Raw genomic sequence first — 56,760 nt, forward strand, 5'->3', positions numbered from 1 at the left:
ACACTCGTTCGCTTCGCTGCAGGCATGATCGCTCTCCTTTCCGCCCCAGTTCCATCGCACCACGGACGTGCGCCGCGGGCGAAGCGACAGGTCCGGCGGTACCTCAAGGACCGAGCGGCCGCGTTCCCCGACGACCGGGCGGCCATCTTCCTGCCGATCGACGACCCGCTGGGCCCCGGTCCGCCGGGGGCCTCCGAGGAGCCGGAGGAGCGCCGACTGTGCCTGCTCCACCGCCTCGCCCCGCCATGGTGATCACCGCCGTCGACAAGTTCGCCCAGCGAACTATTGGAGTCCACCATGGCTACTTGACCTTGAATGGGTGATGTCGTCGTGGTGGCTGGCGTCGAAGGCCGGTGCCGGTGCCGGTGCCGGTGAGGCAGCCGTCGAGGACGTCGTACCCACCGGCTACCGGATGGGCTCCACCCGTATCTCCCTGTGGTCGCAGGGCTGGCTGGCGCGCACCCAGTTCGCGCTCGGCGCCTGGCCGGACGCCCTGGAGACCGTGCAGCGAGCCGCCGTCCGCCTCACCGAGGTACACATCGAACTGAGCCGCCCCCTGGTCCACTGGACCGGAGCGCAGATCCACGCGCTGCGCGGCGACTGGGACGCGGCCCAGCACCACGTAGGGGAGGCCCTCGCGGACCTGCACCACTACGAGGTGATGCTCATCCCGTCCTGCCTGGCCCGCGCCCAGGTCGCCGAGGCAGGGGGCGACTACGAACGCGTGGTGGAGGCCCTCTCCCCGGTCGTCCACCTGCAGGAGCGGCAGTCGATCGACGAACCCGGCTTCTGGCCCTGGCCCGACGTGTACGCCAACGCCCTGGTGATGACCGGCCGCCTCGACCAGGCCGAAGCATTCCTCGCTCCGCACGAGGAACTGGCCACCCGTCGCTCCCACCGCTCCGCCATGGCACGCCTGGGCCTGGCCCGCGGCCGCCTCACCGCGGCCCCGGGGGGGACATCGACACCGCCCGCAAGGAGTTCGAGCAGGCCCTCGCCCACCTCGAACACCTACCCCTCCCGTACGACCGCGCCCGCGTCAACTTCGCCTATGGCCAGACCCTGCGGCGCGCCGGAAAACGCCGCGAGGCCGACACCGTCCTGAAGAACGCCCGCGACGCCTACGCCGCGCTCGGCGCCCGCACCTACGTCGACCGCTGCGACAGCGAGCTGAAGGCAGGCGGCCTCCACACCACCCGCCTCACCCCGGGCATGGCCGGCCTCACCCCACAGGAACAGGCCGTCGCCCGCCTGGTCGCGTCCGGCGCGACCAACCAGCAGGCGGCCCTGGAACTCTTCATCTCCGTCAAGACCGTCCAGTACCACCTCACCCACATCTACTCCAAGCTCGGCATCCGCTCGCGCAGCGAACTCGCGGCGCGCTTCCGGGAGATACCGACGCAAGAATGATCCAACCGGCACGATGGCTCAGCCCTCTCGGCCGAAGGCTCCCCGATCCTGCACGCCGCAGCGCCTCAGCGCGAGGGCCGCGATGTCGTCGTCGAGCCGTCCGCCGCTGTGCTGGAGCAGATCCCGGTGCAGCTGGTCCAGCAGCTCGCGGGGCTGCTCCTGGCCCTGCCGCCGCATCCAGTCCGGCAGCGGGAAGAACTGGCCGGCGTGGTCCCGGGCCTCCGATACGCCGTCCGTGTAGAGCAGCAACTGGTCGCCCGGGGCGAAGGCGACGGTGTCGACCCAGTAGCGGTCGCCGATCAGCGCTGCCAGGTTGAGGGGCGGGGAGGAGACGGTGGGCTCCAGGACCCTGACCTTCCCGCAGTGCGCGACCAGCGGCGGGGGATGCCCACAGTTGAGGAGCCGTAGGTGGCCGCCGCCGTGCGGGATCTCGGCGAGGAGAGCGGTGGCGAAGTGCTCGGGCTGGTCATGGGCGGGAAACGCGGCGCTGTGGCGCGTGACGGTGGTCTCCAGGCGGTGGATGATGCCCTGCAGGTCGGGCTCGTCGTACGCGGCCTCCCTGAAGCAACTGATCACCGCCGAGGCCGCCCCCACTGCGGACAGACCTTTGCCCCGTACATCGCCTATGAGCAGCCGGACCCCGTGCGGTGTACCGATCGCCTCGAAGAAGTCGCCGCCGATCCGTGCCTGTTCCTGGGCCGCCAGATACAGCGACTCGATCTCGACGTCGTCGATGCGGCGCGGCAGCGGGCGCAGCAGCACCTTCTGGGCCGCGTCGGCGACGAGCCGGACCTGGAAGAGAATTTCCTCTCGCTGAATGCGGACATGGCTCCCGTAGGCGGCCGCCAAGGTGACCGCGATGATCGCGGCCGACGTGTACGGCGTCCCCAGATCGGTGTAGAAGAAGCTGAGGACGATCATGAGCAGCAGGCAGAACGCCCCCAGCAGCACCGTGGGCAGCACGGGCCACATCGCGGCGGCGAGGGCGGGTGCCGCGGGCAGAAGGCGGCTGACGGCGATCTCCCTGGGTGTGGAGAACGCCAGGCCGGCGATGAGGACGGTCAGGACCACGGGTGACAGCCGGGCAGCTTCCCATCGGCCGCTGTAGGCGGGGCGACGGCGCCACAGCCGTGCAGACATGATCACAAAATGCATCATATCGGCCTAAACGGGCATCGAGCACGGAAGGATCATGCGCCGCACTCGAGAATCTGCGGCGGACGGCCATGCCCGGAGGGGCCGAGGCCGTGCGACGCTTCGCCATACAGAAGCCCGAGGTCGGCCGAGCGAGGATCGGGCGACCCCTGGCCACTCGGGATCACCGGTGTTAGAAAGGTCGCATGGCGAATCGTTTCGCCCGTTTTCAACGCCTCTCGGTCAAGCGCCTGATCAGCAAGAGCACGCGGAGCGTGGCCGGACAGGTGTTGATTTTCCAGGTGGCTCTGGTTGTGCTGCTCGTGACCTGCGGCGTCTTCGCTCTCATCCTGCAGTCGGAGCGGGACACCAGCGCCGAGGCCAGGCGCCGCTCCACCGCCGTGGCACAGACCTTCGCGCACTCACCAGGCGTCCTGGCGGCCTTGCAGACCCCTGATCCGAGCAAGATTCTCCAGCCGCTCACCGAGGCGGCACGCCGGGCCGCCGGCGTCGACTTCATCGTGGTCATGGACACCGAGGGCATCCGGTACACCCACCCCTTGCCGGACCGCATCGGAAAGCGGTTCGTGGGCGAGATCGGCCCGTCGCTGGCGGGGAAGGTCTACGTGGAGAACGTCAACGGCCCGCTCGGTCGTGAGGTGCAGGCGACGGTCCCGATCAAGAACGCCGACGACAAGGTGGTGGCCCTCGTCTCTGCCGGGATGAAGGTCAAGAACGTCGAGAGTCAGCTGGCCCGGCAACTGCCGATCATCCTGGGCGCAGGGGCCGGAGCGCTCGTGCTGTCCACCGGTGTGACGGCCCTGGTGGGCAGGCGGCTGCGACGGCAGACACACAGCCTGGCCCCGGACGAGATGACCCTGATGTACGAGCACCACGACACGGTGCTCCACTCCGTTCGGGAAGGCGTGCTGATCGTGGCCGCCGACGGGCGGCTGATGCTGGCGAACGACGAGGCCAGACGGCTGCTGGAGCTGCCCCGGGACGTCGAGGGAAGGCATGTCTCGGAACTGCCGGGCCTCGATCCCGAGACGAAGGCGCTGCTCGCCTCCGGGCGCGAGGCCACCGACGAGGTACACCTCGCGGGAGAGCGGCTGCTCGCGGTCAACCAGCGGCCCACGGATCGCGCGGGAGGCCTCAAGGAGACGGTGGTGACGCTGCGCGACTCCACCGAGCTACAGGCGGTGACCGGCAGGGCGGAGGTGGCACGGGAGCGGCTCAGGCTGCTGTACGACGCCGGACTCCACATCGGTACCACCCTGGACGTGCTGCGCACCGCCGACGAGTTGGCGCGGGTCCCCATTCCCCGCTTCGCGGACTTCGTCACCGTGGACCTGGCCGACGCCGTCCTGCACGGCGAGGAGCCCGCCCCCACGGCGACGGACATGCGACGCGCGGCCGTGAGCGGCGTCCGGGACGACCATCCGCTCTCCGGACAGGGCCGGCTTTTCGACTATCTTCCCTCCACGCCCCAGGCGCGCGGCTACGGCAGCGGTCGCTCCCAGTTGGTGAGCGATCTGCCGAACGCCACGGGCTGGCGCGTGCAGGACCCGGGGCGCGCCAAGGCGATCATCGACTACGGCATCCATTCCCTCATCACCGCGCCCATCCAGGCCCGTGGCGTCGTGCTGGGCATGGCCAACTTCTGGCGGGCGCACCCGCATGAGCGCTTCAACGAGGAGGACCTGTCGCTGGCGGAGGAGCTGGTGGCCCGTGCCGCGATCAGCATCGACAACGCCCGCCGCTATACCCGCGAGCACACCCTGGCGGTGACCCTCCAGCGCAGCCTGCTGCCGCAGGCCATGCCCGAGCAGAACGCCCTCGACATCGCCTACCGCTACCTCCCCGCCCAGTCGGGCGTGGGCGGGGACTGGTTCGACGTGATTCCCATGCCGGGGAGCCGGGTGGCGCTGGCCGTCGGCGACGTGGTCGGCCACGGCCTCCACGCCGCCGCCACGATGGGACGGCTGCGCACCGCGGTGCACAACTTCTCCGCCCTCGATCTGCCACCCGACGAGCTGCTGAGCCATCTGGACGACCTGGTCGGGAGCATCGACCAGAACGAGGCGGCCGAGAGCGCGGCGGGCGTCGTGGGCGCCACCTGCCTGTACGGGATCTACGACCCGGTGACGCGCCGCTACGTCATGGCACGTGCGGGGCATCTGGCGCCCGCGCTGGTCCACCCCGACGGAACCGTCACCTTCCCGGACGTGCCGACCGGTCCGCCTCTGGGCCTCGGCGGCATGCCGTTCCAGACGGCGGAGCTGTGCCTCGCGGAGGGAACCCAACTCGTCCTGTACACCGACGGCCTCATCGAGGACCGTCGGCGCGACCTGGACGTGGGCATGGAACTGCTGCGCGATGCGCTGACCGGCCACCCCGGCCGGCCGCCCGAGGAGACCTGCCAGGACGTGCTGGACAGCCTGCTCCCCGAGCGTCCCAAGGACGACGTCGCCCTGCTCGTCGCCCGCACCCGGGAACTGCCGCCCGACCGGATCGCCGACTGGGATGTGCCGCCGGATCCGGCCGCCGTCTCCGGTATGCGCGACGCCGTGTCCCGAAAGCTCGAAGCGTGGGGCCTGTCGGAGTTCGGCTTCACCATGGAGCTCATCCTGAGCGAGCTCATCACCAATGCCATCCGCTACAGCTCCGGACCGATCCACGTACGGCTGATCCGCGACCGTACGCTGATCTGCGAGGTCGCCGACGGCAGCAGCACCTCACCGCATCTGCGGTACGCCGCGACGACGGACGAGGGAGGCCGGGGCCTGTTCCTGGTGTCGCAGATGGCTGAGCGCTGGGGCACCCGGTACACCCCGCAGGGCAAGGTGATCTGGGCGGAACAGACCCTGCCCCCGGCGTGAGGAGGATGCCGGTGCCCCGCGACCCTCGTTCGGGCGCCAGCGCGCTCAACCGGTGTGATCGGGGCGGTGCAGCAGCGGGCGCAGGGTCTCGATGACGCTCGGGTCGTCCACCGTGGACGGGATGGGTTCGTCGAGGCCGTCGGCGATACCGCGCATCGTCTTGCGCAGGATCTTCCCCGAGCGTGTCTTGGGCAGGGCGGCCACGACAGCGACCTCCTTGAGGGAGGCGACGGCGCCGATACGCTCACGCACGAGCCGGACCAGTTCGGCCTCGACCTCCCCCGGGTCGCGAGCGGCGCCCGCCTTCAGGACCACGAAGCCGCGAGGGACCTGCCCCTTGAGGGCGTCGGCGACGCCGATCACGGCGCACTCGGCGACGTCGGGGTGAGCGGCCAGGGCCTCTTCCATGCTGCCGGTGGACAGCCGGTGTCCAGCGACGTTGATGACGTCGTCGGTGCGGCCCATGACGTACACGTAGCCGTCCTCGTCGATGTGTCCGCTGTCGCCGGTGAGGTAGTAGCCGTCGTAGGCGGAGAGGTAGGAGGCGACGAAGCGGGCGTCGTCGTTCCAGAGGGTGGGCAGCGAACCGGGCGGCAGGGGGAGCTTCACGACGATCGCGCCGTCGACGCCGGCCGGCACAGGCTGCCCGGAGGCGTCGAGGACGCGGACGTCCCAGCCCGGCAGCGGAAGGGTGGGCGAGCCGGGTTTGACGGGGGCGGCCTCGATGCCGACCGGGTTGGCGACGATCGGCCAGCCGGTCTCCGTCTGCCACCAGTGGTCGATCACCGGGATGTCCAGGAGGGCGCTCGCCCAGTGGTAGGTCTCGGGGTCGAGGCGCTCACCGGCGAGGAAGAGGTAGCGCAGCCGGGAGAGGTCGTAGTCCGCGGTGAGCGTGCCCTTCGGGTCCTCCTTCCTGATGGCGCGGAAGGCGGTGGGCGCCGTGAACATGGTCTTGACGCCGTGCTCGGCGGCGACCCGCCAGAACTGGCCGGCGTCCGGGGTGCCGACCGGCTTGCCCTCGTACAGCACGGTCGTGGCGCCGGCCAGCAGCGGTCCGTAGACGATGTACGAGTGCCCGACGACCCAGCCGACATCGGACCCGGTGAACATCGTCTCGCCCGGGCCGATGTCGTACACGGCGCCCATCGACCAGTGCAGGGCCACGGCACAACCGCCGCAGTCGCGGACAACTCCCTTGGGTTTCCCGGTCGTTCCGGACGTGTAGAGGATGTAGAGGGGGTCGGTCCCTGCCACGGGAACACAGGCGGCCGGCGGTGCGGTGGCGACCAGGTCGGCCCAGTCGAGGTCGTCCGGCCCCAACTCGGCCCGCTCTTGCGGGCGTTGCAGGATGATCCGCTTCTGGGGCTGGTGACCGGCGAGTTCGATCGCGCGGTCCAGTAGCGGCTTGTACGGGAGGACGCGCTTGCCCTCGATGCCGCAGGAGGCGGAGACGATCACCTTGGGGGTGGCGTCGTCGATGCGGACCGCGAGTTCGGGCGGGGCGAACCCGCCGAAGACGACCGAGTGGACGGCGCCGATGCGTGCGCAGGCCAGCATCGCGATGGCGGCCTCGGGGACCATCGGCATATAGATGACCACCCGGTCGCCCTGCCCCACACCGAGCCCGGCGAGTGCTCCGGCGAAGGCCGCCACCTCGTCCCTCAGCTGGGCGTAGGTGTAAGTGCGGCGGGTGCCGGTCACCGGGGAGTCATAGATGAGCGCCGGCTGTTCGCCCCGGCCGGCTTCGACATGCCGGTCCACCGCGTTGAAGCAGACGTTGAGCCGACCGTCCGGGAACCAGCGGTGGAATGGTGCGCCCGAGGAGTCCAGGGCACGGGTCGGCGCCACCTCCCAGTCGACGGCTTCCGCCGCCCGCAGCCAGAAGCTCTCCGGGTCTTCGAGGCTGGCCCGGAAGACGTCCTCGTACATTCCCATCGCGCTCTCCTTGACCAGAGTCGTGGTGGCCCTGCCTGCAACCATGTCACATGTTGATCACGTTGCCGGCCAAGCCGCGGGCGCCCCTCACGAGCGGTCTTCCAGGATCTCGTCGGCCTTGCGTGCCGCGTCGTCGTTCCAACGGCGCTGCGCCTCCAGCTTCGCCCGGTGCTCGGCGACGAGTTCATTCTGGATGCGTACGTCGATGGCGTGCACGGTGCGGACGTAGCCGGTCTGCCGCTTGCAGCGGGCGTCGGCGGTCGCGGTCCGCTTCTCGAGGGCGGAGGGCTCGTCGGGGTCGCGGGACGACCCGTTCAGCCGCTCCTCCAGCTCATGGCGTCGGCGGTCCTCGCCGAGCTCGGCGTCCCTTGGGGTGGCGTAGTGGTAGCCCGCTTGGGCGTCGGGGCCAGGCGGGGAGGGGGTCGATGTCCAGGTTCTTCAGGCCCTCGAAGCCGAGGCGGACCATGCACTCCTTGGCGAGCGTCCACCGCGCCCTGCCGACCGTGCGGCCGTCGTCGTCGGGCATGTCGTAGGCGGCGAGCGGCTGGAAGCGCGGGTCGTTCGAGGAGGCGGGGCTCGCGTCGGATGCGGGCGGGCCGGACTGCTGCCCGCATCCCGCGAGGGCGAGGGCCAGGGCGAGGACCGGTAAGAGGGGGGCGGCTGTGCGCATGGGGCCACCTCATCAGGGCCCGGGAAACGCGGACCGTGGTGGAGGCCACACTTCCGGGTCACAGCCGCATCACAGGTCCTGCGCCGGTCAGCCGTTCGCGAGCAGTTCCAGTGTGTCGATCACGCGGTGGGAGAAGCCCGACTCGTTGTCGTACCAGGCGACCACCTTGACATGGCGGCCGTCGACGCGGGTGAGGGCCGAGTCGAAGATCGACGAGGCGGGGTTGCCGACGATGTCGGACGACACGAGCGGGTCGTCGGAGTACTCGAGGACGCCCGCCAAAGGACCCTCGGCCGCGGCGCGGTAGGCGGACAGTACGTCCTCGCGGGTCACGTCGCGGGCGACGGTGGTGTTGAGCTCCACGATCGAGCCCACCGGAACCGGTACGCGGATGGAGTCGCCCGACAGCTTGCCGTCGAGGCGCGGCAGCACGAGGCCGATCGCCTTGGCGGCGCCCGTCGTGGTCGGCACGATGTTGACCCCGGCGGCACGGGCCCGGCGGGCGTCGCGGTGCGGGCCGTCCTGCAGGTTCTGCTCCTGCGTGTAGGCGTGCACCGTGGTCATGAATCCGTGCTCGATGCCGGCGAGTTCGTCGAGGACGGCGGCCAGCGGTGCGAGGGCGTTGGTCGTGCAGGAGGCGTTCGAGACGATCGTGTGCAGGGCCGGGTCGTAGGCGTCGGTGTTGACCCCGTAGGCGAGCGTGACGTCCGCGCCGTCGGAGGGCGCGCTGACGAGGACCTTCTTGGCACCCGCGTCGAGGTGGGCGCGGGCGGCCTTGGCGGAGGTGAAACGGCCGGTCGACTCCAGCACGACGTCGATGTCGAGTTCGGCCCACGGCAGCTGCGCCGGCTCGCGCTCGGCGAGCACCGTGATGCGTCGGCCGTCGACGACGAGGGTGTCGCCGTCCACGGTCACCGGGCGGCCGAGCCGGCCGGCCGTGGAGTCGAAGGCGAGGAGCCGGGCGAGGGCGGTGGGCTCGGTGAGGTCGTTGACGGCGACGATCTCGAGGTCGCTGTCGCGTTCCAGCAGGGCGCGGAGCACGTTGCGCCCGATGCGGCCGAATCCGTTGATGGCGATGCGAGTCATGGGTGTCCCTTGCTGTCCCTTGGTGTCCCGACGGTTCGTCACCACCAGACTCCCGTGCCGGACCCTGCCGTGGCCGTGGCGCGAGCGCCATGGTTCGCAAGGATCGCGCCAGGCGGCCGTACGGCGGGCTACTCGCCCTTGGTGAAGGTGCGCCGGTACTCGCTCGGCGTGGTCCCGAGGATGCGCTGGAAGTGCATGCGCAGATTCGCGCCGGTGCCCAGACCCACGTCGCCCGCGATCTGCTCGACGCTCCGCTGCGACCGCTCGAGCAACTCGCGGGCCAGGTCGATCCGGGCCCGCATGACCCACTGCATCGGTGTGTATCCGGTGTCCTCGACGAAGCGCCGCGAGAAGGTGCGCGGTGAGACCGCCGCGTGCTCGGCGAGCGCTTCCAGGCTGAGAGGTTCGTCGAGCCTGTGCAGGGCCCACTCGCGTGTCGCGGCGAACCGTTCGCCGAGCGGCTCGGGCACGCTGCGCGGTACGTACTGCGCCTGGCCGCCGCTGCGGTAGGGGGCCGCGACCAGGCGCCGGGCCGCGTGGTTGGAGGCGGCCACGCCGAGGTCGCCGCGCAGGATGTGCAGGCACAGGTCGATGCCCGAGGCGGCGCCGGCCGACGTCAGTACGCTGCCCTCGTCGACGAACAGGACGTTCTCGTCGACCCGGACGAGGGGATGCTTCTCGGCGAGCGCCCGCGTGTAGTGCCAGTGCGTGGTGGCGCGCTTGCCGTCGAGCAGGCCCGTGGCGGCGAGCGCGAAGGCGCCCGTCGAGATGGCGGCGAGGCGTGCGCCCAGGTCGTGGGCGGCGATCAGTGCGTCGACGACGGCCCGAGGCGGGTCCTCGCGGTCCGGGAACCGGTAGCCGGGTACGAAGACGATGTCGGCCCAGGCGAGCGCGTCGAGGCCGTCGGCGACGTGGTACGCCAGACCGTCCCCGCCGGTCACCAGCCCGGGCGCCGCGCCGCACACCCGCACCTCGTACGGCATGCTCGCCCGCCTCGTGAACACCTGTGCCGGGATGCCGACGTCGAGCGGTTTGGCACCTTCCAGCACCAGGACGGCGACACGGTTCAGGCGGGAGGGCGGCACGGGAACAGGGTACGAGCGGTCGGGGCCACCACGATCATCCGCGCTGCTCCCTCTTGTCTCGAACGGCACACCACCCGTACGCTCACCCGTCGTACCGACCAGCCGGTATGCCAAGTACGACCGTCGAGGGAGCCGCCGGAGATGAGCAGGATCAACCGCCAGGTGCGCCTGGCCGCACGTCCCGTGGGAGAGCCGCGGGCCACCGACTGGGCGCATGTCGAGGAGCCGGCCGGTGAGCCGGGCGACGGGGAATTCCTGGTGCAGGTGCTCTGTCTGTCGATCGACCCGGCGATGCGCGGCTGGATGAACGCGGGCAGGTCCTACATCCGCCCGGTGGAGCTCGGCGAGGTGATGCGGGCCGGGGCGGTGGGACGGGTGATCGCCTCCCGGCACTCCGGGTTCGCGGTCGGCGACCATGTGTCGGGCTCGTTCGGCGTGCAGGAGTACTGCGTGTCGGACGGACGCGACGTGACCAAGGTCGACCCGGCGGCCGCTCCCCTGCCGACCTATCTCGGCACACTCGGCATGTCGGGCCTGACGGCCTACTTCGGTCTGATCGAGGTCGGGCGTCCCGAGCCCGGCCAGACCGTCGTCGTCTCCGGGGCGGCCGGGGCCGTCGGCAGCGTCGTCGGGCAGATCGCCAAGATCCTCGGCTGCCGGGTCATCGGCATCGCCGGCGGTGAGGCCAAGTGCCGCCTGGTCGTGGACGAGTTCGGGTTCGACGCCGCGATCGACTACCAGAACGAGGACGTCCGCAAGGCGCTGCGCGAGCACGCCCCCGACGGCGTCGACGTGTACTTCGACAACGTCGGCGGCGACGTTCTGGACTCCGTGCTGCTGCGGCTGGCGCGCGGTGCCCGCGTCATCGTGTGCGGTGCGATCTCCCAGTACAACAGCACCAAGCCGCAGGGCCCCGCCAACTACCTGTCCCTGCTGGTGAACCGAGCCTCCATGACGGGCATCGTGGTGTTCGACTACGCCGACCGGTACGCCGAGGGCATCACACAGATGGCCACGTGGCGGGCGGAGGGCCGGCTGAAGTCCCTGGAGGACGTGGTGGCCGGCTCGGTCGCGGAGTTCCCCGACACCCTGATGCGGCTGTTCCGTGGTGACAACCACGGCAAGCTGGTGCTGAAGATCGCGGACTGACCAGGTCGAAAGGAGGAGCAGGGAAAGGGAGGAAGAGATCCGATGAAGGCACTGACCTACCACGGCCGCCACGACATCCGCTACGGGGATGCCCCCGACCCGGCCGTCACCAGCCCCACCGACGCGGTGGTTCAGGTGACCGCGGCCGGCATCTGCGGCAGCGACCTGCACATCTACGGCGGCAGCCCGTTCAGCCCGGAACTGGGCTACACACCGGGACACGAATGCGTCGGCGTGGTCGTCGAGACGGGCGGCCAGGTCACCCGCTTCAAGCCCGGCGACCGGGTTCTGGTGCCCGCCTCGGTCGGCTGTGCGCACTGCCGGTCGTGCGCGGCCGGGTTCACCGCCCGGTGCGAGCGCGCCAAGTCGAGCACGGAGCTCTGCTACGGAGTGAGCCCGCAGCTCCCGGGCAGCCAGGCCCAGGCCCTGGCGGTGCCCTACGCCGACGTCAACCTGGTGCACCTGCCCGAGGACATCTCCGACGAGGCCGCCGTCGTCCTCACGGACAACGCCCCCACGGCCTGGTACGGCTGCCGCCGCGCCCGCATCCAGCCCGGCGAGACCGTCCTGGTCATCGGCCTCGGCCCGGTCGGCCTCATGGCCGCCCAGTCCGCCTTTGCGATGGGAGCAGCGCGGGTGCTGGGCGCGGACCTGGTCGCGGAGCGGCGCGCCTTCGCCGCCACCCTGGGTGTCGAGCCGGTGGAGGGCGAGGACGTGCGGGCGGCCATACGGGACATGACCGGCGGACGCGGGCCGGACGCGGTGGTGGAGGCCGTGGGCTCGGACAGCACCATCGAACTCGCCCTCAAGGCCGTCCGGCAGGCCGGCCGGGTCAGTGTCATCGGGGTCAGTCAGAACAAGGCGTTCCCCTTCCACATGGGACTGGCACAGATCAAGGAACTGGAGTTCGCCATCGGCCTGTGCTCGGTGCACTACGAACTCCCTCCCCTCATCGCCCTCACCCGGGCCGGCCGGATCAAGCCCGAGGTCGCGGTCTCCCACCGCTTCGCCCTCTCCGAAGGTCCGGCGGCGTACGAACTGTTCGCGGGCCGCGCCGACGGCGTACGCAAGATCCTTCTCGACCCCACCCACTGACAGCGTCTTACCTCTGCCGACCACGACACGATGCTCCATCCAGCGTTAGAGTGCCGTCGCTCCCCACGCCCCGCTGTAGGCCAGAGGAAGGCAGCGCGTTCCGTGAACCACACCCACGAGTCCACCGGCTCCGACGGAGAGCGCCGCCTGCAACACCTCCTCGGCACGGCCGATCAGGCCGCCACCTTCTACGACCGTCAGGTGCAGACCCGTCTGACTCCGCAGATGGCGGATTTCATAGGGCGGCAGACCATGGCGTTCCTGTCCACGTCGGACGCGGGCGGAGCCTGTGACGTCACCTTCCGTGCCGGTCCCCCGGGCTTCGTCACTGTGCTGGACGACGGCACCCTCACCTACCCCGAATACCGTGGGAACGGGGTCCTCGCCAGCGCGGGAAACATCACCGAGAACCCCCATATCGGTCTGCTCTTCGTCGACTTCGCCCACGACCACATCGGACTGCACGTCAATGGCGCGGCTCGGCTCCACCGGGACGAGGACCAGCGGCGGGCCTACCCCCGGCTTCCGGTGGACACCGCTCCAGGGCGCAGGCCCGAATTCTGGGTGCACATCACGGTGGAGGAGGCGTATGTGCACTGCTCCAAGCACATCCCCCATCTCGTGCCGGCGCCGCGTCCACGCCCGGGGGCCCAGCGGCCGAAGGACGCCGACTACTTCGTCCCCCGCGCCGAGCACCAGTCACCGCCGTACGAGGGCGAGCAGACTGCGGGAACTCACACCGGATCGCTGCCGGGCAGGGGTTGACCCGTAAGGGAGCCGGTGCCGTGGCCTCCGCGCGGAGGCCACGGCACCGGCGTCACTGCTCCCGGGGACCCTGATCGTCACGTGTCTACGTGCCCCCTGGACGAGCTGTCAGGGCGCCATCTCGTACGCCCCGGACAGCGCCTCGACCCGATCCCAGACGCGCTTCGAGCGCGCTTCGTCGACGACGGGCCGCCGAACTGCACCGAGCGCCCAGCTCTGCTGATCCGCGGTGGCGGAATCCTTGCCGTGCAGCTCGACTGCGTAGGCGGAGAAGTCGCGGACGAGGACGGAGAACAGCTCGTCCAGTACGTCCTCGTCGAGGCCCGTCAGGCGGGCCTGCTCCAGGATCAGCTGGCCGTGCACCACCAGCGCGAACAGCTGGCCGACGGCGAGGAGAAGATCGAGGTCGCGGCTCTGCTCCTCGTCGGGGGCCGCGGTGGTGACGAACTCGCACAGGGCGTCGGCCTGCTCCCGGAAGCGGGCGACGTTCGGCACCCCGGCGTATGCGTCGTAGGCGGGACGCCAGTCGTGGAAGCGCACGGAGCCGAGGCCACGGGCCGGTCCCTGCTCGAAGAGGAACGTGTCGTCGGCCGCGTCGAGACGGGTCGGCACGGGCGCGAACTCGGCCGGGTTCAGGAGGTGGTTGCGCATGAACTTGAGGATCAGCGCGAGGTTGACGTGGACCGTGCCCTCCAGCTTGGGCAGCCCCCGGATCTCGACGGCGGCCTGGGCGAAGTAGTTGTCCTTCTCGAAGCCCTTGGCGGCGATGACGTCCCACATCAGGTCGATGACCTTCTCGCCCTCCGTGGTCACCTTCATCTTCGTCATCGGGTTGAAGAGCAGGTAGCGGCGGTCGTCCGGCGAGGCGGAGCGAAAGTAGTCGACGGCGCGGTCGCTGAACAGCTTCATGCCGACGAGGCGGACGTAGGCGTCGGCCAGCTCGCGGCGCACGTGCGGGAAGGCGGTGACGGGGCGGCCGTACAGGATGCGGTTGTGCGCGTGGGTGACCGCCTCGTACATCGCGTGCTCGCAGATGCCGATCGAGGCGGTGCAGAGGTTGAACTTGCCGACGTTGACGGTGTTGAGGGCGGCGTCGAAGGCGGCGCGGCCCGTGTGCAGGACGTCGTCCGGGCCCACCGGGTAGTCCTCGAGGCGGAACTCGCTGACGTACTTCGAGGAGTCGACGACGTTCTTCACGAGGTGATAGGCCGAGTGGCGGCTGTCGGCGGCGAAGAAGACGTAGCCGTCCGGGCCCTCGACGTCGGTGCGTCGGCCGAAGACCGAGACGAGCCCGGCGGCATTGCCGTTGCCGATGTAGTACTTGGAGCCCGTCGCCCTGAAGCCGCCGTCGCCGTCCGGCGTGAGCAGCATGTCGGTGGAGTAGATGTCGGCGCCATGGGTCTTCTCGGAGAGACCGAAGGCGAACACCTCACCCTGGGCGAGGAGTTCCGCCGCGCGGGTGCGAGCCGCGGTGTTGTCGCTCTGCCAGACCGGTCCGAGACCGAGGATGGTGACCTGCCACGCGTACCAGTAGTCGAGGCCGTAGAACCCGAAGATCTCGTTGAGGGCGGCGATCCGGGCCGTGTCCCAGCGCTGGTCCTCGTTACCGGCGGCGGACGCCGGGGTGAGGAAGGTGGCGAACAGCCCTTCCTTCGCGGCGAACGCGAGGAAGTCGGCCAGCCAGGCGCGGGAGCGGTAGTCCTCGATCAGCCTGCGCTTGCCGCGGTCCTCGAACCAGTCGACGGTGGCACGCAGCAACCTCCGGGTCTCGGGGTCGAACTGCGCCGGGTCGTATGTGCGCGGGTTGAAGAGGAGGGAGTCGGCCATGGAGGTCCGCCTTCCGAGGGTTGAGGGTTGAGGGTGAGGGAATGGAGGTCGCGGAGCGCGGGCGCCGGTGGCCCGGCAGCTCAGGTATGCCGGTGTGACGTGCCGAGCCGGTGAAGGGTGGCGAGTACGTCGTCGAGCCAGGCGACCGTCATCCGCTCGTACGCGATGCCGCCGCGCAGCACGACATGCTGCAGCTCCTGACCGGCGTCGAGTGAGGCGGGGGCCGTCGGGCCGGTGAAGTCACGCAGTTCCCCGGCGAGATAGTGCGCGAGCCGGTCGCTGTGCACCTGGCGGTGCCGTTCGACCTCCTGGATCAGCACGGACGGGTCGTCGAAGGCCGCGCCGCGGATCTTCACGGCGAGGTCGTGCCGGATGCTCTCGGGTTCGATCGGTTCGTGCAGCCACTGGGAGAGGGCGGCCCGGCCGGGGCCGACGACGGAGTACTCCTTCTTGTCCGGCCGACTCTGCTGCGGCAGCCCGCGGACGGTGAGCAGGCCGTCGCTCTCCATGCGCTTGAGAACGCGGTAGATCTGCTGGTGCGTGGCGGTCCAGAAGTATCCGATGGACCGTTCGAACCGCCGGGCCAGCTCATAGCCGGAGCCCGGCTGCTCCAGCAGGGAGACGAGGATCGCGTGTTCGAGCGCCATACCTCGATCTTCATATGCAACTCGTTGCATAGCCAAGGGATGTTGCCCGGGTGAGACCGGGCTCACTCCGTGCGTATCCGGCAGAGGCCGGGGGCCGGGGCCGGGGGGGCATAGGAGTTCCCTATAGCGCGTGCTGCCTTTTCGTCTTTGCCTCTCCTTCTTTCCCGGCCGTACGGTGAAACCGCTCGACGAGGTGCTCACCGCGAATTCTCCTAATATTCGCGCTCTGCGCACGTCAATCCTTTTTCAATCGAGCAGACAATTTCGCGATCGAGAGGACCGACGCTATGACGACGATCGAGAACGGATCGGGAAGGCGAGAACTCACGGGAAAGCGGGCCCTGGTCACGGGTGGTTCTCGTGGAATCGGAGCGGCCGTCGTGCGCCAACTCCTGGACGCCGGTGCCGAGGTGCTCACGACTGCCAGGTCGGCGACGGACACGGTGCCGGAGGGGGCCACCTTCGTGGCGGCCGACGTGCGGACACGGGCCGGCGCGGAGGCGCTCGCCTCGGCCGCGCAGGAGGTGCTCGGCGGGGTGGACGTCCTGGTCCACAACGTGGGTGGGGCGCAACCGCACAAGGGAGCTCTGGCCATCCCTGACGAGGTGTGGCAGGACGCGCTGGACCTGAACTTCCTGGCGCCCGTGCGGCTGGACTCGCTGCTGGCACCGGGGATGCGGGAACGGCGTTCGGGAGTGATCGTGCACGTCTCCTCGGCGGCGGTCCCCCCGACGCCGCCACCGTTCCTGCACTACACGGCGGCGAAGGCGGCGCTGGAGAACTACAGCCGGGGACTGGCCGCGGAGCTGGCCCCGTTCGGAGTCCGGGTCAACACCGTGTCTCCCGGCCGGACCGCCACCCCCGGCGGCGAAGCGGCGCGGGAACAGTGGGCGCGCCTGGACGCGGGGCCCGGCCAGGCCACCAACACCCCTCCGCTGGGGCGCGATGGCCAGCCCGAGGACATCGCCCACGCGGTGCTGTTCCTGGCGTCCGACCGGACGAGCTGGCTGACCGCGAGCAATCTCGTCGTGGACGGCGGCGAATTCCCCAGGGGTTGACGCCGACGGAATTCCGGGCCGCCGGTTCCGAAAGAGGGAATTTCAGCGGCACCCGATTCCTTCTCGGCCGTCAGGACACCGGCGAGAAGAAATCGGACTCGGACTCGGCCCAGGTCTCCTTACGCAGGAGTTCGAGCAGCGCTGTCTCGGCCGGACCCGCGCCGTGCCGGACCACGGCGATCACAGGGTGGGACACCACCGGCAACACCGGGCGCGCGAGGTGCTCGTGACCGTGGGGAACCGCGGAGGCCGGGACCAGTGTCACGCCCAGCCCCTGGGCGGCCCAACGCACGGCTGTCGCCGTCTGGGACACGCGGGCGACCGTGTTCGGGGTGAGATCGTGGTCCCGCAGCAGATTCAGCAGTACGCCGTCGAGCGCGCTGTCGCGGTCGAACCTCACCCACGGCTCCCCCGCCAGCTCGCGCAGCTCGACCCGGTCCGCGGCGAGCAGCCGGTGCCCGGCGCCCAGCACCACGACGAACTCCTCGTCGCCGAGGTGGTGGGCGTCGGCGGGGCTCCGCTCGCACGCCGCCATCAGGGCGAGGTTCAGCAGGCCCCGGCGGCACAGCCGCTCCAGCTCGGCGTGGCTCGGCTCCTCGAAGACGGTGACCTCCAGCAGCGGGAAGCGGCGCCGCAGCGCACCCAACGCGCCCGGCAGTTGGCGCGTGCCAAAGCCCATCTGCACCGCGACCACCAGTTCGCCCACCAGCTCATCGGCACCGGCACGCGCCGTCGCTCTCGCCCGCCGTGCCGCGCTCACCGCGACCTCCGCCTCCCGCAGGAACGCGCGGCCGACCAAGGTGGGCACCAGTCCGGTCGGCGTGCGGGCGAACAGTGTCACTCCGAGTTCCCGCTCCAGGCCTCGGATCTGCTGGGACACCGACGGTTGAGCGACGCGCAGCAGTTCCGCCGCCGCCGTCACCGAGCCCTCCTCGGCAACGGCCAGGGCGTACTCGTACTGACGAAGGCTCATCGGCTCCCGTCCCTCCCTGCGGAAGGACCGCGGTCCCTCCACTTGAAATCGTTGTAGAGGCAACTCAGCTCCGCCGGCGAAGATTCCCGGGGACACGGCCAGGTCGACCCACACCAACTCGCCGCGCACCATCACCCCACGCGTCATCGACGACCGCGGCGGCCGGGGCCGCTCCATTCAGGCGCCGGCGCCACCGTCGACCGGGATGATCGCGCCGGTCACATACGAGGCCCGATCGCTGAGCAGCCACGCGGCCGCCTCGGCGACCTGCTGAGGCTCGGCCATCCGGCCGAGGGGGATCGTTGCGGTCAACTGCTCGACGATGCCAGGAGTAGCCGCTTCCCAGGCATCGATCATCTCGGTGGCGGTGCCGCCGGGGGTGATGCCGTTCACTCGGATTCCCTGAGGGCCCCAGGTCACGGCCGCGGTCTCGGTGATGCTGTTGAGCGCGCGCTTCATGGCGCCGTATGCGGGCAGGGCGGGGTTCGCTCGGCGGCTGCCGATGCTGGAGGTGTTGACGATCGCCCCGCCAGCGCCCCGTCGCATGAGTGCGGCCTCGGCGGTCATGGCGGTCCAGTGCGAGCGGAAGTTCACGGCGAACTGCTCGTCGAGGTCCTCGTCGCTCGTGGTGTCGAGCGGGCCGGGCTGCTGGATCGTCGCGCCGTTGTTGAAGGCGCCGTCAAGCCGTCCGTGCAGCTCTTCAACGTGGTCGACCGCCGCGCGGATGCTCGCACGGTCGGCGAGATCCAGGGTGACGGCGTCTGCGACCCCTCCGTCGGCGCGGACCTCGGTGACGATGCGGTCGAGGGCGTCCGTGCTGCGGGCGGCGAGCACGACGGCTGCGCCCTCGGAGGCGAAGAGTCGGGCCGCTGCCGCCCCGATGCCGCGGCTGGCGCCGGTGATGAGCACGACCTTGCCGGTGAGCAGGCCGATGGGTGCGGTGTCGTGGTTGTTCGTCATGACGGCAGTGTCGGGTCGACCTCCAGGCCGGATGCAGGCACAGGCTGTACCAGGATCCGTCGCCACGCGGCGTGCAGACTTGGGGGTATGAACAAGCAGGAGCTCGGGGCGTTCCTCCGTAGCCGTCGCGAGCGGATCCGACCAGGGGACGTCGGCCTCCCCTCCGGACCGCGACGCCGGACGCCGGGTCTGCGCCGTGAGGAGGCCGCGGTCCTGGCGCACATCTCCACGGAGTACTACGTCCGGCTCGAACAGGGCAGAGCACCGCGGCCGTCGGGCGAGGTCCTCGCCGGGATCGTGGGCGCGCTACGCCTCACCGATGCCGAGTCCGACCACCTGCACGTCCTCGCGGGTACCGCGCCGACCCGTAACCGGCTGCATCGGCGCGACGTCCGCCCGAGCATCCTCGCGCTCCTCGAACGGCTGCCGCAGACGGCGGCCTTCGTGACGTCAGCCGCGTTCGAGGTGCTCGCGTGGAACGGCCTCGCGGCCGCACTCATGGAGGACTTCGCTCGGCTCGCCCCTGAAGACCGCAATCTCGCGCGCCGGGCATTCCTCGGGCCGACGCGACCTGGCACGACGCTGTACGGGCTCTCCGACGCCGCCGAGTTCCGGCACCACGTCGTCATGGAACTCCGATCCACCCTCGCCCGCTATCCGACGGATCCCGCGGTGACCGGCCTCATCGACGAACTCCGCGACACCAGCCCCGACTTCGCCCGGCTCTGGGAGCGGCACGACGTACAGGCCGCGCCGACGCTCACGAAGACCTTCCGCCACCCGGTCGTCGGGGAGATCACCGTCGACTGCGACAGACTCACGCTCACAGACCGCGACCAGCACCTCGTGCTCTACAGCGCGCCTCCGGGATCCCCTGGCGCCGAGGCTCTGGCTCTTCTGGACGTGCTTGGCGCCGAAGCCGTTGACTACCTGCGATAGCGACGCGGATAGTCACAGCGAGCGCGGCTGTCGACAGAACAGAGCTGACTTTTCGTGACCCACTGTGCCGACATACCCAAACCTATCGGCTCACGGGACGATGAATTCCCGTTCCCCTACGAGCGCAGCTGCGCAGCGTCTCTCCACGAGCTGCAGAGCGTCGACGAGTTCCGCGTGACGAAGGCGGAATTCGGCAAGCTGTCCAAGCTGATGCAGAATCCTGTGCCGGTGTTCGGCTCACTCGCCGAGCGGCACGATCTGCCCTTGAGTGACAAGGTCCGGGGGTACTACTTCCGGCACAAGGAGGTCGCGGCTTCGTGGCGTCCGCTGGATGAGAACTCGGAGATGGTCGGCGAGTTCCGGCTGTCGCATGTGCTGACTGCCGTGACGCAGAACCACATGGACGACGTCTACGACGGGGACGACGTCGAAGAGCGTGCGCTCTACGGCGAGTTGCGGGTCTTCGACGACACCCCCCGGACCGGCACGGGCCGTATGGCCGCCCTGCGCGCGACCCCCGGTGCGAGCGACCCGGAGATCTGGTTCCACGACCTGCGCGACGGTGCCCTGCGCATGGACCTCGATTACCCGGGCTATCTGGAGAAACTCCTGATCACCAAGGGCGTCATCGGCTGGCAGTACCTCTACTGCCGGCCGGAGGACTGCGGCATGGGGTTCATCCCGATCGTGGACGGACTGAAGGAAATGCTCGACGTCTTTCCCCGCCTCTTCCCCGCCTACGACTACACAGACCTTCAGGTCCGTCTGAAGGACCGCCTGTGATCCGCAACGTCGTGCGTGAAACCGATGCCGGGGGCGCGCCAGGCCGTGGTCATCACAGTCCTTTGAAGAAGTGTGAGGTCGCGACAAGCACTGTGTGTTCCCCGGCGCCGATCACCCCGTCGACCCGCAGCCGGTCGTACGCGGCGAACACCGTCACACTGCTGCGCTCCCAGACGTGACCTCGGTCGCAGAGCCTGGCGAACCACTCGTCCGCCTCGCCTGGGGAGACCACCACCGCGGTGCCGCCGGAAAGGGTCGCCGCACGCTGGGCCTGGACGGTCGTGATGTGGCCGGCGATCGAGTACAACCGGCCGGTGTCACCGGGGAAGTGGCGGCCAGCAGGGTCATCATCTCGGGGTTGAGGAGCACCGGCGCGGACAGGGTGCGCGAGAGCACTCCGCTGTCGAGCGACGAGGAGCCGGTCGGCGTCGGCCGAGTCCGCCGGTCCGTCGGCGGCTCGATAGCGCAGATACGACAGCCAGTCACATGCCGGCGGCCGCGCCCCGAAGGACGCCGGCAGCGGCGCCCTCACCCGTACCAGCGTCTCGGTCGCTCCGCCGACGGGACTCGTCGACGCCACGGCCGTCTCGGTCCGCGCGGCCTCGCCCAGGGCGTCCGGGGCGGCCCCGGACAAGGCCCCGACGGTCAGCAGCACCGCCGGCGCGGCGCTCCGCAGCACCCTCAGGGTCTTTCCTCTGCTGCGACTCGTGTTCATCCTGGGACGGTAGGACCGCGAAACCGGCCCCACCGCCACATGCTCACAACTACGCAGCTCCAGTCGGCGCGTTTGTCACCAGGCACCAACTCCCCCTGTTCCAGTCCAAGTTGCGGCCCGTTCTTCGTCGCTCAGTCCCGGTAGTCAGGAGCGATGCGCTCGACCAGCCGGAGCAGTGCCGCCCACGCGAGGTCGTGGGCTTGGTCGTCCTGGAGGTCGGAGCCGGCGTCCTCGCCGGAGAGTTGGCGGGCGGTGAGTTCGCAGACGTCGGCGTGGGGCGTGACGAGCTTCGTGCCGCCGGCCGTGGCCGTGGTCTGGATCTCACACGCCTTGTCCAGGTAGTACATGCGCAGGAAGGCTTGGGCGGGGGTCTGACCGACGGTCAGCAGGCCGTGGTTGCGCAGGATCATCGCCGGGTGGCCGGCGAGGTCGGCGACGAGTCGTTGTTGTTCGGCGAGGTTGAGGGCGACGCCTTCGTAGGCGTGGTAGCCGAGCCTGCCGTAGAACTCCATGGAGATCTGGTTGAGCGGGAGGAGGCCGTGTTCCTGAGCCGCGACGGCGCAGCCGGCCTTGGTGTGGGTGTGCAGGACACAGTGGGCGTCCGGCCGGGCGGCGTGGATGGCACTGTGGATGACGAACCCGGCGGGGTTGACGGGGTAGGGGCTGTCCTCGACCGGCCGGCCGGTCAGGTCGATCTTGACGAGGTTCGATGCGGTGATCTCCTCGAACAGCATGCCGTACGGGTTGATCAGGAAGTGGTGCTCCGGCCCGGGGAGCCGGGCGGAGATGTGCGTGAAGATCAGATCGGTCATCCGGTAGTGCGCCACCAGGCGGTAGACCGCGGCGAGTTCACGGCGCAGCCGCAGTTCCTCGTCGGACATGGTCTTGGCGGCCTGGTCGGCGCGGAGTGCCGGAGCGGACATGGGGTGACTCCTTCTGTGTGGGGGGGAAGCGGGCCGAAAGTCGCTCGGGCGGCGGGAACGGATGCGGGGTCAGGCCGCGGTGAGTTCGTAGGCAGGGGTCGGCTCGCCTGCCAGACGGCGGCGCCACGCCTCGACGACCGCTTCCTCGGTCGGCTCGGTCACAAGGCTGACGGTCACATAGGCGACGAGGCCGGCGAGCAGGCCGTAGTAGATCGGCTCGTCGGCCAGGAGCCCATGGGTCACCATCAGAGTGATCACTGTGGCGCCGCCCGCGATCATCGAGGCCAGGGCACCCTGCAGGTTTCCGCGTCTCCAGACGAGGCCGCCGAGGATGGGGACCAGCAGGCCGCCGACGAGCAGGTTGTACGCGACGGTGAGGGCTGCGAGCACATCGCCCAGCGCACAGGCGATGACCATGGACGCCACACCGAGCATGGCGATGGCGAGCCGGTTCTCGCGGACCTCGTCGTGCTCGTCCGGGGCGGCGGCCGCCTCGGTGGCGTGCCGGCCCCGGTGGCGCAGCCGGGCCCAGACGTCGTTGTTGGCCACGGTCGCGGAGGCGATCAGGGCACCGCTGGCGGTGGACATCATGGCGGACAGGGCGGCGGCCAGGACCAGGCCCTTGACCCCGACGGGCAGGGCCCGCTCGACGATGGTGGCGAACGCCTGGTCGGGACTGCCGAGGCGCGGATAGAGCACCTTGGTGGCCATGCCGATGACGGCTCCGGCCAGGGCGTAGACGAGACAGTAGACGCCGGCGACGGTCCCGCCCCAGGCGGCGACCTTGTCGGTGCGGGCGGTGAAGACCCGCTGCCAGATGTCCTGCCCGATGAGCATGCCGAAGGTGTAGATCAGCACGTAGGTGAAGATCGTCTGCCAGCCGATGGACGTCGGCGAGAAATAGCCGTCCGGCAGCCGGTCGGCCATGACGGAGAAGCCGCCCGCCTTGACGACCGCGATGGGCAGCAGCAGGACGAGCACGCCCACGCTCTTGATCACGAACTGCACCATGTCGGTGAGCGTGATGGACCACATGCCACCGAGCACGGAGTAGCCCACGACAATCGTGCCTCCGAAGACGATCGCGGCCCAGCGTGGTACGTCGAACAGCACGTCGAAGACGCTGGCGTAGGCGATCGTGGAGGTGACGACCAGCATGAGGGTGTAGATCCACATCACGACACCGGAGATGACGCCGGCGGCGCTGCCGTATCGCAGGGAGAGCATCTCGGCGACGGTGTAGACGCGCAGCCGGGCGATCCGGGCGGAGAAGAAGATGCTCAGGGCCAGTAGCCCGAGTCCGATGGCGAAGACCATTGCGGCGCCGGAGATGCCGTACATGTAGCCCAGGCGCACGCCGCCGATCGTGGACGCACCGCCGAGGACGACGGCTGCCATGGTGCCGGTGTACATGAGCGGGCCCAGCCGCCGTCCGGCGACCAGGAAGTCGCTCTTGGAGGCGGCCCGCCTTTTGCCCCACCAGCCGACGCCGACGATGCCCAGCAAATATCCGATCATGACGACGTAGTCGACGGCCATCAGGTCCTCCGATTCGCTGCGGCCCGCGCCTGGTGCGCCGGACCGCCGAGTGGGTGCGGTTGAGGGGGGGGACAGCGGCTGCGCGCCAGGCACGAAAGGGGGGACGGCACGCCGCAGCGCTGATGAAAGGGGAGAGTGCATGGCTGCTGGGGCGGGGGTGGTGCCCTGTGGGTGCAGCGCTGCCAGGGCCGGGGAGTGCCCTGCTGGTCATGTGACCGTATCGGCTGTTCGCACTGGCGTTGAAGTGCAGGGTTTATCCAATATGGATCCATCCGTTGGATGAATCCGGCACTCCTGCGGGCGCTTCCGAGTTGGGAGGATCTCTCCTCATGAGCGAGTCCGTTCAACCGTCCGTCGCCCTCAGCGTGCTGCTCGCCAGCCCCGGGCTCGGCCTGAGCCAGGTCGCCGGGCCGGCCGAGGACCGCCTCATCGGCACGGTCGGCACCACCGAGATCGAAGACCCCACTCCCTATCTCGTCGGCGGTGAACTCCTCCTGACCGCGGGGGTCCGTCTCCCGCAGGACGCGGAGGGCATCGATACCTACGTCGCACGCGTCGTCGCCGCCGGAGTGGCCGCACTCGGTTTCGGTGTCGCGCCCGTGCACCAGGAGGTTCCGCCGGAGCTTGTCGCCGCCTGCGACCACCACGGCCTTCCGCTGCTGCGGCTGCCGCCGGACACACCCTTCGTCGCTGTCGGGCAAGCCACCTACGCCGCCATAGCCGAAGCCCGCAACCGGGATCTGAGAGAGATCTCCAAGGCGCAGTCGGCTCTCACTTCCGCGGCCGCCCGTCCGGACGCGCTGCAGGCCGTTCTGAGCCAGCTCAGCATCCACACCGGAGCCTGGGCCGTGCTCTTCGACGCCCAGGGCAACGAACTGTTCAGCGCGGGCCCCCGGCCGTCGGCACCCACCGCGCGACTGCTGTGCGACCTCGCCGTACGCACCACCACCCGCTCCACTGGAGACCAGGTGAAGGACAGACCCCCACCCCCGGCGGCAGCAGCTCACCACATCGAAGGAGTCCACCTCACCGTCCACACCCTGGCCGGCGCGGACAGCACCGCTGCCCCACTGGCCCTCGGTCAGGCCGCCCCCTCGACCCCTACCGCGGTCCACCGCCAGATGACCGGCATGGCGACGGTCCTGCTGTCCCTGCTCACCAGCCCCCGCCACGCCCTCAGTACGGAAGCCCGCGGTGTCGGCGCACTCGTACGACTCATGCTCGGCGCCTCCCCCGCCGAGGTAGCGGCCGCACTCGCCCTCACCGATGAGTCCCCGAGCGACCACTGGATCGTCGTCCATGGGCGCCACACGCCCACGCCCGCACGGACCGTTCCCGCTCCCCGGCCCGGCGGAGACCCGGCCCAACTCGCCGCCCTGGCCACCGCACTCGGCACCCCGTACGTGCACATGGACGGCCCTCACCTGCGGGCGCTGATGCCCAGCACACCCGGAAGGTCACCGAGCGCCCCCGCTCTGGCCGCGGTTCTCGGGTGGGTTCTCGGCTTCAGCGCACCCGTACCCGCGACGGACCTGCCCCGCGCCGACTCCCAGGCCGAACGGGCTCTGCAGCGTGCGATCGCCGCCGAGGCGCCGGCCGTCGTCCACACCGACGAGGCGCTCAGCGTTCATGCCCTCATCTCCCCCGCCGACGCCAGAGAGCTGGCCCGTACCCGCTTCGATCCGCTGGCCCGAGCCGGCGCACCGGGCGCCTCGGCCCTCCTTGAGACCCTGCGGACCTGGCTGACCCTTCATGGCAGTTGGGACCGGACGGCCGCTGCCCTCCAGGTCCACCGCAACACCGTGCGCCACCGCCTCGCGCGGGTCGCCGAACTCCTCGACGTCGACCTCCAGGACCCGAGCGTCCGCATGGAACTCTGGTTCGCCCTGCACTGGCTGCCTGGCGAGCAGGCGGGAGAAGGCCGGACATAGGAGATGAACGGGAGACGATCTCGGTTCACCCTCGTTGAGCTTCAGGAACCCTCTGCTCCGCCCAGATGATCTTGCCGCTGGTGGTGTACCGGGTGCCCCATCGCTGGGTGAGCTGCGCGACGATGAACAGCCCTCGGCCGCCCTCGTCGGTGGTGCGGGCATGGCGCATGCGGGGTGAGGTGCTGCTGGCGTCGGCGACTTCGCAGATCAGGACGTCGGGTTGATGGATCAGGCGTAGGCGGATCGGGGCGTCGCCGTATCGGACGGCATTGGTGACTAGCTCGCTGACCAGCAGTTCCGTGCTGAACTGCAGCTCTTCCAGGCCCCATTCGGTGAGCTTGCGGTTGGTGAGGTCGCGGGCGCTCGCCACCACGGCCGGGTCGGCGGACAGGTCCAGGGTGGCGACCCGCGCGCCTTCCAGGCCATGCGTGCGGGCCACGAGCAGTGCGGCGTCGTCGGGAGGAGAACCCTTCACCAAGGCCGCGACCACCTTGTCGCAGACGTCGTCCAGCACCGGGCCGGGGTCGGTCAGAGCATCGGTGAGGAGGGACATCCCCGCGTCGATGTCCCGGTCACGTGCCTCGACCAGGCCATTGGTGAACAGGGCGAGCAGTGTCCCGCGGGGCGCCTCCAGTTCGACGGCCCCAAAGGGCAGGAACCCCAGCCCTAGTGGAGGCCCCGCGGGCAGATCGGGGAACGTGACGGCGCCGTCGGTGGCGACGATCGCAGGGGGCGGATGTCCGGCCCGGGCCACCGTGCACAACTCGGCGACCGGGTCGTACACGGCATACAGGCAGGTGGCGCCCAGCACGGATGTGGCCACGTCGCGCTGCTCGTTGTCGACCGCCCCGCGCCCGCTCTCCTCGCCCAGACTCATGACCAGGTCGTCCAGATGGGCCAGCAGATCGTCGGGAGGGAGGTCGAGGGCGGCCAGCGTGCGCACCGCCGTGCGGAGCAGGCCCATGGCGGCGGCCGCATTCGTGCCGTGACCGACCACGTCCCCCACGACCAGGGCGACCCTCGCTCCGGACAGGGGAATCACGTCGAACCAGTCTCCTCCTGCCGAGCTCGGGGCGTTCGCCGGTACGTAGCGTGAGGCGACATCCAGCGCGGAGCCGGCGGCCAGCCTGTGCGGCAGCAGACTGTGCTGCAGGGTCAGGGCGGCCCTGCGTTCACGGGTGGAGCATCGCGCGGTGCTGTCGCGAGCGACGAGGGCGGGGGCGACGACCTCGTGGCGGGGGTCCGTGCGCCCCTGAAGGCGTTCGAGGACGAACTCGACGGCGAGATGGCCGGTATGGCGTGCCTGCTGGTCGACGGATGTCAGTGAGACGTGTTCGAGACCGGCGAGGAACGTGTTGTCATAGCCCACCAGTGAAATGTCCTCGGGGACCTCGAACCCGGATTGCACGCACTGGTCCTGCACCGCCAGAGCCGCGAGGTCGTTGTACACGAAGAGCGCCGTGGGTACGGAGCCCGCGGCGAGGATACGTCGGACTGCGGCACCGCCGTCATGCGCGGGACCTGCTCGAACACGCCGTGTGTACGCGGTCAGTCCGGCGTCGCGCATGGCCTCGCGGTAGCCCGCACGCCGCCCGGCGTTGTAGGGCTCCTCAGCACCGTCGGCGATGTCGATGTACGCGATGTCCTCATGGCCGAGGCTCTGGAGGTGTTCCACCGCGAGCCGGCCACCGAGGTACTCGTCGGTATGTACCGAGTCCACGGTGGGCGACGTGACCTCTCGGCCGACGACCGCCAGTGGGACGGCCCTGCTCAAGGCGTCCAGCTGCGCCTCTCCCATCAACGGTGCTACGACGACGATCCCGTGCGTGCGGAGTTCGAGAAAGGTCTCGATCGACTCGATCTCGACCTGCGGCCGTCCCCGCCCGGCGGTGATGAGGACGCGGTACCCGGCGTCGTCCGCCGCGTCCCGGATGCCGTCGACGATTTCGCCGAAGATCGGGTTGTGCAGGTCCTGCACGACAACGCCGATGACACGGAACGTTGCCTCACGCTGTTCGTCTCTGCCGACGGTGGTCCGCATGCGGGAATCCGTTCATTCCCTGCAACGGTAACCCGGCCTCTCCCACCGGGCATGGCTACCGGGAAGGGGCCGCGGCGGCGGGGATCCCCAGGTCGCCCTCGATGTACTGGGCGCGGCCGAAGCCGAAGGACCAGTCGGCCGGGGTGTTCTCGACGTATCCGATGAAGACGTCCTCCCCTGCCACACCCACCCTCGCCAACGAGGCGGTGACAGCCGCGTACAACTGCCGCTTGACGTCGGTCGAGCGGCCGGACTGCGTAAAGATCTGGATCATCACGATGTCCTCGCTGCGCTCGAAGCCCAGGCCGGCATCGAGCGCGATGACCCTGCCCGCCTCGTGCTCGGTGACGATCTGGAAGCGGTCGCGCTCGGGGACGGCCAGCACCTCGACGACGGCCGCGTGGACGGCGTCGGCGACGGCGCGGACCTGGGTGTCACTGCGGCCCTTGACGAGATCGATGCGGACCAGGGGCATGGCGGGACTCCTTGCTCGTGCTTCGGGGGCGTGCTTCCACCGTGCCGCCAGACGAGTCATAGGTCAAAGACCTGGGTCTTGGCTCAGCCATAAGCATCTCGAATACACTGACGTCATGGAGGTACGCACACTGCAGTACTTTCTCGCCGTCGCCGAGGAACAGTCCTTCACCCGGGCCGCGGCCCGCTGCCATGTCGCCCAGCCCGCCATCAGCCAGCAGATCCGTTCCCTGGAACGCGAACTGGGCGAGGCCCTGTTCGAGCGGGACTCCCGCAGCGTCCGGCTCACCGCCGCGGGCGAGGCACTGATGCCCCATGCCCGTACGGTGTCGGCGACCGTCGCCGCAGCGAAGGCCGAATTCGCCGCACGCTCCGGCCTGCTCGCCGGGACCCTGTCACTCGGAGTCGCCGACGGAGTGGAAAGCAGCAGCCTCCCGGCCCTGCTCGGCACCTTCCACCGGCTGTATCCCGGCGTCACCGTGCACCTCGTCGAGGGGGCGAGCGCCGGCCTGGTACCCCAGGTGCGGCAGGGCTCACTGGACGCGGTCTTCGTCGCCGTCCCGCCGGAGGGACTCGACCCGGGATTCGGGCACCGGGTCCTCGTCCGCGACGAGATCGTGGCACTGGTCGCCTCCGACCGGCCGCAGGCGCAACAGGCGGCACTCTCCCTGGACGAGCTCTCCGCCGCCCCGCTGATCACCTACGGTCCGGACAGCGGCCTGCACCCCCGGCTGCGCAGCGCCTTCGAAGAGGCTGAGGTCCCTTTCCGGCCCGCCTATGCCACCAACCACGTCGCACTTCAATTGGAACTCGTGGCCGCCGGCGTGGGCATCGCCCTCGCGGCGGGCGGGGCCCGGGGCATCACCGGGGATCCACGGATCACCGTGGTGCCGGTGACACCCCGTATCCCCTACGCGAAGGCACTGGTCTGGCGCTCCGGCCCCCACTCGTCGGCACCACTGCGGGCCATGCTGGAGCTGCCCCCCTCGGCTTCCGACGCCTTGCCCGTCGAGTGAAGGGCGGCCGAATTCACCACCTTCGCTCCCGTCAGCGACCCAGTGCAGTTCCGCTGGGATGCGCCCTACGCGCGGTCGAGGACGCGTTCGATCTCGCCGTCGTCCTCGTCCTGGGCCGGCCACCTGTTGCAGGGGAAGGTCCACTCCTGGTTGGTGCCCTCGTTGCGGCGGACGCAGATCCTGTCGAGGTACCAGCCCGACAGGGGGAACTTGTTGTCGTGTCGGACCCGGACGCTCTGCAGTTCGCCGAGTTCGGCCGGGTGATTCGGTCCCGGCCGAGGCAGGTCCGCTGTCGGCCGGCCGGTGTCCCGGTGGCATGAGCCGACGGTCCCGGCCGGGACGGGCACACTCCCCGGCACAGGCGGACGGTGTCCCGGGGTCCTTGTCCCTCGGCACCGGGGACCCCTGTCTCATGCGGGGCTCCTCACGGGGCGCGCTCCGCGTTCAATCCGACCGCCCGGGTCGACGAACGGGCAGCCACACTCGATCTGTTGTCGGGCGGACGCTACGACGTCGGCACCGGCGAGTCGACCACCCTCATGGAGCCGACCGGCTTCGGCATCGCCGGTTACAACGGCACCTACGTCTCCATGCCGGCCCGCAACGTCCTACCCAAGCCGGTGCAGCCCCCCGCTCTGGATGGCCTGCGGCAGCCGCGAGGCCATCCTCACGGCGGGCCGCAAGGGCCTGGGCCCCCTGAACTTCGCGTTCGCCGAGCCCGCACGCCGAGACCCGCAAATGGGTCGACGTGTACTACGCGGCCATCGCCTCCGAGGAGGTGCGTGCCCGCCGGTTTCGCGGTCAACCCGCGGGTCGCCGTCGTCGTCCCGATGCTGTGCCACCCGGACGAAGCCACGGCGGTCGAACGGGCCGCGGACGGCGTGCAGTTCTTCACCTACGGCCTCGGCCACTACATCGCCTTCGGCGACCACGCCCCCGCGAGGTGATACCGGAGTTCCAGGAGCGCGACGAACAGGCCCGCACCCAGCGGCTGGGGCGCCTCCGGCCCGCCATCGACGCGGCGCCGGCTCGCCGGGAGCCTGCGAGGCAGGCCGACCCCGGCTATCGCGTGAAGTCGCGCAAGCCCGGCATGACAGGCACGGGAAGCGGCGAGGCCGGCATCGACGCGGATGTGATCGTCGTCGGCTACGGCCCGTTGGGACAGCTCCTCGCGATCATGCTCACCTCGCAGGGACGAGGGACACCGGATACTGCGCTCGAACGCCGGGAAAAGCCCTACGAGTTACCGAGAGCCACGGCCGCCGAAGTCGGGCGCGCGGACGACGGCGACCTCGCGGCGGTCGCCGAGGCGACCCATGCCGGCCACTCGAACGTGCTCTATGTGGTCGTGGGTACGGGTATCGGCGGCGGCCTGGTCCTCGACGGGCGGGCGTACCCGGCCCTCGGCAAGGGATCGTGCGAGCTGGGCCATAAGTTGGCGGAAGGCGTCCTCAACCGTCTCCCGTGGGCGGTTGGCGCCCTCGACCGGGAGGCCTTCGCAACCCGGCGCCTGACATCCTCACCGGATCGCGACCGCCAACCGCGCGGACAACCTTCAAGTGGCAATCACTACTACCCAGTTGCCGGTCTTGCAATCACAGCTTCACGAGGTCTCTCCTCGGTCAATGAAGGCGTTCACGAGATCATCACGCTGCCCACTACAACCGTGACGGGGATCACTCGGAACATTGCATTCCGTCCACAGTTTTCTCACAGGGATCCCTACCGTTTCCTTGCGATCTTGCCGACCGGCACGATCGGGAAAGGAACGAAGGCTCTTGTCCGAGCACAGATTCCGGCGCCCGCCGAGCGGGCAGCGAAAGAGACGAATAGCCCTGGCGGTGGCCCTTTTACTGTCAGTCGAGGGCACGCTGTTGGCGAGCCAGTCAGCCACCGCCGCCACGCCCGCCAAGGACGTGCCGAAGACGCCAGCGACCACGACGACGGCCAAGTCCCCCAGCAAGGACGCAATTTGGCGCTCCGACCTGGCCTGGGCGGCCAAGCACGCCCAGGGCTCCAAGGCGTGGGCCCTCACCGAGGCGAAGAAGTCCGGCAGGAAGGTCGTCGTCACCGACGAGACCACGCCCACCAGCTACACCGTGGCCAACCCGGACGGCACCTTCACCACCGAGCTGACCACCGGCCCCGAGCGGGTCTGGAGGAACGGCAAGTGGCAGAAGGTCGATGCCGTCCTCGCCCAGAACGCCGACGGCAGCATCACCCCCAAGGCACACCCCAACGGGCTGCGTCTGGGCGGCAAGAGCGGCACCCCGCCGAAGTCGCTGCGTGCCGCGCAGGACAGCCCCGCCCGTGACCTGGTCACGCTGGGCAGCGGCAGTGATCAGGTGACGCTGCAGTGGAAGGGCGGTCTGCCCGAGCCCGAACTCGACGGCACCCGCGCCCGGTACAAGAACGCGGTGCCCGGCGCCGACGTGATCGTCGAGGCCACCCGTACTGGCTTCGAGCAATTCGTCGAGATCGGCGAACAGCCCTCCGGTGCCTACTCCTACACCCTTCCGGTCAAGGCGAAGGGGCTGAAGGCCAAGGCCAACAAGGACGGTTCGGTCACCTTCCGGGACACGAGGACCGGTACCGCGCGGGCCACCATGCCTGCCCCGGTGATGTGGGACGCCGCCGTCGACAAGGTCTCCGGCGAGCACACCCACCGGGCCCGCGTCGACATGAAGGTCGTCGACAAGGGCGCGGGCCAGGTCGACCTGGTGGTCACCCCGTCGGCGAAGTTCCTCGCCGACCCGGCCACGAAGTACCCGGTCACCGTCGACCCGTCCACCTCCGCGCTGACGAACACCTTCGACACGTATGTGCAGCAGGGCGAGACCGTCGACTGGTCCACCGACGTCGAACTCGACTTCGGCAACCCGGGCACCAAGAACGCCGACGGCACCCCGCGCACCGCACGCTCCTTCATCACGTGGAACACCACGCCCATCCAGGACGCGCTGATCGTCGACACCAACCTGGCGCTGTGGAACTTCCACTCGGGCAACACCGACTGCAGCGCCCAGAAGTGGACGGTCTGGGACACCGGTACCCCGTCCACGTCCTCGCGCTGGACGAACCAGCCCGCGTGGAACCAGGAGTACCACTCCTCCACACAGACCAAGGGCAACCCGGACTGCGCCTCGACCCAGCCGGACGGCTGGATCAACGCCGACATCGACACGCTCGTGCAGACCTGGGCGTCCGCCAAGGTCACCCGCGGCCACCTGGGCCTGCGCGCCGCGACCGACGACGTAAAGGCGTGGAAGCGGGTCAACTCCGCGAACAACGCGGCCAATCAGCCCAAGCTGTCCGTCACCTACAACTACCGTCCGTCGGACGGCACGAACCGGCAGGCCGGTGCGCCGTTCAAGTCGTACGCCGGTGTGTGGGCGGTGAACACCACCACGCCGACCCTGCGGGACACGTTCACCGACCCGGACGGTGACAAGGTCAACGGCACCTTCCAGGTCTACGACGCCGCCACGAACACACCGATCACCACCCCGGCCGGCGAGGGCCTGATCGTGTCCGACTTCGTCGACTCCGGCAAGCCCGCCTCGGTCACCGTGCCGGCCGGGCAGCTCCAGGACGGCAAGACGTACAAGTTCCGTACCAACGCCTACGACGGCACGCACTACAACCTCAGCTGGTCCCCATGGACCCAGTTCGTCGTCGACACCACCGCGCCGGGCACACCGGCCAAGATGACCTCGACCACCTACCCCGAAGGACAGTGGGGCGGTGGAGCCGGCACACCAGGCCGGTTCGACGTCGAATCCGGCGATGGCGGTGCCCGCGAGGTCCGCTACCGCGCGGACGGCATCGCCGACCTCGACGAGAGCGAGGGTTCCCTGGACGACCCCGAGACCGCGCTGCGGTCCCGCGCCCCGCGTGCGGACGTCTGGCAGTCGGTCGCGACCACCGCCGGCAACGCGGCGTTCCAGGTCACTCCCGGTGCCGAGGGCTCGCACTACGTCGAGGCGGCCACCGTCGACCGGGCCGACAACGTCGGCGAGGTCCGTGCCTACGGGTTCCGGGCGGGCACCGGTCCGCGCCGGGTGAACCACATCATCGACATCGCCCTGCCCAAGCCCCAGAAGAGCACCGGCACCTGGCAGCAGGTGGACGGGACTCAGCCCATTCCCGACTGGAGCCCCGACGCCGTCATCCTGGAACCCGCCCGTGCGGACGCCGTGAAGACCCCTGACGGCAGGGTCGCCAGAGGCAAGGGCAAGGAACGGTGCGAGGACTCCGGCACCACCCGGATCTGCTCGAAGATCGAACTGCGGGAGGTGCGCAGGCCCGGCACCAAGGCACCCGAACGCGACAAGGCCCCCGGCGCCGGGACCCGGGCCGACGCGACGCCCGCACCGATCATCCCGTACTGCTCGCAGACGGGCCCGTCGGCCGACGGCAGCTTCACCCGTACCCAGGCGTGCCTGGGCTACCGGTACACCTACCGTGCCATCGAGATCTCCAACAACCAGCCTCCCAAGCTCAAGGGCGTGGCGGTCTTCGACATCCAGGCGCAGGTGCTGACCGACGTCAGGTCCAAGGACATCAAGTACTGGGCGAAGTTCGCTCCACAGCCGCTGATGCCCGGCGAACCGCCGGTCACGGGCAGCATCAAGGTGAAGTTCGACCCCGCCTGTGACTTCGGGTGCACCAGCAGCCCCACGTTCGACTGGGACGGGCCCATGACCTGGAACGGCTCCTACCCCACGGACCCGCACGAGCAGACCGGTACCGCGGTGATGACGTGGGACACCGCCCTCGACGACCTCGGCAACAAGGGCCCGCACGACGAGGACCGGCAACGCACCTTCCCGATCGACTTCCGCATGCAGATCGACACCAGCCTGGACGGTGTCAAGCAGCAGAACGTCAGATTCGAGAACGGTACGTTCTCGGCCCGCTGCGACGCGGCCAACATCAACAACATGCCGCCGGGATGTGTGTTCCCGGCCAACAACCCCGGCTGGGTCATCAACCCGGTCACGCACCCGGCCGCAGCTGTACACGCCGAGCTGATGGCCGCCAAGCTGCCGGGATTTGTGGGAGGCGACTACAGCAATCCACTGCACTACCTGCCGATGACCAAGAAGGGCAAGCCGCAGCGCAACCGCTACGACCGGTCCGACCAGGAGAACCGCCGGGTCATCTGCGGCCGTTCGGGCCCGACGGGCTTCGTCCCGCACGACAAGACCGCTCTGTTCGACTACCTGCTGACGCCCAAGCCGAACAAGCCCGATCCGAAGGACAAGCCGTCGTGTGACGAGTACGCCTTCAACGCCACCTACGAGTCCGGTGGTATGCCCAAGACGCCCGACGGCAACGCCAACCCGCTCCTCGTCAGCAACGGTGAGGAGTGCGTGCAGACGTACGAGGGCCTGAGCGACGACGGAACACTGCACCTCCGTGACGACGGGCGTTATCCCGAACCGGACTGGACGAAGGTCAAGTGCGGGCGGTCGTCCATGTCGCTGGAGGTCAACTCGGGGGCCATGCGCCTGTTCGGCCAGTTCGCGTCGGCGAATCGACTGCTGGACGCCGACGGCTACTACGTCTGGACGGGCCTCAAGGCCGCCGGATGCGACTGGACCGCGGCGAAGGTCATCTGCGACGCGTGGGCCAACGGTTTCCCACAGCGCGGCCTGTCGGCGCGGAAACTCAGCGCGCCGCGCAGCTGACACCACCGGAAACGGCAACCCGATAGCGACCGCCCCGCCCGTTGCAGGATCAACTCCGCAACGGGCGGGGCTCGTTCGGTGCGGTCAGTGGAGTGCTTGAAGTTCGTCGGCGACCTCGGTCAGGTATCCGGTCAGAGTGCTGCCGTCGTCGTAGAGGTGGGAGACGTCCTGCCGGTTCCACGACCCGGTCAGTCCTGTCGCGGCGTCGATGAAGGTCCCGGTGAACGGGTCGTCAGGTTCGTCGGCGGTGAACGGGATCCATGTCGTCTCCCAGACCCCCGGGTGATTCAGCAGGTCGTAGGCGTCCAGGGCCTGGCGCACTCCGAGCAGCACCTCCCCCTCGGGCGTCAACGGCCCGACCGGCCCGCCGCAACGCCGCCACAGCGTACGAAGGTCGGCGGGGAGCCGGAACCCGAGCTCGGCCTCCGCCTCGGCGATCAGCTCGTCGGAGGCGCCGGGAGTCATCGGGGTAGCCGGCGGGTGGAGTCCCAGCCAGGACTCGACACGTTCCCAAGCCGCGATCACATCGTCACTCATGCGTTGATGCTATCGACGGGCAGGGGGGTGACGCCGAGGCTCCAGCCGCGAGCCACGGAGCCCCAGCAGAACCCGTTGGCGGACCAGAGCGACCACTGCTAGCTTCCTGGAGGCCGTGCGAGAGAACGAGGAGGTGGTACCCGTGAACGCAGTTTCGACATGGGTGCTCCCCTCCGGGGTCACGGTCGGACGATAGGCAGGTCGTCCGGGAGCGCCGTTCAAGCGCACTCCCGAAAGGCACGACCATGCACTTCACTTCCGAGCAGCGCCTCGACGACGGCGTCCTCCAACGCGAGTTCACCCTCGGCGAGATCCCCGGCACCCTGTGGACGCCTGAATCCGCCGCACCGGCTCCGCTGATCCTGATGGCCCACAACAACGGCCTGCCCAAGGGGCAAGCCCGGCTGGTGGCCCGTGCCCGGCACACCGCGGCGTACGGCTACGCGGTGGCCACCATCGACGCCGTCGGGTGCGGCGACCGGCCCCGTTCCGCCGCCGACGAGCAGGCCCGCGCCGACCTCCGCCGGGCGATGCAGGACGGCGAGCCGGTCGACGAGATCTTCGAGTCCTTCATCGGACCGCTGGTCGAAAAGGCGGTCCCGGAATGGCAGACCACTCTGGACGCCCTCCTTTCGCTGCCCGAGATCGGCGGCCCGGTCGGATACTCGGGGTGGATGGCCCTCGGCATCCGGCTTGCGGTGGTCGAGCCGCGCATCACCACCGCCGGTTTCTTCGCCGGGGGTTACGTGCCCCGCGCCCAGCGCGAGGAGGCACGGCAGGTCACCATTCCGCTGCTGTTCCTGCTGCAGTGGGACGACGAGGGGAACCCCCGGCAGCGCGCCCTGGACCTTTTCGACGCCTTCGGTACCAAGGAGAAGACGCTGCACGCCAATATGGGCGGGCACACCGGCACCCCGTGGTTCGAACTGGACGACGGGAACCGGTTCTTCGGCCGACACCTGAAGTGAGGGCGCGCGTCCCCGAAAACCGCTGCTGAGCCGCGGACGCGGAGCCCGGGCGCCGGGGCGGTGTCCTGCGCGCCCGGGCTCCCGTCGTCCGCGACGTTCACCTCCCGCCCGCTGCGGGCGGCCGCACGGTCGTCGCGCTCGGCATGTCCTGGAGCGCCCCCACCCTGATCGCCTCCGCCGCCTCGCCGTCTTGCCGCCCAACGGGGCAGGGCGGGGCGGGCGCGGGTCCCGGCGGCCTCGCCTCAGCGACGGCCGCCGCCTCCGCCCGTGCTGGAACCGCTGGTCGTCGAGTTGACGCAGCCGGTGCAGGGACCTGTGCCCTGCTGCAGGTACCGGTACTGGTTCGCCAGATCGATCGCGGGCGTCAGCGAAGTGTCGTCGGTGGGGATGCCGATACCGAACCGGCCATAGAAGGCGAGCAGGCCGGCGTCGGCGCCTTCGACCGCCGCCCGGGTGCGGTCGTAGGCCACCGTCGTCAGGCGGCGGACGTCGATGCGCACGAGTCGGCCGCCGTCGGGCGGGGGCCGGCCGATTCCTTCGCCCCACCGGTGGAAGATCTTCTTCACCGGGCCGTCCTCCACCAGCCCGCCGAGGTACTCCTTGACGAGCTGTACGGCCTGGTTGTCGCCCAGGTCGAGGGCGTCGAAGGTGCGGGTGATCGCGAGGGAGGCGAGCTCGGCGAACCGGTCGGTTTGTTCCTCCCGCTCTGCGGCGCGTTGTTGGCTCTCGTCGAGCTGATCGATCTGGCCGTCGAGGTCGTCGGCCTCCGGAGTCTGGCCGGGTTGTGGCGCCGGGTCGTCGAGCGCGAGTGTGGCGGCCTGGAAGCGGCCGACCTGCCGGGCGATGTCCAGCGCCGTCCGGTTCACGGGCTCTCCGGGTGGCGAAGGAGCGGCCCGGTGTACGGCGAGAATCACGGCCCTCAGACGGGCAGCGGCACGGGGATGCGCCGAGACCTGCTGGTGGATCTCCTTGTACGCGGCCGCAGCGCCCTCGGTGTACTGCCGACGCTGAACCTCGAGCGCGTATCTCTCGGCCACCGGCCGCTTCCATGCGCCCTCGGACACCGGCGCCATAACGACGAGGAACAGCAGGGCGACCATGATGCCGACGTTGATCCCCGAGAGGGACCGCCGTGCGAAGTTGGCGGTGATGCCCAGCGGCAGCCGGGACTCGCCGAAGCGTGCCGGGCGCAGCCGCCGTCTGACCCGCGCGACGTGGTCCGGCCAGCGCAGTACGACGTAACTGCCGACAGCCAGCAGCGTGTAGGCCGCCAGCCAGTACAGCCAGTGCACCTCGGTCAGTCCTTGGACCTTTTCCACCATGCCGCGCACAACAGTGACTTGGGACGGGGTGAACGACAGTACGTTGGCCAGCCACACCAGGAGCACGGTCAACACCAGGCCGAGTTCCACGGACAGCACGATGTCGGCCGCCGCCTGTACCGTCGGCCGCGTCGAGTCCTGCAACTTTCGCCAGCCGCGCCAGGAGAGCCAGATGGCGAGCGGGAAGAAGAGTCCGGCGGCCGGCGTGAGAGTCAGTACGTCGCCGGAGACGAGCTGCTCGACGGCGAGGACGACCAGAAACACGCCAGGGAGATCCGGAAGGTGGCGGACGATCAGTCGTTCGGACGCACCGCACCGCTTCACCGCGAGCAGCAACGTCCAGCCGCCGAAGAAGAGCAGCGCCACCAGGGGGACCAGACGAGAGGGGATTGCGCGGAACAGGAAGAGGAGCAGGGCCACCGGCGGGGCGACCGTGCACAGTGCGAGGGCGGCCGCGGCGACGTATCGGCGATGCCGGATCCAGCGGATCAGGGATTCGACGAGCAGCCCGCCCACTGTTTTCGGCACGACCATGAGGGCTGCCGCGAGGCCCAGGCCGAAGACCGCCCCGAAGAATCCGCCGAGGGCCGCCCTGATGGCGGCGAGGAGTGCAGACCCCGGTCCGTCGATCTCCTGCCGGGTGCCGAGGCGCCAGGCCGCCCACGCGCCGACCCCGAAGGTGACGTACAGGGCCAGGAGTTCCGGCACGTCGCTCGGTGACTCCTCGTCATCGCGGGCGGCCGACGCGGGTCCGGTCGGAGTCGGTGTGGCCGGAGTCGGTGGGGCCGGAGCGCGTTCGGCCTGCGACCTGCGGGCGTGCAGCCGGCGGGCGACTTCGAGAAGGATCTCCAGATTGGGTACGTGGTACCCGGGCCTGACGAAATATGTCGGGAAGTCGCTGCCACGCGAGGTGACCAAGAGGTCGCCCTCGGCCGTGAGGGAGAGCGAGTCAACGTCCTCCCAGGCAGTGAAGTCGTCCCGGCCACGCCTGCGCCGTACGGTCAACCCGTCCTGGCTCAACACAAGGTCTCCGAAAGAGACTTCACCGCCACCCAGAGCCGTTTCGGCGGCCGCGGCCAGCTGCGCGTCCCGGATACCCTGCCGGATCGCCGGACCCCACTCCTCCTGAGGGAGCTGCGCGCCCCTGATCACCGTACGGGTGCGCAGGCCCCGGATCTTCTCCCCGCCGAGTGCGGGGCCACGGTGCGCTGCCCCGAGCGTGACGACCGTCCCCTCGGGGTTGGACAGCTTGTAGCGATTCGATCCGTTGGTGAAGACGGTGGTCGACCGCCAGGGATAGACCGCTTCCGCACCGTCGGCCGCGATCGCGACGAGGCCCTTCTCGTAAAGACGGAACTCCACTCTTGTGTGCCGCCGATACCACAACGCCCGGACAGCGAACGGCCCCAGCAACGCCGGCCCGCCGAACACACCGGCCGCAACGGCCCCCTCCCAGCCGAAGAGAGCACCGAGGAGGAGAGTCAGGAGGTAGGTCAGGGCCGAGAAGGGGGCCAGGGCCAGCAGGAGCAACGCGTACGCGGAGGGCCTTCTGCGCTGCGGACGGTAGGTACGGCGATGACGCCCCAGCCCCGGGCGCTCCGCACCGTCCTCGGCGCCCATGAGCTCATCCATCTCAGAAGCGTCCCGCACAACACCTCTTGGGTGACAGCCAGTTGATGTTGCAGGGCACGGTAGCACCACCTGTGAAAATGAGCTGGTGGGAGATAGGTCGACTCTCCGTGGGCCTGCGGATAGCCGATTGCGGAGATGTCCTGGGCCAGGTCCGCAAGGGTGACCTCGACGTTCGACGACGACACCGGTTCCTGGTCCAGCGGCCGCAAGGCATACACGTCACTCACCGCTTCCAGATCCACCGAGACCTCGTCATAGTCCTCGGCAAAGCGCTGGAACGCGGTCATCGAGGCCCCGCCAGGTGGTGTCCCACCAAGTGGTGTAACGCTTCCCTCTGATCGGACCCAGAGGACTCACCACGAATCCCTCCTGATGCCCAGGTCTTCCCGGGCTCGCTCGTGGTACGTGTTCAGTCGCTCATGGAGGCCGCCGACCACGGGTGGAGGTTCGTGCGTGCGCGCCAGTTTGATCATCTCCCACAGGGCCACGTTGACTTCATGGGCTGCCTCGATGGCGGGTGGATCAGCCAGCATCACGAGCGCTTCGAAGAGGGCCGAGCGTTTGCGCTCTCCTTCCTCCATCTCCGCCATGAACTCCTTGTGAGTCTCTGAGCCTTCCTCGGCCAGCCGAGAGTGTTTGGAGGCGTCAGCGACCTCCTTCACACACGCGGCGTACTCGATGTAGGTGTCCAGCTTTCGTTGGTCCCAGCGGGTCTCCATCGTGCGCCGATGCCTCGCACGTTCGGCCATGGTGACGGACAGATACGAAGTCAGGGCCCCGACGAGTACGCCCACCAGCGTCACTATCTGACTGATCATGTCCGCGACCGTATCGTCAGCTGATCAAGGCGTGGCCGCAGCCTCCAGTTGCGGTCGCCGTGGAGGACGAAGTGGGGCAGGCCCCAGCGCCGGTAGTGGTCGGCCGGCAGGCCCCCGCACGCCAGAACACGTACACCCAGGTCAAAGACCCGGCTGTTCCTGGTTGTCCAGGCCCGTGAACGGCTGTCGCAGCCGGGCCAGGATTGTCGCCGCCAGCATGGCGGTCACGAACGCCGTGCGCACAGCGATCGAGCAGGAACTCACGGAAGGACGCGACCTTCGCGAGGCCCTGACGTCTTTCGCGTCCCGCGTGGTGACGGAGGCGTTCCCGTCCTCGGACTACGTGAGGTTCCGACGGCTGTCCGCACGGGGGCGTGCTCTGCACCACGGCTCCCGGAGGCAGTGCGTGAGCGTCCCGAGCGGATGCTGGAGGAGCGGTTCGAGCAACTGGCGACGGACGGCCTCATCCGGACGGCCGACCCGTGCCGTGCAGCACTTCACCGCCCTGACCTTTCTCCTCGCCATGGACGCGCTCGACGAGGACGACCCCGAGAGCGCGGTGGAGGAATCGGAAATCCTCGCGATCATCGCCGATGGCGTCGACACGTTCCTTCGCGCCTACCGCTGACCTCGCCTACCGCCGGCCTCGGGGTGTGTTGGTTGTCCAGTCCAATTCATTGCGGGACGGGACCGCTCTCCAGGAACAGGGAATCACGCAGCCGGCGTCCCGCCTACCTTGTCCACGAGTCCGACATCCAGCAGCGCCTCGTCCGCCGAGCCCAGGAAGTCGAGGGACTTCTTGTCGAAGACCCAGACCGTGCGGCCGTCGCGCTCCTCGAAACTCAGGCCGATGCCGGAGCGGCCGGTGTAGTCCTTGGCGACGGGGACGACCGAGACGCCTGGGATCTTTGCGGCCGCCCGGTAGAGCGCGGCGTCCAGTTCGGGCAGGAACGTGGCGTCGGGCAGCATGTCGCCGATCTTCTCCAGCGCCGCGCTCTGTCTGGTCTGCCCCTCCCCCCTCGTACCGGCGTAGATCTTCTCCAGCAGCGCATCGGGGTCGGTGGGCAGCGCCTGAAGCTCACGGAACGTGGTGACGTTCGGGTCGGGGCTCAGCCTCATGTCGTGAGTGCCCTTGGAGTACGAGGAGAACGGGTCCCGGGGCCGGAACGGCGGACCCACCAGCACCGTGACCCGGCGCAGCCCCGCGCGCTGGCCGTCGACGGCGGTCCAACTCTCTTCACGCAGGACCCGGATGTCGTTGTCCGAGAACTTCATGGAGCCCTGAGTGCGGACATAGATGTACTGGTCGTCCCTGACGGGCACGGTCTTCTTCGCGGCGGCGACCTCGGCGATGCGATGGAGGAGGTCGACCGCGTCCACGTCGGTCGTGGCGGTCTTGGACCCGCCGCCGACAAGCACTGCGGCGAAGATCACCGCCGCGGTGGCGAGGGGAACGCCGATGACAGCGAACCGGCGGCGGGGACCGCGCCCTCGCCGGCCGGGTGCAGGTGCCGTCGCGACGTCCGGGAGTTCCGGGGCGGCCGGCTCGGTGAATTCTCTGAACTCGGTGAGCTCTCTCATCAGATGGCCCTTCAGAAGGTCGTGGCGGTCGCTCGTCAGGACCGGCTCACCCGGGCTCGGCAGGAGCCTGGCCAGTTCCTCGCGCTCTTCGGGGTTCATCGGTGCTTCTCCTGTGTCGACCGGGCCGTTTCGGGACGGCCATCCGGTACCTGTCCGGTGCGCGGGCCGAGTCCCGGTTTCTCCTGCTGAGGTGGAACATCCGGTATCGCGGCGGCACTTGGCTCCCCCGGGTATGTGGCCGGCCGCCCGGCTGACGTGCGCCGGGCCAACTCCGCGTCCGACAACGTCCGTAGACGCTGCCTTGCCCGGGCGAGCCGCGACCGTACGGTGCTCGCCGGCACGCCGAGGGCCTCGCCTGCGGCCGCGTAGCTCAGTTACGACCAGACGCACAGGGCGAACACCTCGCCCTCGGCTCTGCGTAGCCGGCCGAGCGCGGTACGCGCGGCGGCGAGCTGCTCTGCCTTCTCCATACGGCCCACGAGGTCGTCGGCGAAGTCCGGCAGGGTGTCACGGTCCTCCGGGCGGTCCGGGAGCCTGGCCAGCGCGGCGCTGTGCCGGCGGGCTGCGCGGCGCGTGTTGCGCAGAACGTTGGTGGCGATGCCGTACAACCAGGGGCGCAGTCCGTCGCCGTCGGGCACGTCGGCGTCTTCGTCCAGGGCCGCGGCTTCAGGTCTCAGCCTCTCCCTGAGCCGCCAGGCTTCCAGGAAGGTCAGGGACACCACGTCCTCCGCAGTGCCCCGGTCTGCCGACAGGCGGGCGGCATGACCGTAGACGGCCCGGGCATGCGCGGCGAACAGTTCGGCGAAGGCTTCCGGATCGCCGGCGCGTATCCGGTCACGCAGGGAAGGTTCCACAACCCGCCCTGTCCGTTCGGCACTTGTCGTCTCAGTGGCGACGATCACATCACGAGCGGATCCTCCAACTCGCCTCCTGTGACCGGCCGCGTTCCCAAAGCGTGCCCATAGAGCGGTCAACACCGGTCAGCAGCAGTGCGATCCCGCACTCCCGACCGCCACGCCAGGGTTGCGTGCCCGCCCGCGTCCCGCTGCGGGCCGAGCTGACCTTCTCCGGAAGCGCTGTCTCAGGCGGCGAAAGGCTGGTCGCCTTCTACCGGTTTCACCAGGGGACGACCGCGTCCACGAATACTGGCGGCCCTCGCACCGCTCAGGTGGACCGGCGGGCGCCGCGGGCGCGGGCCGACCGGCGATCCAGCCAGACATTGCTGCGCCTGGTGGCGATGATTGCGGAACTCGCGGGACGCTACGCTGAGGCCTCTGTGCCGGAACAGGCCATGTGGTGCTGGGGAGTTGGGAAGAGTGTCGTCGACGCCGGTGAACATCGGGGATGCCGGGTCTGCCGAGTTCGTCGGCGGCTACATGATCCTCGGCAAGCTCGGCAGCGGCGGCATGGGTATCGTCCATCTCGGACGGTCGCCCTCGGGTCGCCAGGTCGCAATCAAGGTCGTGCACGCACAGTACGCGCAGGACGAGGAGTTCCGGGCCCGCTTCCGGCGGGAAGTCGCGGCCGCACGCCGGGTCAGTGGGGCGTTCACCGCACCCGTCGTTGACGCCGACCCTGACGCGGAGCAACCGTGGATGGCGACTCTCTACGTGCCGGGCCGCACGCTGGGCGACACCGTGGCGAAAAAGGGACCGCTGGTCGGGCGTGAGTTGCGTCTGTTGGCGCTGGGCCTGGTCGAGGCTCTTCGGGACATCCACCGGGCGGGCGTGGTGCATCGTGACCTCAAGCCCGGCAATGTCCTGATGGCCGAGGACGGTCCGCGCGTCATCGACTTCGGTATCTCACACGCAGCCGACCACCAGGCCCTCACGGTGACCGGTCGGCTGATGGGCACACCGCCTTACATGTCGCCGGAGCAGTTCGCCTCGCCCCGCGATGTCTCCGCACCGTCCGACGTGTTCTCGCTCGGGTCGCTGCTCGTGTACGCGGCCACCGGCGACGGCCCGTTCGACAGCGACAGCCCGTACATGACGGGCTATCGGATCGTGCATGAGTCGCCCGCTTTGGACCGTACTCCACAGCCGCTGCGCTCCATCGTCGAGCACTGCCTGGACAAGGACCCGCACAGACGGCCCGGACTCGGCGAGTTGCAAGAGCTGTTCTCCTCGCTGCCGGACACCGCCGCACCCTCGCCTCCGGCTGGAGCGCCCACCTCGGCGTACCTGGCCGGACAGGAGACGGCGGACGTACGGGGGAGCCGTGAAGCTCCCGGTGAGAACGCCAAGACGCAGGGCAGGAGCAGCTCCGCCGGACAGGGCCGTCGACCGGGTCGGCTCGTCCTCGTCGCCTGCGCTGTGATGGCGGTCATCGGTGCGGGCATATCGGCGTATCACTTGGCCTCGGACACGCAGACCGGCGGAGCGGCAGCCGCTGCCGACCCCTCCGCCGCCCCGGCGCTGCCGGTGGGCTGGCGGTCCTGGCGGACGAACCTGACCCGGACCGTCAAAGATGAACCGACGGCCATCAACGTGGATACGGTTGACTCCGGTTGCGTGACCAGCGGGACGTCGGTGTACTGCGCCGGGACCGGCTTCACCGTCGCGCGTATCGATGCGGCGACCGGCCGAGTGCAGTGGCGATTCGGCGACAACAGCCAGGCCGCACAGCGGCCTCTCGGCGTTCGGGGCGGACTCGTGTATGTGTCCGTGCCGCCGGACGAGGACTCCTTGTACTCGGCTCAGCGGCTCGTGGCCCTCGACACCACAACCGGCGAGCAGGTCTGGACCCGCACCGTCGACGCGGGCCACCCGGCTGCCCTGTTCAGCGGTGGCATCCTGGCAATGCCGGAAGGTGCGAACAAGTTCGTCGCCCTCGACGCCACGACCGGCAAGGACCTATGGCGTACGCCGTCGAAGTCGTCGCAGGGCACCGGCTGCTCACCTCTGGTGCTGGCAGGCGCCCCCTACGGTCTGTGCACGGACGCGAACGACCCCTTCAAGGGGAAAGTCGGCTTTCTGCGCCTCGATCCCGCCGACGGCACCCCCCGGGAGCTCGATCCACTGCCCCTCACGGTGCAACAACCGCTCGGCTCGGTCGCGGGCCGGCCGCTGTTCGCCGCGCTCAAAAGCGTGGACGCGGCGGACGACAACAGACTCGACGCCCCGTACTCGGCCCTCCTGAACGTGGACCCGGACACCGGATCCCTCACCCGCGTGTCCCTCAAGGGCATCACGCAGGGAGTGCCCCATCTCGTCGACGGCGTGGTGTACTTCGTACGCCCCGACGGCACGGTCACCGCGATCGACCCCACCAGCGGAGACCGGATATGGCAGAAAAGCACGCAGGTCGAAAACCTCTCGGCGCCCGCCAGGTCCACGACCTACGACACCCTGTACTTCGCCAACCGCTACGGCCGGCTGCTCGCCCTCGACCGTGCCACCGGCGCCACTCGGTGGACGACGGACAAGCTGGACGATCCCGGATCCTCAGCGGAGAAACGGCTCCCGAGCATCGTCCTCGTCCGGGACGCGATCGTAGCCGTGGCAGGTGACACGGCCTTCTCCGTACGCCCCGATCAGCCCCGGCCTGCGGCGGGGTGAGCACCCTGACTGTCGTGCCGTCGGCGGTGCCCACGGTGACATCACGACGGGCACCGCGGCGGCGGGCAGTCGGCGCAGGTTCGTCAAGGATGCTGCGCGGCCTCAGATCTTATTCAGGCAGTCGACGCGCGTCGGCGTACCGTGGAGGCAGCCGGGGGTTGCGGGGGGCGTGATGAGTGTCGAGTACGACGACCATTTCGACTTCAGAGGCGGGCAGTTCACAGGGCCGGTGATCGGCAGGGCCGACTATCAGCCGTATGTGCCCACGCCCACTGCTGTCGATTCTCTGCCTGCCAAGACCGTTGGCTTCACCGGTCGCGATGACGAACTGCGCAAGCTACTGGAGGCTTTGGATCCAGCGCAGCCGGGGCCCCAGGCCGTTCTGGTCGCCGCGGTGTCGGGGCTGGGTGGCATCGGCAAGACAGCACTGGCGGTGGAGGCCGCCCATGAGGCCCGGGCCCGGGGGTGGTTTCCCGGCGGCACACTCTTTGTCGATCTGCACGGCTACGACGAGACGCCGATCAGCGCCGAGGTGGCGTTGCAGTCGCTGCTGCGGGCGCTGGGCACCCGGCCGGAGCACATCCCGGTACAAGCTGAGGAACGTGCCGCGTTCTACCGCGCGGCGCTCGCCCGACGCGCGCGGGAGAGCGGTCCAGTACTGGTGGTGGCGGACAACGCCTCGTCGGTCAGCCAGGTACGACCGCTGCTGCCCGGCGACTTTCGCCACCGCATGCTGACCACATCCCGACACAAATTCCCCACCCTGGGCGCTCGCCTGCTCGCTCTGGACGAACTGTCGACGCAGGGCGCCTGCCGGCTACTCGACCGCGCGCTGCATGCGGCAGATCCCGCCGATGCGCGGCTGGCGGGCCATGCCTCGCAGGCATCCGCTCTGGCCACGCTGTGCGGCTGCCTGCCACTTGCCCTGCAGATCGCCGCGGCGCTGCTGATCGCGGACCACACCATGTCCCTGAGTGAATTCGGCCGCGACCTGACAGCGTCGCGCAGCCGTCTGGACCAACTGGATGACGGGGAGCGCAGTGTGCGGGCTACCTTTGAGCTTTCCTATCGCGCTCTTCCGGACCAGCAGGCCAGGCTACTGCGGCTGTTGGCGCTCGCACCGGGACCGGAGACCGGCCTCGAGGCCATCACCGCGCTGCTGGGTGAAGCCGACTCGCCGCGCGCAGACCTCGCTGCGCTGGAGCGCGCCCATCTCATACAGTGCGGCAGCAGCCGGCACCGATGGCGCATGCACGATCTCGTGAGGGAGTACGCGGCCCAGGTAGCCGAGAGCAATGACGTCCTGGCCGAAGAGTCCGCGGCCGCCCGGGGGCGAGTGCTGGAGCACTATGTCCACCGCACGGCCGCCGCCGTCGACCTGGTCCGCTGGTGGGCTGACACGCCCGTGCCTCAGCAGGTGTTCGGCAGCCGAGCGCAAGCCATTGCCTGGCTCGACAGCGAGCGGGCGAATCTGCTGGCCACTATGCACGGCACGGCGCAGGCACGCCACGGCACCCTCCTGGTCCGGCTGGGCCTGCTGCTGGGCACCTACCTGTACTTCCGCCGCGACTACGACGACTTCGTCACTGTCAGCCGCCACACCCAGGACACGGCCCGCCTTATCGGCGACCGCACGGCCGAAGCCCAAGCCTGCAACTACCTCGGCCTGGCGCTGCGCTCGGCGGACCGGCCGGTCGAAGCCATAGACGCCCTCACTCGTGCCCGCGACCTACTGGCAGCAGTCGGCGACCGGACCGGAGAGGCCTTCGCGTGGAACTTCCTCGGCTCGGCCCTGCGTGTCGCCGGCCGCCCCAGTGAGGCCCTCCCTGTCCTGGAACGGGCGGGTGAGCTGTTTCGGGCCCTCAGTGACAGCAATGGGCAGGCATACGTGTTCAACAACACCGGACTCGCCCTGATGGACCTTGACCGGCCCCACGACGCCATCGACGCCCACACCCGGGCACGGCGACTGTTCCGCACGGCCGGCAACCGTGACCGCGAAGCCAAGGCCTGGCGCAACACAGGCATCGCACTAGCGGCCACCGGCAACACCGCTGAAGCCGTCGACGCCTACAACAAAGCCCTCACCATCCAGCACGAGTTCGAGGACTGGCACACCATCGGCACCACCCACCAACACCTCGCCCACGCCCACGAGAACACCGGCCACCTCGCCAAAGCCCGCCACCACTGGCTCGCCGCCGCCGACGCCTACCAACAGGCCGACGCCGAACCAGAAGAAGTCCAAGCCCGTGAACGAGCCGCCGCCCTGCCTCCCCCACACCTCCCCACCCCCGACCAATAACCCCCGCGCATACGGCCGGGCCGACGTTCGGCATGTTGGCTGGGGCATCCATCTTCGGATCCTCGTTCTCGTCTCCGCAGGCACCCCTTGGACCACACCACCAGGAGGAACCAGTGTCATACCCGCAACTGCTCACCCCCGAGGAGAAGCTCGCCGACGCGAAGAAGCTGTTGAGCCTCCCGCGTATCGTCGTGATCTGCGGCTCCACCCGCTTCATGACCGAGATGAACGAGGCCGATCTGCGGGAGACCAAAGCCGGAAAGATTGTCGTCAAACCGGGCTGTGACATGAAGTCGCCGCACGAACTTTGGTCCGATCCTGTCGAGGCCGAGGCGCTGAAGGTTCGACTCGACGATCTGCACCAGGCGAAGATCCGGCTCGCTGATGAGGTGCTCGTAGTCGGCGACTACATCGGAGACAGCACCCGAGCCGAAATCGCCTACGCCCGGTCGCTGGGCAAGCCCGTGCGGTTCACGCACCCCGAAGTCGACCCTGACGCCTGACCGCCCGCTGCCACCTCGACAACCAGGGCCGGCAGCCCGCCGCCTGACCGTCTCGCGGTGGCTTCGGCCGCCGCCCACCCCACACCCTCAGCAGGCATCCCTTGGAATTGATCATCTAGGCATCGGCTCGCCAGGCGCCCCCACTCTCATCACTGATCCAAAAGAAGCGCCCTAGTCCCTTCGGGTCCTCGCCGATGTCGTCACCGGTTGGCTCGACGCGGCTCGGCAGTTCGCCTGAGCGGCCGAACGCCCGCGATTCGTGCGGCAAAGCCCTACAAGGGTCTCTACGGTGTGCCATCGGAAGGCCCAGGTGATGCACGATGGCTGCAGGACAACAGGGTGACGCGGACAAGACGCCCGCCGCGGCTGTCACCGCCGCCCGAGCGGGGGACATCGCTGCCGCGCGCCTCAAGGAGCGCATTTACGCGGCCCTTTCCCTGACCGCTGTCATCATCGCCCTTGCCGAGACCGACCACCGCGAACACCTCGAATCCGCCCTGACCGTGGCCGTGACGGCACTCGGGATCTGGCTGGCCACTCTGGTTGCTGACGAACAGTCCCACCGGGCGCTGACCAGACGCAGCGCCACCCTTCAGGAGATCCGCACCACCCTGCATGTTTCGAGTCCGCTGCTGCTCACCGCCGCGGGCCCGCTGGTGCTTATCGGGATCTCCGCTCTCGGCGCCCTGGAGCTGGAAACCGCGCTGCTGATCAGCGCAGGCGTAGAGGTAGTCACCTTGTTCCTGTGGGGCTGGCGAACCGGCCTACGCATAGGAAACGGCCCTCTGAGCGCCCTGCTCTCGGGCCTCGTAGACACCCTGATCGGCATTGCCGTCGTCGCCGTGAAACTCCTCGCCGGCCATTGAGGCATCAGATCCATGCCCAGCAGGAAGCCCACGGAACACAGGGACGACAGGGACGACAGGGACAGCTTTGCGAACGGCACTCGCGCCACCGTGTAGATCACGGCTTACTCGGTGGCCGCGGGTGACGGAGCAAGTTGCGAATGCCGTACACGCACGTCACACCCTGGAAGGGGTGCTGATTCGAGGTCGTGGGCATGGGCCAAGCGGGCCGACTCTCGGGATTGCATGGGGAGGGTCTCGTGCGTGCCGCCTCCTCCTTGACTTACTGGCCTGGCTGCGGACTGCCTCACTGTTCTGTCAACACTCTGGGTGCCGAGCTAGTCGGAGCCACGGACGCACTGTCACGACGTCCCCCACCGCGACCTTGGTCTCACAGGTCCCGTGCCCCGGACGAATCCGAGGAACACGACGTGAGAGCGGCGAACACGACAGCGACAACAACGGCGTCGGCGGCGGCCCTCGCCCGGGCAGTCGCGCCGCGGTACACCGGCACGGGGTGAGCGTCATCACGCCCGGCCTCATCGTCTGCACGACCACGAGCACAGCCGCGGCATCCACGGCGGAGTCTGCCTGACTGACGGGGACATCAGCTCCCGCACTGCGGAGAGCTGGAGGGTCAGGATGCTTCTGCCCCTCTGGCGCGCCGAGGCTCCACTGCGGGCTACAACCGTCAACCCTGCTCAGGCGTCTTCCCTGTCAAGTCGTGCGTGTTGAGGGGCTCTCAGCCCGCTTGCCGGCCTCACGGGTCCACTTCGGGAGACCCCTCACGGGTTCCGGTCAGCCGGCCTGGAGCGCGGGATAGATCTGCTCGACGAGGTCACCGAACGCATGCTGCTGACCAGGAACCTGCGGACCGTCAACGCCCTGACGGACCCGACGGTCCTCGAGCCGGTGATCGCCGGTGTGACCGCGGGCTCAAAAGGGCGGGCACAGTGTCGCCGGTCGGGCGCCTGTCCATGGGTGAGTGGGACTGCCGCATGGACAGGCGTGGCCGTGGGCCTCAGGCTGCTTCGAGGAAGGGGTAGTCGGTGTAGCCCTCGGCGTCCGGCCCGTAGAACAGTTCCGGCCGCGGCTCGTTCTCCGGGTGGCCACCCTGCCAGCGCTCGACCAGGTCGGGGTTGGCGATGAGGGCCCGGCCCACGGCCACGGCGTCGGCGTGGCCGGCCTCGATCTGCTGGAGCGCCTGCTCGCGGGTGGTCTGCCCCCCGAAGGGGCCGCTGTTGACGATCAGCTTGCCGTCGAAGCGCCGCCGCAGCTCCTGTACCAGGTCGCCGCCCGGCTCGGCGTGCAGTACGGAGAGGTAGGCCAGGCCCAGCGGGCGCAGTTGGTCGAGCAGGGTGCCGTAGGTGGCCAGGACGTCGTCCCGGTCGGTCTCGAAGACGTCCCCGAGGTCGACCTCCGGCGAGATCCGCAGCCCGACCCGCTCGGCACCGACGGCCTGGGTGACCGCCGTGACGACCTCGACGACGAAGCGGGCGCGGTTGTGCGGCGAGCCGCCGTATCCATCGGTGCGCTGGTTGGCCGCCGGGGAGAGGAACTCCTGGAGCAGGTAGCCGTTGGCGCCGTGGATTTCCACGCCGTCCGCTCCCGCCTCGATGGCCCGGCGGGCCGCGGTGACGAAGTCCTCCACGGCTGCCCGGATCTCTGCAGTGGTCATCGCTTCCGGTATCGGGTAGGGCTGCTCGCCCTTCTCGGTGAACGTCTTGTTGTCGATGGCGATCGCGCTGGGGGCGAGGATGCGGCGGCCGCCGTTGATGTCGGGGTGGGTGCCGCGGCCGGCGTGCATGATCTGCAAGACGATTCGGCCGCCCTCGGCGTGCACCGCCTCGAACACCCGCTGCCAGCCGGCCGCCTGCTCGTCGGTGGCGATGCCCGGCTCACCGACATACCCCTGCGACGCGTGGTCGGGGTAGGTGCCCTCGGTGATGATCATTCCGGCGCTCGCCCGCTGCCGGTAGTACTCGACCATCAGATCCCCGGGGATGCCGGAGGAACCGGCCCGGACCCGGGTCAGCGGTGCCATGACGATGCGGTTGGCGAGCTCGATCTTCCCGAGAGAGACCGGGGAGAAAAGTGACGGGGCGGGCGAAACTTCTGAAGTGTTTACAGGCATGGGTTGGCTTTCTTTCTGCACTACGGAGGAAAACGGGATGAAGGTCTGCGACGCAGGGGCCCACGCTGTCCCGGCGGATCGGGGTGGGGGTGGTGTCGGAGGCGAACGCGGTGAGAGCCGCATGCCGTCGGTGTCGGTGTCGGCAAAAGGCGCGAGGCTAGCTGAGCGGGACGTCCGCGACACCCTTGAGGTGGCTGAACGTCTCGAGGGAATACCGGCCGTGGTACCGGCCCATGCCGCTTTCGCCGACGCCACCGAAAGGCAGGCCGGTCATGAGCAGTTGCATCACCGGCTGGCCCCAGGCGACGCCGCCGGAGGACGTCTCGTTCACCAGGCGCGCCTTGGTGGCCTCGGACTCGGTGAAGGCGTAGAGCGCGAGGGGCTTGTCGCGTTCGTTGATGAAGGCGATGGCGGCATCGAGGTCTTCGACTTCGACGACGGCGAGGATCGGACCGAAGATCTCCTCCTGCATGATGGGCGACGCGGGGTCGACATCGGTGAGCACGGTCGGCGCGATGAACAGGTCGTCACGGTCGTGCCGGCCTCCCACCGCCGCCTTGCCGGAGTCCAGCAGAGCGGTGAGCCGGTCGAAATGCCGCTCGTTGATGATCCGGCCGAAGCCGGCCGCGGTCTGCGGGTTGGTGCCGAACTGGGCTTCGACCGCCGCGCGCAGGGCGGGAACCAGTGCGGCGACGGTGGCAGGATCGGCCAGAACGTAGTCGGGGGCTATGCACTGCTGGCCCGCATTGCCGAACTTGGCGCCGACCAGCCGCTTGGCGGTCTCGTCCACGTCGGCGTCGGGCGCCACGAAGACCGGCGACTTGCCTCCGAGCTCGAGCGTGACGGGGGTGAGGTTCTTGGCGGCTGCGGCCATGACGATCCGGCCGACCGTGCCATTGCCGGTGTAGAAGATGTGGTCGAAGCGCTGTGCCAGGAGGGCCGTGGTCTCCTCGGCGCCCCCCTCGACCACGGTGAGCACGTCCGGGTCGAAGTACTCTCGCAGGAGGCGTGAAGCGACCGCCGAGGTGTGCACCGAGATCTCGCTCGGCTTGGCCACCACGGTGTTCCCGGCGGCCAGTGCGCCGATGATGGGGTCGATGAGAAGGTGCAGCGGGAAATTCCACGGAGCGATCACCAGGACCACCCCGAGCGGGTCGTACGTGGTGTAGGCCGTGGTCGTGGGACCGAAGTGGGCGGGAACCTCCACCGGGCGAGGCTGAAGCCAGTTCTCGAGATTCGCCAGCGTCTCGTCGATGTCGGCGACGGTGAAGTCGATCTCCTGCGTCTTCGCCTCGGCGGCGTTCTTCCTCAGATCCGCCCAGAGCGCTTCGATAAGCTCCTGCTCGTTCTCGACCAGCAGTGCCCGCAGCCGCTGCAGCTGGTTGACGCGCCAGTCCAGTGAGCGGGTGACGCCGGTGTTGAACGTCGCACGAAGGCGGCCGACCACCTCCGCGGCCGTTTCGCTCTGGTGCGTCCTCGACTCGGTCCCCTGTGTTGTGGTCATGGGGTGTGCTCCGTTCTTGATGCAAGCCACGCCCCGGCTGCCTTCCAGCCGGGCACGGTCTCCAGCGTGCTGGACGATCCGGTATTCACCCAGGTCACGGCTTTGTGTACATCCGCTGTGACTACCACTGGCTGGTGCAGGCTGGTGTGCGTCCGACCGTGGATACTCGAAGGCATGGACGAATACCCCGAACCGGTGCACGAGCCGGCCGACGGCGCGCTGGACCCGCGTGCCGAGCTCAGTGAGTTCCTGCGCACCCGGCGGGCCCGGCTGAAGCCGGAGGACGTGGGGCTGCCGGACTTCGGGCGGTACCGGCGGGTGCCGGGGCTGCGCCGCGAGGAGCTGGCGCAGCTGGCCGGGGTGTCGGTGGGGTACTACACGCGGCTGGAGCAGGGCAACGGGCAGCACGTGTCGGCGGAGGTCCTCGACGCCATCGCCCGCGCGCTCAGGCTGAGCGAGGCCGAGCGCGCCCACCTCACGCACCTGGCGAAGCCGAAACAGAAGAAGAAGCCGGCCGGCCGCACCCAGCGGGTGCGGGGCTCCCTGCGGACGCTGCTGGACACCATGGAAGGCGGCCCAGCGATCCTTGTGGGGCGGCGGGGCGACATCCTCGCCTGGAACCGGATGACCGCGGCGGTCTTCGGCGACTGGGCCGAGCTGCCCGAGCACGAGCGGAACTGGGCGCGGCTGGTGTTCCTGCGGCCCGAGTACAGCGACCTGTTCGTGGACTGGGAGCAGAAAGCGAACGACGTCGTCGCTCAGCTGCGCCTGGACGCCGGCTCCCATCCCAACGACCCCCGGCTGTCCGCGCTGGTGGGGGAACTCTCCGTGAAGAGCGAGGAGTTCCGACGGCTGTGGGCCGCCCACGACGTCAAGGACAAGTGCCACGGCACCCTGCGCCTGCACCACCCGCTCGTCGGCGAACTCGATCTGCGCCTCGAATCGTTCCACCTGGCCGATGACCACGAACAGACGCTGGCGACGTACCACGCCGAACCCGGTTCCCCGTCCGCGGAGGCACTACGACTGCTGGCCAGCTGGGGCACCGACGCGACAAGGGCGGGAGCCGGGATGCCGCCGGCACGTACGGCTTGATGAACAGTTGATCATCGGTGGTTGGCTGCGCGCCACGCCCAGCGTCCCGTCGCCCTTGCCGCCCCCGGAGCCGGCACGCGCCGTCTCGCCGGCCCCCGTCGAAGCGTCGGCATCCCGCGCACCCTCGGAACCGCCCGCTACCGCAGCACCCGCAGTTCCTCCGCCCGTCGCGCCGGCCTCGCGCGAACCACGGAAAACCGAAGTACGTGCGCAGATCCCGGTCTGACTGGCTGACTACGGCTTTGGCCAGCTGCCCAACGCGAGGTTCGCGACTTGCAGCAGCTCGGGGCGGGAACTACCACTCGCGGCCTGGACGGCGATCCCATTGGCGACTGTTCTCAGGTAGAGCGCGAGAAGATGCGGATCTGTGGAAGGCGGAAGGTCACCGGCGTCCACCGCCTGTTGAAACCGGCGCGTCAAGTGGGCTATCCCGTCCTCGCGCCATGCGATGAGTGCGTCTCGGACCGGGCGGCTGTCATCCCCGGTGGCCAACGCGCCGTGCACGCCAAGGCAGCCCGTGGGCAGTCCCGGCATGGTTGCCGCCTCGACCGCCCCGTGGAGCACGGCAGTAGCCACGGCTTCACTGGTGGGCTCTGCCATGGCTCGGGCGAAGTAGGCGGTCAAGCCCTCGGTGTAGCGCTCCAGCGCCTTGTAGAAGAGGTCTTCTTTGCTGCCGAACGCCCTGTACAGGCTGGGGCGGCTGATCCCCATCGCTTCGGTGAGGTCGTCAAGGCTGGCGCCCTCGAAACCCTTTGACCAGAACACCAGGACTGCACGATCGAGTGCCTCGTCGATGTCGAACGCGCGAGGTCTGCCAGGAGGGGCCGGTGTCGTCGAGGTCATTTCTTCATCCTACTCCTTCGGTACCGATCGGTACGGATGTGCTAGAGTACTTTCGTACCAATCGGTACGCTATACAGAGAGGTAGCATCGTGTCACAGACCGTACTCATCACTGGCGGAACCTCAGGCATCGGCTTGAGCCTCGCGCAATCCTTCATGGAGGCCGGGGCGTCCGTCGTCGTCTGCGGGCGTTCGCAGGCTGCGCTGGACCGATTCGCGCAGGCCCACCCGCAGGCGCTGGCCGTGCGGGCCGATGTGACGGACGCAGCCGATCGGGCCGCGCTGCTGCAGGCGGTCGCTGATCGCTTCGGGCGCCTAGACGTGCTGGTCAACAACGCCGGTACGTTCGAGGAGCGAGACTATGCGGCCGGCAAGAACCCCAATGCGACCCTCGATGCCGAGGTGGCGCTGAACCTCACCGCCCCCATGCACTTGACGGGCGAAGCGCTCGAGCGGTGGCCGGAGCCCGACGCGCTCGTCTTCATCACCTCGGGGTTCGCTCTGGTCTCGCCCACTCGCGCACCCACCCACGGCGCGGTGAAGGCCGGCCTGCACGGCTTTGCGGACGGCCTGCGCCGTCAACTCGCCCCGAAGGGCACCCATGTCCTGGAGGTCCTCCCGCCGTCCACGGACACGCCCATGAACGCCGCAGCCACCGGGAAGAAGCTGACTCCCGAGCAGGTGACGGCGGTCACGATGAAGGCTCTTCGGCGGCGGCGGAACATGGCATTCCCCGGTCAGACCAAAGTCATGCCCGCCATGCTGCGCATCGCGCCGGGCTTCCTGCGACGCACCGTCGCCGAGCTCTGAACCCCAGGGAAAACCCTTCCCCCGGCAACACCTCACCGAAGCGGACAAGGTCGAATTCCTGACCCGCCACCTTCTGAACAGCTGACCGGCCCGTTCCGGATTGAAAGGATTCTCCATGTCCAAATTCCCCCTCCACCTGGTTCCTTCCCGCAGAGCGCTGACGACCGGGCGCTTCATCGTCGCGGCAACCCACTTGTTCACCCCGCGGCTGGCCGCGCGGTTTTTCCAGCTCACGGCTAGCGGTACCCCCGCGATCCCCTATTCGCGGATGTTCGCGATCCGCAACGCTGCTCTCGGGCTTGGGCTGCAACGGATGGACAGTTTCACCCGGCCCCAGCAGCAGCAGTTTCTTGCGGTGAACATCGTCATGGACTCGGTCGATGCCGCCGCTTTCCTGGCTGCGGGCCTGCGGCGCGACGTCAGCCGTACCTCGGCCATGCTGTCCGCCGCCGTGGCTCTTTCTGCGGTGGTAGCCGGTACCACGGCCCTCATCGAGGTCAAGCAAGCGGCCGCCCAAGAAACGGAGCCGACAGCGACGGCGTCATCGGACAGCGACTGGAAGTGACCGCACCGGCGTGGCACCGCAGCTGATCCACTGCACCGCCTCCATTGGCTGGAGGCCGCCGAGGACGGGTTGGCGGTCTCTGTCGAGTTCAGCAGTCCCGCCGAGCGACCAAGGCAGTTCTCAGAGCATCCGGTTCGGGTGCGGTTGGGTCGGCAGCACTCGAACGGGGGAGGTGGGCTGTGACAGTGCACCGCGCAGTTGTCGGTTCTCCACGGTCAGTTGGTTAACAGCGCGGACCAGGTGATCGACGTCGGTCCGCAGCTGGGACAGCTCCTGTGCGTCCTTGGCTCGGAGCTCCTTGAGTTTGACGATCTGTTGGCGCAGGCGGATCTCGGAGTCCGGCGTCTGTCCGCGCGCCCTGACCTGCGCGTAGAAGTCGTTCTTGAGGTCCGGGTGACGCTGGGTGAGCGCGTTGCGCGGTAGGCCGGCTTCCTGGGCCAGGGCGACGATCGTCAGCGCGCCGTTGGAGTGCTGCGCGGTTCCTTGCAGGATGCGGTCCATGGCCGCGCGGATACGGTCGCGTTCGTCGGGTGCGGGGCTCATGCGGTGCCGTCCTGAAGGGTGGTGCGGGTGCGGTGGTGGGTGTCGGCGAGGTCGCGCAGCCGGGCAGCGTTGCTCTGTAGCCGTTCGCCCAGCGGGCCGGGAACGTGGCCTGCCTGCTGGTCAAGCGCGGTGGCGCGGAGGCGGAGGCCGGTGGCGTGCTGGTCGGTGCGGGCGATGTTCGCGCAGGTGGGGACGCACCGGTCGAGGCTGGGGGTGTCCTTGAGGCCGCGGTGGCACAGGGCCTTGTCGCGCTTGTAGACGCACATCAGCAGCGTGTGGGGATTGTCGTAGACGGCCAGGTGGGGGTTGGCGAGGATCTGTCGGGCCTGCCGTGCGGTGATGACGGTGCCGGTGTACTGGGGCGCGGTGGCGGCGGCCTTGATGGCGCGGCGGGCGGCGGGCCCGGAGATGCCGAGGCCGTCCTCGAGAGCGGCGTTCAGGTCGGCGACGGTGTCGATGGTGGCGC

The 56,760-nt window shown here is 69.3% G+C and carries 50 protein-coding genes and 2 pseudogenes (1 of these 52 only partly in view); 24 read left to right on the forward strand and 28 right to left on the reverse strand.

Annotation, left to right across the window (positions count from 1 at the left end; translation table 11 throughout):
* Window positions 1-24: 24 nt before the first annotated feature.
* The 3 genes from BLU79_RS44795 (at window position 25) to BLU79_RS49600 (ending at window position 1,410) form a co-directional block, all read left to right on the forward strand.
* A complete protein-coding gene (locus BLU79_RS44795; RefSeq protein ID WP_093911823.1) occupies window positions 25-252 on the forward strand; it encodes a hypothetical protein in 228 nt (75 codons plus the stop codon).
* Window positions 253-319: 67 nt separating this feature from the next.
* Complete coding sequence (locus tag BLU79_RS44800; RefSeq protein WP_256333728.1) at window positions 320-1,105, forward strand: tetratricopeptide repeat protein; 786 nt, start codon at window positions 320-322, stop codon at window positions 1,103-1,105.
* 107 nt (window positions 1,106-1,212) lie between these two features.
* Window positions 1,213-1,410 (forward strand): response regulator transcription factor, encoded by a 198-nt coding sequence (locus BLU79_RS49600; protein WP_256333729.1) that lies wholly within the window; start codon window positions 1,213-1,215, stop codon window positions 1,408-1,410.
* Between the two features lie 18 nt (window positions 1,411-1,428).
* Here BLU79_RS49600 and BLU79_RS44805 read toward each other — a convergent pair whose 3' ends face one another.
* A complete protein-coding gene (locus tag BLU79_RS44805) occupies window positions 1,429-2,550 on the reverse strand; it encodes a PP2C family protein-serine/threonine phosphatase (protein ID WP_256333730.1) in 1,122 nt (373 codons plus the stop codon).
* Between the two features lie 200 nt (window positions 2,551-2,750).
* On the opposite strand from BLU79_RS44805, the gene BLU79_RS44810 reads away from it, so the two are divergent.
* Window positions 2,751-5,426, forward strand: coding sequence for a SpoIIE family protein phosphatase (locus BLU79_RS44810; RefSeq protein WP_256333731.1), 2,676 nt, complete (start codon window positions 2,751-2,753; stop codon window positions 5,424-5,426).
* 45 nt (window positions 5,427-5,471) lie between these two features.
* On the opposite strand, the gene BLU79_RS44815 is transcribed toward BLU79_RS44810, so the two are convergent.
* The 5 genes from BLU79_RS44815 to BLU79_RS44830 form a co-directional block, all read right to left on the reverse strand.
* Window positions 5,472-7,361: a propionyl-CoA synthetase gene (locus BLU79_RS44815; RefSeq protein ID WP_093911825.1), complete on the reverse strand. Its 1,890-nt coding sequence runs from the start codon at window positions 7,359-7,361 to the stop codon at window positions 5,472-5,474.
* 87 nt (window positions 7,362-7,448) lie between these two features.
* Window positions 7,449-7,577, reverse strand: a complete 129-nt coding sequence (locus tag BLU79_RS49605; protein ID WP_256333732.1) for a hypothetical protein — start codon at window positions 7,575-7,577, stop codon at window positions 7,449-7,451.
* 115 nt (window positions 7,578-7,692) lie between these two features.
* Window positions 7,693-8,031 (reverse strand): hypothetical protein, encoded by a 339-nt coding sequence (locus tag BLU79_RS49610; protein ID WP_256333733.1) that lies wholly within the window; start codon window positions 8,029-8,031, stop codon window positions 7,693-7,695.
* A gap of 87 nt (window positions 8,032-8,118) precedes the next feature.
* Window positions 8,119-9,117, reverse strand: coding sequence for a type I glyceraldehyde-3-phosphate dehydrogenase (gap, locus tag BLU79_RS44825; RefSeq protein WP_093911826.1), 999 nt, complete (start codon window positions 9,115-9,117; stop codon window positions 8,119-8,121).
* Window positions 9,118-9,245: 128 nt separating this feature from the next.
* Window positions 9,246-10,202 carry a GlxA family transcriptional regulator gene (locus BLU79_RS44830; RefSeq protein ID WP_093911827.1) on the reverse strand — a complete coding sequence of 319 codons (957 nt, stop codon included), beginning with the start codon at window positions 10,200-10,202 and terminating at the stop codon, window positions 9,246-9,248.
* Between the two features lie 141 nt (window positions 10,203-10,343).
* Between BLU79_RS44830 and BLU79_RS44835 the strand changes: the two genes are divergently transcribed.
* The 3 genes from BLU79_RS44835 to BLU79_RS44845 all read left to right on the forward strand — a co-directional run bounded on the left by BLU79_RS44835 (window position 10,344) and on the right by BLU79_RS44845 (window position 13,211).
* Window positions 10,344-11,351 carry an NADP-dependent oxidoreductase gene (locus BLU79_RS44835; RefSeq protein WP_177001438.1) on the forward strand — a complete coding sequence of 336 codons (1,008 nt, stop codon included), beginning with the start codon at window positions 10,344-10,346 and terminating at the stop codon, window positions 11,349-11,351.
* A 42-nt stretch (window positions 11,352-11,393) separates the two neighbouring features.
* Window positions 11,394-12,446 (forward strand): alcohol dehydrogenase catalytic domain-containing protein, encoded by a 1,053-nt coding sequence (locus tag BLU79_RS44840; protein WP_093911828.1) that lies wholly within the window; start codon window positions 11,394-11,396, stop codon window positions 12,444-12,446.
* Between the two features lie 102 nt (window positions 12,447-12,548).
* Entirely contained in the window at window positions 12,549-13,211 is a 663-nt protein-coding gene (locus BLU79_RS44845) for a pyridoxamine 5'-phosphate oxidase family protein (RefSeq protein WP_093911829.1), read from the forward strand.
* 108 nt (window positions 13,212-13,319) lie between these two features.
* Here the strand turns inward: BLU79_RS44845 and BLU79_RS44850 are convergent, their stop codons facing one another.
* On the reverse strand, window positions 13,320-15,038 hold the full coding sequence (locus BLU79_RS44850; RefSeq protein WP_093911830.1) for an acyl-CoA dehydrogenase family protein: 1,719 nt from the start codon (window positions 15,036-15,038) through the stop codon (window positions 13,320-13,322).
* 80 nt (window positions 15,039-15,118) lie between these two features.
* Entirely contained in the window at window positions 15,119-15,685 is a 567-nt protein-coding gene (locus BLU79_RS44855) for a PadR family transcriptional regulator (protein ID WP_093911831.1), read from the reverse strand.
* Between the two features lie 287 nt (window positions 15,686-15,972).
* On the opposite strand from BLU79_RS44855, the gene BLU79_RS44860 reads away from it, so the two are divergent.
* Window positions 15,973-16,743 carry an SDR family oxidoreductase gene (locus BLU79_RS44860; protein WP_093911832.1) on the forward strand — a complete coding sequence of 257 codons (771 nt, stop codon included), beginning with the start codon at window positions 15,973-15,975 and terminating at the stop codon, window positions 16,741-16,743.
* 70 nt (window positions 16,744-16,813) lie between these two features.
* Here BLU79_RS44860 and BLU79_RS44865 read toward each other — a convergent pair whose 3' ends face one another.
* On the reverse strand, window positions 16,814-17,716 hold the full coding sequence (locus BLU79_RS44865; RefSeq protein WP_093911833.1) for a LysR family transcriptional regulator: 903 nt from the start codon (window positions 17,714-17,716) through the stop codon (window positions 16,814-16,816).
* A gap of 177 nt (window positions 17,717-17,893) precedes the next feature.
* The gene (locus BLU79_RS44870; protein ID WP_093911834.1) at window positions 17,894-18,676 is read right to left on the reverse strand and encodes an SDR family NAD(P)-dependent oxidoreductase; all 783 of its coding nucleotides are present in this window, start codon (window positions 18,674-18,676) and stop codon (window positions 17,894-17,896) included.
* Between the two features lie 87 nt (window positions 18,677-18,763).
* Here BLU79_RS44870 and BLU79_RS44875 point away from each other — a divergent pair, with 87 nt between their 5' ends.
* Both BLU79_RS44875 and BLU79_RS44880 read left to right on the forward strand, forming a co-directional pair.
* Window positions 18,764-19,615, forward strand: a complete 852-nt coding sequence (locus BLU79_RS44875) for a helix-turn-helix transcriptional regulator (RefSeq protein ID WP_093911835.1) — start codon at window positions 18,764-18,766, stop codon at window positions 19,613-19,615.
* Window positions 19,616-19,789: 174 nt separating this feature from the next.
* Complete coding sequence (locus BLU79_RS44880; protein WP_093911836.1) at window positions 19,790-20,398, forward strand: hypothetical protein; 609 nt, start codon at window positions 19,790-19,792, stop codon at window positions 20,396-20,398.
* 403 nt (window positions 20,399-20,801) lie between these two features.
* Here BLU79_RS44880 and BLU79_RS44885 read toward each other — a convergent pair.
* From BLU79_RS44885 to BLU79_RS44895, 3 genes and pseudogenes are all read right to left on the reverse strand, one after another.
* A pseudogene (locus tag BLU79_RS44885) lies at window positions 20,802-21,113 on the reverse strand (hypothetical protein); the annotation flags it as partial.
* 131 nt (window positions 21,114-21,244) lie between these two features.
* A complete protein-coding gene (locus BLU79_RS44890; RefSeq protein WP_093911837.1) occupies window positions 21,245-22,036 on the reverse strand; it encodes a class II aldolase/adducin family protein in 792 nt (263 codons plus the stop codon).
* Window positions 22,037-22,105: 69 nt separating this feature from the next.
* Window positions 22,106-23,575, reverse strand: a complete 1,470-nt coding sequence (locus tag BLU79_RS44895) for a sodium:solute symporter family protein (RefSeq protein WP_093911838.1) — start codon at window positions 23,573-23,575, stop codon at window positions 22,106-22,108.
* Window positions 23,576-23,904: 329 nt separating this feature from the next.
* Between BLU79_RS44895 and BLU79_RS44900 the strand changes: the two genes are divergently transcribed.
* The gene (locus tag BLU79_RS44900) at window positions 23,905-25,506 is read left to right on the forward strand and encodes a PucR family transcriptional regulator (RefSeq protein ID WP_093911839.1); all 1,602 of its coding nucleotides are present in this window, start codon (window positions 23,905-23,907) and stop codon (window positions 25,504-25,506) included.
* A 25-nt stretch (window positions 25,507-25,531) separates the two neighbouring features.
* On the opposite strand, the gene BLU79_RS44905 is transcribed toward BLU79_RS44900, so the two are convergent.
* Together BLU79_RS44905 and BLU79_RS44910 are read right to left on the reverse strand one after the other, a co-directional pair.
* Complete coding sequence (locus BLU79_RS44905; RefSeq protein ID WP_093911840.1) at window positions 25,532-27,547, reverse strand: SpoIIE family protein phosphatase; 2,016 nt, start codon at window positions 27,545-27,547, stop codon at window positions 25,532-25,534.
* A 55-nt stretch (window positions 27,548-27,602) separates the two neighbouring features.
* Window positions 27,603-28,022: a tautomerase family protein gene (locus tag BLU79_RS44910; RefSeq protein WP_093911841.1), complete on the reverse strand. Its 420-nt coding sequence runs from the start codon at window positions 28,020-28,022 to the stop codon at window positions 27,603-27,605.
* A gap of 115 nt (window positions 28,023-28,137) precedes the next feature.
* On the opposite strand from BLU79_RS44910, the gene BLU79_RS44915 reads away from it, so the two are divergent.
* On the forward strand, window positions 28,138-29,037 hold the full coding sequence (locus tag BLU79_RS44915) for a LysR family transcriptional regulator (RefSeq protein WP_093911842.1): 900 nt from the start codon (window positions 28,138-28,140) through the stop codon (window positions 29,035-29,037).
* Window positions 29,038-29,102: 65 nt separating this feature from the next.
* Here BLU79_RS44915 and BLU79_RS44920 read toward each other — a convergent pair whose 3' ends face one another.
* Window positions 29,103-29,396 carry a PLAT/LH2 domain-containing protein gene (locus tag BLU79_RS44920; RefSeq protein ID WP_093911843.1) on the reverse strand — a complete coding sequence of 98 codons (294 nt, stop codon included), beginning with the start codon at window positions 29,394-29,396 and terminating at the stop codon, window positions 29,103-29,105.
* A gap of 423 nt (window positions 29,397-29,819) precedes the next feature.
* Between BLU79_RS44920 and BLU79_RS48525 the strand changes: the two genes are divergently transcribed.
* The 3 genes and pseudogenes from BLU79_RS48525 (at window position 29,820) to BLU79_RS44935 (ending at window position 34,730) form a co-directional block, all read left to right on the forward strand.
* Window positions 29,820-29,984, forward strand: coding sequence for a hypothetical protein (locus tag BLU79_RS48525; protein WP_177001439.1), 165 nt, complete (start codon window positions 29,820-29,822; stop codon window positions 29,982-29,984).
* 230 nt (window positions 29,985-30,214) lie between these two features.
* Window positions 30,215-30,469, forward strand: a pseudogene (locus BLU79_RS44930) (ROK family protein); the annotation flags it as partial.
* Between the two features lie 346 nt (window positions 30,470-30,815).
* A complete protein-coding gene (locus BLU79_RS44935) occupies window positions 30,816-34,730 on the forward strand; it encodes a DNRLRE domain-containing protein (protein WP_256333735.1) in 3,915 nt (1,304 codons plus the stop codon).
* A gap of 84 nt (window positions 34,731-34,814) precedes the next feature.
* On the opposite strand, the gene BLU79_RS44940 is transcribed toward BLU79_RS44935, so the two are convergent.
* Window positions 34,815-35,267 carry an SMI1/KNR4 family protein gene (locus BLU79_RS44940; RefSeq protein WP_093911844.1) on the reverse strand — a complete coding sequence of 151 codons (453 nt, stop codon included), beginning with the start codon at window positions 35,265-35,267 and terminating at the stop codon, window positions 34,815-34,817.
* 245 nt (window positions 35,268-35,512) lie between these two features.
* Here BLU79_RS44940 and BLU79_RS44945 point away from each other — a divergent pair, with 245 nt between their 5' ends.
* Window positions 35,513-36,235, forward strand: coding sequence for a dienelactone hydrolase family protein (locus BLU79_RS44945; RefSeq protein WP_093911845.1), 723 nt, complete (start codon window positions 35,513-35,515; stop codon window positions 36,233-36,235).
* Window positions 36,236-36,477: 242 nt separating this feature from the next.
* Here BLU79_RS44945 and BLU79_RS44950 read toward each other — a convergent pair whose 3' ends face one another.
* From BLU79_RS44950 to BLU79_RS49615, 3 genes are all read right to left on the reverse strand, one after another.
* Window positions 36,478-39,189, reverse strand: coding sequence for a hypothetical protein (locus BLU79_RS44950; RefSeq protein ID WP_143052589.1), 2,712 nt, complete (start codon window positions 39,187-39,189; stop codon window positions 36,478-36,480).
* 353 nt (window positions 39,190-39,542) lie between these two features.
* Window positions 39,543-40,007, reverse strand: a complete 465-nt coding sequence (locus tag BLU79_RS44955) for a hypothetical protein (RefSeq protein WP_093911847.1) — start codon at window positions 40,005-40,007, stop codon at window positions 39,543-39,545.
* Window positions 40,008-40,148: 141 nt separating this feature from the next.
* The gene (locus BLU79_RS49615) at window positions 40,149-40,271 is read right to left on the reverse strand and encodes a hypothetical protein (protein ID WP_256333736.1); all 123 of its coding nucleotides are present in this window, start codon (window positions 40,269-40,271) and stop codon (window positions 40,149-40,151) included.
* A 223-nt stretch (window positions 40,272-40,494) separates the two neighbouring features.
* On the opposite strand from BLU79_RS49615, the gene BLU79_RS48530 reads away from it, so the two are divergent.
* Complete coding sequence (locus BLU79_RS48530) at window positions 40,495-40,635, forward strand: hypothetical protein (RefSeq protein ID WP_177001440.1); 141 nt, start codon at window positions 40,495-40,497, stop codon at window positions 40,633-40,635.
* Between the two features lie 83 nt (window positions 40,636-40,718).
* Here BLU79_RS48530 and BLU79_RS44965 read toward each other — a convergent pair whose 3' ends face one another.
* The 3 genes from BLU79_RS44965 to BLU79_RS50205 are packed head-to-tail and all read right to left on the reverse strand — an operon-like array spanning window position 40,719 to window position 42,442.
* The gene (locus BLU79_RS44965) at window positions 40,719-41,687 is read right to left on the reverse strand and encodes a CU044_5270 family protein (protein WP_093911849.1); all 969 of its coding nucleotides are present in this window, start codon (window positions 41,685-41,687) and stop codon (window positions 40,719-40,721) included.
* Window positions 41,684-41,929, reverse strand: a complete 246-nt coding sequence (locus BLU79_RS50200; protein WP_371132069.1) for a hypothetical protein — start codon at window positions 41,927-41,929, stop codon at window positions 41,684-41,686. The genes BLU79_RS44965 and BLU79_RS50200 overlap by 4 nt, the downstream gene beginning before the upstream one ends.
* A 33-nt stretch (window positions 41,930-41,962) precedes the next feature.
* Entirely contained in the window at window positions 41,963-42,442 is a 480-nt protein-coding gene (locus BLU79_RS50205) for an RNA polymerase sigma factor (RefSeq protein WP_371132070.1), read from the reverse strand.
* 462 nt (window positions 42,443-42,904) lie between these two features.
* On the opposite strand from BLU79_RS50205, the gene BLU79_RS44975 reads away from it, so the two are divergent.
* The 4 genes from BLU79_RS44975 to BLU79_RS44990 all read left to right on the forward strand — a co-directional run bounded on the left by BLU79_RS44975 (window position 42,905) and on the right by BLU79_RS44990 (window position 48,822).
* Window positions 42,905-45,148 carry a serine/threonine-protein kinase gene (locus BLU79_RS44975; RefSeq protein ID WP_371132071.1) on the forward strand — a complete coding sequence of 748 codons (2,244 nt, stop codon included), beginning with the start codon at window positions 42,905-42,907 and terminating at the stop codon, window positions 45,146-45,148.
* Window positions 45,149-45,320: 172 nt separating this feature from the next.
* Window positions 45,321-47,453: a tetratricopeptide repeat protein gene (locus tag BLU79_RS44980; RefSeq protein WP_093911850.1), complete on the forward strand. Its 2,133-nt coding sequence runs from the start codon at window positions 45,321-45,323 to the stop codon at window positions 47,451-47,453.
* A gap of 113 nt (window positions 47,454-47,566) precedes the next feature.
* Window positions 47,567-47,956 carry a hypothetical protein gene (locus BLU79_RS44985; RefSeq protein WP_093911851.1) on the forward strand — a complete coding sequence of 130 codons (390 nt, stop codon included), beginning with the start codon at window positions 47,567-47,569 and terminating at the stop codon, window positions 47,954-47,956.
* Between the two features lie 320 nt (window positions 47,957-48,276).
* The gene (locus BLU79_RS44990) at window positions 48,277-48,822 is read left to right on the forward strand and encodes a hypothetical protein (protein ID WP_256333737.1); all 546 of its coding nucleotides are present in this window, start codon (window positions 48,277-48,279) and stop codon (window positions 48,820-48,822) included.
* Between the two features lie 1,000 nt (window positions 48,823-49,822).
* Here BLU79_RS44990 and BLU79_RS44995 read toward each other — a convergent pair.
* Both BLU79_RS44995 and BLU79_RS45000 read right to left on the reverse strand, forming a co-directional pair.
* Window positions 49,823-50,935, reverse strand: coding sequence for an alkene reductase (locus BLU79_RS44995; protein WP_093911852.1), 1,113 nt, complete (start codon window positions 50,933-50,935; stop codon window positions 49,823-49,825).
* A gap of 157 nt (window positions 50,936-51,092) precedes the next feature.
* Window positions 51,093-52,439: an aldehyde dehydrogenase family protein gene (locus BLU79_RS45000; protein ID WP_093911853.1), complete on the reverse strand. Its 1,347-nt coding sequence runs from the start codon at window positions 52,437-52,439 to the stop codon at window positions 51,093-51,095.
* A gap of 174 nt (window positions 52,440-52,613) precedes the next feature.
* Here BLU79_RS45000 and BLU79_RS45005 point away from each other — a divergent pair, with 174 nt between their 5' ends.
* Window positions 52,614-53,534, forward strand: coding sequence for a helix-turn-helix transcriptional regulator (locus tag BLU79_RS45005; protein WP_093911854.1), 921 nt, complete (start codon window positions 52,614-52,616; stop codon window positions 53,532-53,534).
* A gap of 234 nt (window positions 53,535-53,768) precedes the next feature.
* Here the strand turns inward: BLU79_RS45005 and BLU79_RS45010 are convergent, their stop codons facing one another.
* Window positions 53,769-54,377 (reverse strand): TetR/AcrR family transcriptional regulator, encoded by a 609-nt coding sequence (locus BLU79_RS45010; RefSeq protein WP_093911855.1) that lies wholly within the window; start codon window positions 54,375-54,377, stop codon window positions 53,769-53,771.
* An 89-nt stretch (window positions 54,378-54,466) separates the two neighbouring features.
* Between BLU79_RS45010 and BLU79_RS45015 the strand changes: the two genes are divergently transcribed.
* A complete protein-coding gene (locus BLU79_RS45015) occupies window positions 54,467-55,186 on the forward strand; it encodes an SDR family NAD(P)-dependent oxidoreductase (protein WP_177001441.1) in 720 nt (239 codons plus the stop codon).
* 115 nt (window positions 55,187-55,301) lie between these two features.
* Window positions 55,302-55,751, forward strand: coding sequence for a hypothetical protein (locus BLU79_RS45020; protein WP_218137843.1), 450 nt, complete (start codon window positions 55,302-55,304; stop codon window positions 55,749-55,751).
* A gap of 120 nt (window positions 55,752-55,871) precedes the next feature.
* Here the strand turns inward: BLU79_RS45020 and BLU79_RS45025 are convergent, their stop codons facing one another.
* On the reverse strand, window positions 55,872-56,294 hold the full coding sequence (locus BLU79_RS45025; protein ID WP_093911856.1) for a hypothetical protein: 423 nt from the start codon (window positions 56,292-56,294) through the stop codon (window positions 55,872-55,874).
* Window positions 56,291-56,760 carry the 3' end of an integrase gene (locus tag BLU79_RS45030; protein WP_218137844.1) on the reverse strand. It continues 1,636 nt past the right edge of the window, so 470 of the gene's 2,106 nt are visible here — the last part of the coding sequence; its start codon lies off the right edge, out of view; its stop codon occupies window positions 56,291-56,293. The genes BLU79_RS45025 and BLU79_RS45030 overlap by 4 nt, the downstream gene beginning before the upstream one ends.

Origin of the sequence: Streptomyces sp. cf386 (assembly GCF_900103585.1) — a bacterium.
In the GTDB taxonomy this organism is placed as follows: domain Bacteria; phylum Actinomycetota; class Actinomycetes; order Streptomycetales; family Streptomycetaceae; genus Streptomyces.

Coding starts and splice junctions, on each gene's coding strand:
- BLU79_RS44835 (WP_177001438.1), top strand. CDS start 10,344: ATGAGCAGGATCAACCGCCAGGTGCGCCTGGCCGCACGTCCCGTGGGA.
- BLU79_RS44865 (WP_093911833.1), bottom strand. CDS start 17,716: ATGAGCCTTCGTCAGTACGAGTACGCCCTGGCCGTTGCCGAGGAGGGC.
- BLU79_RS44860 (WP_093911832.1), top strand. CDS start 15,973: ATGACGACGATCGAGAACGGATCGGGAAGGCGAGAACTCACGGGAAAG.
- BLU79_RS44840 (WP_093911828.1), top strand. CDS start 11,394: ATGAAGGCACTGACCTACCACGGCCGCCACGACATCCGCTACGGGGAT.
- BLU79_RS44855 (WP_093911831.1), bottom strand. CDS start 15,685: ATGGCGCTCGAACACGCGATCCTCGTCTCCCTGCTGGAGCAGCCGGGC.
- BLU79_RS44875 (WP_093911835.1), top strand. CDS start 18,764: ATGAACAAGCAGGAGCTCGGGGCGTTCCTCCGTAGCCGTCGCGAGCGG.
- BLU79_RS44815 (WP_093911825.1), bottom strand. CDS start 7,361: ATGGGAATGTACGAGGACGTCTTCCGGGCCAGCCTCGAAGACCCGGAG.
- gap (WP_093911826.1), bottom strand. CDS start 9,117: ATGACTCGCATCGCCATCAACGGATTCGGCCGCATCGGGCGCAACGTG.
- BLU79_RS45000 (WP_093911853.1), bottom strand. CDS start 52,439: ATGACCACAACACAGGGGACCGAGTCGAGGACGCACCAGAGCGAAACG.
- BLU79_RS44915 (WP_093911842.1), top strand. CDS start 28,138: ATGGAGGTACGCACACTGCAGTACTTTCTCGCCGTCGCCGAGGAACAG.
- BLU79_RS44990 (WP_256333737.1), top strand. CDS start 48,277: ATGGCTGCAGGACAACAGGGTGACGCGGACAAGACGCCCGCCGCGGCT.
- BLU79_RS44950 (WP_143052589.1), bottom strand. CDS start 39,189: ATGGATGAGCTCATGGGCGCCGAGGACGGTGCGGAGCGCCCGGGGCTG.
- BLU79_RS44955 (WP_093911847.1), bottom strand. CDS start 40,007: ATGATCAGTCAGATAGTGACGCTGGTGGGCGTACTCGTCGGGGCCCTG.
- BLU79_RS44810 (WP_256333731.1), top strand. CDS start 2,751: ATGGCGAATCGTTTCGCCCGTTTTCAACGCCTCTCGGTCAAGCGCCTG.
- BLU79_RS44850 (WP_093911830.1), bottom strand. CDS start 15,038: ATGGCCGACTCCCTCCTCTTCAACCCGCGCACATACGACCCGGCGCAG.
- BLU79_RS44995 (WP_093911852.1), bottom strand. CDS start 50,935: ATGCCTGTAAACACTTCAGAAGTTTCGCCCGCCCCGTCACTTTTCTCC.
- BLU79_RS45020 (WP_218137843.1), top strand. CDS start 55,302: ATGTCCAAATTCCCCCTCCACCTGGTTCCTTCCCGCAGAGCGCTGACG.
- BLU79_RS44910 (WP_093911841.1), bottom strand. CDS start 28,022: ATGCCCCTGGTCCGCATCGATCTCGTCAAGGGCCGCAGTGACACCCAG.
- BLU79_RS44895 (WP_093911838.1), bottom strand. CDS start 23,575: ATGGCCGTCGACTACGTCGTCATGATCGGATATTTGCTGGGCATCGTC.
- BLU79_RS44905 (WP_093911840.1), bottom strand. CDS start 27,547: ATGCGGACCACCGTCGGCAGAGACGAACAGCGTGAGGCAACGTTCCGT.
- BLU79_RS44945 (WP_093911845.1), top strand. CDS start 35,513: ATGCACTTCACTTCCGAGCAGCGCCTCGACGACGGCGTCCTCCAACGC.
- BLU79_RS44965 (WP_093911849.1), bottom strand. CDS start 41,687: ATGAACCCCGAAGAGCGCGAGGAACTGGCCAGGCTCCTGCCGAGCCCG.
- BLU79_RS45010 (WP_093911855.1), bottom strand. CDS start 54,377: ATGACCTCGACGACACCGGCCCCTCCTGGCAGACCTCGCGCGTTCGAC.
- BLU79_RS44940 (WP_093911844.1), bottom strand. CDS start 35,267: ATGAGTGACGATGTGATCGCGGCTTGGGAACGTGTCGAGTCCTGGCTG.
- BLU79_RS44805 (WP_256333730.1), bottom strand. CDS start 2,550: ATGTCTGCACGGCTGTGGCGCCGTCGCCCCGCCTACAGCGGCCGATGG.
- BLU79_RS45025 (WP_093911856.1), bottom strand. CDS start 56,294: ATGAGCCCCGCACCCGACGAACGCGACCGTATCCGCGCGGCCATGGAC.
- BLU79_RS49610 (WP_256333733.1), bottom strand. CDS start 8,031: ATGCGCACAGCCGCCCCCCTCTTACCGGTCCTCGCCCTGGCCCTCGCC.
- BLU79_RS44890 (WP_093911837.1), bottom strand. CDS start 22,036: ATGTCCGCTCCGGCACTCCGCGCCGACCAGGCCGCCAAGACCATGTCC.
- BLU79_RS49600 (WP_256333729.1), top strand. CDS start 1,213: ATGGCCGGCCTCACCCCACAGGAACAGGCCGTCGCCCGCCTGGTCGCG.
- BLU79_RS44795 (WP_093911823.1), top strand. CDS start 25: ATGATCGCTCTCCTTTCCGCCCCAGTTCCATCGCACCACGGACGTGCG.
- BLU79_RS44870 (WP_093911834.1), bottom strand. CDS start 18,676: ATGACGAACAACCACGACACCGCACCCATCGGCCTGCTCACCGGCAAG.
- BLU79_RS44900 (WP_093911839.1), top strand. CDS start 23,905: ATGAGCGAGTCCGTTCAACCGTCCGTCGCCCTCAGCGTGCTGCTCGCC.
- BLU79_RS44980 (WP_093911850.1), top strand. CDS start 45,321: ATGAGTGTCGAGTACGACGACCATTTCGACTTCAGAGGCGGGCAGTTC.
- BLU79_RS45005 (WP_093911854.1), top strand. CDS start 52,614: ATGGACGAATACCCCGAACCGGTGCACGAGCCGGCCGACGGCGCGCTG.